Below are 57671 nucleotides of genomic sequence, written 5' to 3'. Positions count from 1 at the left end.
CAGGGCGTGCCGCCCTACTACCACGCAATCACCTACTTCACGACCGCCTCAGCAAAGGAGCTACCATGGCACCCACCAACCACCGCACCTACCGGCCCAACAACTCCACCTACAGCGCCCTCGCTGAACTTGTCGCACCCTACAGCCTCTCACGCATCCAGCTCACCGAAGCCGTCGGCATCGCCACCAAACCCACCGTCAACACCTGGGTCAAACAGTGCTGCCCCAACCTCCCGCAGGGCACCCCCGTGCCCCTCGCACCCATCCTGCGCTACCTGCACGAGACGCACCTGCCCGACCCCAAAAAGTGGCCCAGCAGCTACTCCTACGACCGGTACATCCTCGAAAATATCACCGCGCGCATGCTCGCCCGCGTCGTAGCCGCCACTTTCAGCACCGATCACCCGCACAGCAGCAACTACCGCGCACTCCTCGCACTCATCGCAACCCTTGTGCTCCTCGCAGGCACCTGGGAAGGGTCAGAAGAAACCTTCCTCACCCTGCTCAACCCCGAGCCCAACGCAGACGCTGAAGAAGAACTGCAACAGTCCATCGAATCCGCCTCCGAAGCCCTGCACCCCATCCTCACCGAACTGCTCGTACCCGCACTCCGCGCCGCCCGAGGCACCTTCACCACCAACGAAGCGCAGCTCCTCACCAGCTACGCGCTCGCCGCCGGATACTACGCAGGCGCCCACCCGCACGAAACCCTCAACAGCATCCACACATCACTCGCCGCCGCAGACCGCACCAACGCCCTACCCGACGCCGAGCTCATCCGCTACGTAGCCGACTTCCTCAACGCCGGCTCCTACACCACCCACCACGACCTCGCCTTCGGCGGTAGCGAACCCGACCGGCGTAACCTCATCCTGCACGGAGGATACGGCAGCTACGAAACCGCCGCGCACCTCGTCGCCTACCTGCCCCAGGCCCACCAGGCTATCGCCTTCAGCGCCACCGGCGGGCACGGTACCGGCGCGCTGACGGACGAACGCCGACCCGACTTCACCCTCTACCTCTGCTACCTGCTCCTCACCGACGAGGACTCCGCCGAACAGCAGGCCGCAGACCTCTACCACGCCGAACGCTGGGCCGAACAACAGAGCCGCGCCACCGGCGGGAAAACCACCAGCAGCACGGTGCAGGAAAAGGCCCCCAACCCCGCAGCAACCCTGCCTGAGGCGGCTGCCAACCACCTCATCATCCTGCCGCTCGACACCCCCTCGGGCACCCCTGACAACCTTGCCGAACAGCAAGAGGAAGCCTGGGCCGCCCTCGAGAACCTCGCCTACACCGTTGACGAAGGCATCGGTACGGACGGGGCCATTACCTACCCGGTGCGCGCCGGCGAATATCTTGCCGTCCTCGCACCCCTGGACGTACTCGCAGGCTTCGGTCGCCACCTCAAAGCCGCACACCGCGGCGAAGAAACCCGCCAAGACAAGCTCGTCGACGACTTCCTCACCGCCATCACCGTGCAGCCCGGCAACCACGGCATGCGCCTACGCGCCGTCATCGACCTCGGCCCCGAACACCTCAAAGTCAACACCAAAACCCGCCTCGGCCTGGGCCTCTTCAGCATCTTCGCGCCCGGAAGCAAACCCCAGGGATCCGTCTACCTAGGCTCCCTCGACGACGAGAAACTCTACACTCTCGCCGAACGCTCCAACACGCCGGTGCTGACTCCAGTCGCCGAACTCGTCGCAAACACCGCCCGCGGCTACCTCGAACGCGGCGAAATCGGCTCCGAAGACATCATTCGCGGCGTCATCGTAGCCTCCGACGCGCTCAAAAACGCCTCTTTCGACGAGCTGCACATCAACCCGGTCTCCAACAACACCCCCGAAGAAAGCCTCAGCCTACTCACCAGCCTCACCCGAGACCTACCCGCACTCCTCGAAACTCTCCCCACCGGCCTGCCCGTAACCGTGCCGCACCTTCGCACCCCCGAAGACGAACGGTCCATTCCGCACGGCGAAGAATACGACATCACCATCAACCAGCTCATCAAAACCGAGAAAGTACTCACCAAAATCACCGGCCGCCAGGTCACCGGCACACGCTACGGCGATGTCGAAAACAACAGGAAACGCATCCGTGTTCTCGATGCGCACGCCCTTGGCCACTACGCACGCTACGGTGTGCTGCCCGCTGAGAGCCACTACCTGCGCGCCCTCGACCTGACCGAAGGCACCCAGCTCACCCAAGCTAACGACATTGTCATCTACCCCGCCTACGACCAGGCCTACGGCGGTCCCGCCGTCTACCTGAGCGAACACGGGGGAGAGGCCATCGGCCCGGGCATGACCGTACTTCGATTCCGCCACTACACCCCCAGCCGGTCCAGCCTGCACGCCACCAGTGAATACGTTCAGCGTGCCCAGCTACTCGCGCACCTTCTGCGAGCGCTCCTCAACGGCCTAGCCGAGGGCACCGCCCTCAGGATCAGCACCCACCTTGCCCCCGAAAAGCGCAAGACCAGCACAGACATCAGGGGCTGGGAGAAGCAACCGCTGCCCCATATTGACGGTCTGGCGTGGAACAACAATGACCTCGAATGGTTCAGTGAAAAGCCTGAGACTGACAGTGCTGAAGCCGGAAACTCCGAGGCTGAGGGTGACGCACCCGAAAACGCGGACGCATACGTCACCCACCCCGTTGCACGCTACCTCACTCAGGAACTCAACGCCTTCGACGAGGTGGAAGCCGCCCTGGCTGAAGCCTTGCAGCATGTGCGTGCCGTCCGTGGACGTTACGAACGGGACCTCATGGCTAATCGCCTAGACCTTCGCTCCACCTGGGAGGCCGATGCTGAGCGGAAACGCCTTGAGGCAGAAGAAGCTGCGCGAATCCGACAAGCCCTGAAAGCTCTGGCGGCTGAAATGGCCACTTCAGAAGAATCCACTCCAGGAGAATCCGACGAGGAACAGCCCCACTAACTGCCCGGATACTCCCCTCAACAGTGCGCCCCGGGGTAATCAACCCAGCACCTCAGCGCGTTCGCTTACCCCGGGGTAAAACACAATAACGACATTCCCCCTCGTCATCAGGCATTCTAGAGATATACAACGCCGCACAGCTCACCACAGAAAATGAGCAACCGGCACACAGGCAAAGTATTCACACAACATGCAAGGTGCAAGACACCAGCAACGAAAGGAGCCACCGTGGCTGAAAAGAACTGGGAACTGAGCGTCCTCTCTGAACTCGCAGATAAGGGCTGGGAGCTAACCAACGGATCCGGTATTCAGGCAGACACCACCTACGAAGAGCGCGTACGGGCAACCCGCGTTCCGGACTCGATTCTGCCCAACTACAAGGCGTTCCGTCACGGCCGTGAATCCCGTGAATCCCTCATCATCCCCGGCGAGGTCAAGGAAGCCCTGCGCCGCCTCAACCCGGACGCCACCGAAGACCACGTGCAGAAGGCCTACACCACCCTGACTCGCCGCCGCAGCGCCAACATTATGGCTGAGAACAAAGAAGCTCTCGGCTACATGAGCGCCGGCATCCCCGTGGAAATGAAGGCACCCGACGGCACCCTGCGCACCCGCAACCTGCAGGTCATATCCGCAGACCCCGCCCAGAACACCTACCTGGCGGCGCAGCAGGTCACCGTCTTCTCCAGCGGACGCACCTACCGCCTGGACGTGGTGCTCTACTGCAACGGCCTGCCCGTAGGCATCATCGAGCTCAAAGATCAGGACAAGAAGCTCACCGAAGCCTACAACCAGATGAACACCTACCAGCGTGAAATCCCGCAGGCATTCATCTACAACATCGTCACCATCATGGGGCAGGCCGACCACGCACGCTACGGCACCATCGGCACCCCGCTCTCGCACACCGCCCAGTGGAACTACAACGCCGAAGGTGCAGAAACCCCCAACGGTACCTACCACGACGATAACGGCCAGCACAGCACCCCGCTCAACCGCATCATCCAGGCCTTCGGAACCCCCGAAATTCTGCTCGACATGATGCGCCACTTCACCCTCTTCGTAGGCACCGGCAGCGAAGAAGGCAGCAAGTCCTACGTCAAGATCCTCGCCAAGGCACACCAGTACTACGCCGTCCGCGAGGCACTCGACCGCGCCGTGAAGACCCACACCGGCAGGGGACAGGTAGGCGTCGTCTGGCACACCCAGGGCTCCGGCAAGTCCTACTCCATGCTGTTCTTCGCCCGCGCCGCCATGCGTGAAAAGGCGCTGCACAACCCCACCATCGTCGTGGTCACCGACCGCACCGACCTGGACAGCCAGCTCTACACGACCTTCCTGAACGCCAAGGACATGCTCCCCGAGGAACCCGTCCAGTTCGATTCGCGCCGTGAACTGAAGAACCGCCTGAACGACATCCAGTCCGGAGGTATCTTCTTCACAACCTTGCAGAAGTTCGGCATGGAAGACCCCGACGAGAAGTTCCCGCAGCTCTCCGACCGCTCGAACATCATCGTCATGGTGGACGAGGCACACCGCTCCCACTACGACACCCTGGAAGGATACGCACACAACCTCAACACCGCCCTGCCCAACGCCAAGTACATCGCGTTCACCGGCACCCCCATCGACAACAAGACCGGTAACACCACCGCAGTCTTCGGCGACTACATTCACACCTACGGCTTCGACCGCGCCATTGAAGAAGGCGCAACTGTCCCGCTGCTCTACCAGCCGCGCCACATTAAGATGGCAACCACTGAAGGCAGCGAAGAAATCGGCCAGTCCATTGAGGAGCTGACTGATGCGCTGGAACTCGAAATGGCCAATAAGACCAAGCTTGAGCAGACCCAGATTATGAAGCTGCTGGCCTCTGACGAGCGTCTGGACGAGGTCGCGAAGAACATTGTCGAGCACTGGGAAGAACGCCGCGAGCTCATGCGTGAAGAAATGAGCGGCGGCATCGGCAAGGCCATGGTGGTTACCTCCGGTCGTGAGCACGCCGTGCGACTCTTCCACAAAATCATCGAGAAGCGTCCCGACTGGGCCCCCGAAGGCCCCGAAGACATCAACGGTGGCCGCGTGCAGGTGCTGATTTCCGGTACCACGAGCGACACGGAGGAGCTCGCACCCTTCCGCCGCAACAAGGCCGATTCCCGTGCGGTTGAGCGTCGCATCAAGGATCCCGAAAACCAGTTGGAAATCATTGTGGTGGCCGATCGTCTGCTCACCGGCTTTGACGCCCCCGTACTGCACACCATGTACATGGACCGTCTGCAGAAGGAACACAACCTGATGCAGACCATCGCCCGCATCAACCGCACCTACAAGGAAAAGCAGTCCGGTCTGATTGTTGGCTTCCTGCCCTTGCACACCAACCTGCGCAAGGCCCTGAAGCAGTACGCCACCGGTGGTGAAGAGGTCAACTTCAACCCCGTAACCCGCGGCGAGAAGCTGCTGGAAGACTTCAAGACCTCCTACGCGCAGCTCACCGAATACCTGGGCATCGACTGGTACGCCATGGCTGAAAGCCGCGGAAATGGCGTAGACCCGCGGGAATACGAACGCATGCTGACCCTGGTACAGAGCAAGATCCTGGGTTACGAGCAGGACGCGGAACGCGCACCTCATGGTGATGCACCGCAGGTCTCTAAGCTCCTGAGCCACATCATCGACCTGTACCGACAGCTCATTCCCCTCAAGGACAAGGAGGAAGTATCTAAGGCCCTGACCCCGGCCATGATTGCGCGACTCGAATTCCTGCGTGAAGTACACAAGGGCGTGAAGAACCGCCGCCTGACCAACCGAGCCTTCGAACAGACCATCAGCGCTGAAGAAATCAAGAAGCAGATGGAACGCCTGTTCAACGAGGCCGTGGAGACCGGTGGCACCAACATCATCACGGTGAATGCCAACGGTGAGAGCGCTATCGACCTGCGTCAGCTGACCGATTCGGCAATCGAGCAGCTGTCCGGCACGGATGCGGCCGCTCTGGTAGCTCAGAACGCCGCCGACCTGGTGACCATGCAGATTCAGAACTCCCTGGAAGGCCAGCAGGCACGAGTCGTCTACTTCATGAAGCGTCTGGAAGAGCTGCTCAAGCGCTACAACGCCTTTGAGAATAAGAGCAGCAAGGAGCTTGAAGAGCTACTGCTCGCTGTTCGCTCGCTGGCTACCGAGGCTGAGAATGACGCCGAACGTGGCCGCCGCCTGGGCCTGTCTGCTCGCGAGGTGCGAGTCTACGACGAGCTGTGCGCAATCGACATTCTGACTCAGGTACTCACTGAGGAGGAGCTTGTCATGTTGGCTCGCCAGCTGAAGGACTCCGTTGCGGATGCTGCGGCTCTGGATGCGGCGGATAACACCGGCAAGGCTAAGCTGAAGGTGCAGATTCGCGGTAAGCTGTTGCGTTTCCGCCCGGTGATTGAGCGCGTCGGCGCTGTGTTTACGGATGTTGTGGATGAGGTTGCCGGCCACCTAGGAGATCTGAACTTCTAATTAATCGCCGAGAAGCCACATGTGTTTCGAAAAGCCACCAAAGACGTGGCTTCTCGAAACACATGTGGCTTTTCGCGGTTAGTGGGCGGGTAATGACGACGGGCAGCACACGATGCGGGGCTCTGGGATATTCTGAAACTAGAAGATGCGTAGCGAGAAAAAGTGCCGACCCCTCAGGCGGTCCCGAGCATCGCACACCATACAACCCAATTCACCCCGAACCTCAGTGAAGGAGCTACCATGGCAGCCACCCACCTCCCCGGAACTCTTCCCGACCCCAACTACCAGCCCACCTACCGTTCCAACGGCGCGGGCGACGACCTCGCCGCACTCGTTGCACCGTACAGCCTCTCGCGCGTCCAGCTCGCTGAGGCTACCGGTATCGCTGACGAGGCTACCGTGAACAGCTGGGTTGAGCAGTGCTGCCCCGAACTCGCGGCGGATGCTCCCGCGCCCCTCGAACCCGTGCTGCGATACCTGGACGAAACCTACCTTCCCGACCCCGCAAACTGGCCCGGCGATAACGCCTACGACGAGTACATCCTCGAGAACATTGCCGCGCGCATGCTCGCCCGCGTTGTTGCTAACACTTTCGCCGCTGACCGTTCCGGCGACTACCGTGAACTTCTCGCACTCGTTGCAACCCTTGTGCTGATTGCCCGCTACTGGGAGGGCACCGATGAGGCTTTCCTGACCCTGCTCAACGCCGAGCCCACCGCGGAGGCGGAAGAGTCCCTGCAGGAGGCTATCGCGAACGCCCCCGAGTCCCTGCACCCGCTCCTGGCCGAGCTTCTGCTGCCCGCCCTGCGTGAGGCGCGCGGCACCTTCACCGCCGCCGAGGCGCAGCTACTCACCGGCTACGTTCTTGCCGCCGGATACTACGCGGGTGAGCACCCCTACGAGACTCTGAACGGCATCCACGTTGCGTTCGATGCGGATGACCTCACCCTGCCCGATGCTGAGCTGATGAGCCGTGTTGAGGACGTCCTCAAGGCTAACTTTTCCGCCGCTCGTGCGGGTGCAAACACTACCGACAACCCGGAGCCGCACTACGTCACCCTGCCTGGTGACCAGGACGGCTACGAAACCGCCGCGCACTTGATCGCCGCCCTGCCTCAGGCGCATGACGTTATTGCTTTCAGCACCCCTGAGGGTGATAACACGGAGACGCTCGCCGCCGACCGCCGCGCCGCTTTCACCCTGTACTTGTGCTACCTGATGCTCGGTGATGACGAGTCTTCGGAGGGGCGCGCCGCTGAGCTGTACCGCGCCAGCCGTGAGAACTAGGTTTTCGCGCCCTACTTTGATTCTGTAGACACCTTGCCCGCAGACGCTAAGAAGCCACATGTGTTCGAAACACATGTGGCTTCTCGCGGTTAATGGTGGTGGGTGTGGTGTGGTGGGATTATTCTCAACGGTGACTGTGCACGGCGATTTACACAGCTACGGGCTGTTCCGCGCGAATCGCATTATAGGTAGCGTCGCTGACGGTCACACCGTACTGCTCGGAGGCGAGCCGCAGAATCTCCTCAACCGTGTAGATGCGGAATACGCCGCCTCCGGTTGCCTTAGCGTATTCACGCAGTAGCTGACGGTTCGCGAGCTGACGTACGGGTTCGCCGCCCGATGCGGCGCGTACCTGCTGACCGTTGCGTAGCCAGGTGTCGCGCACACCGCCGGTGACGAAGACGCAGTCGGTGCCCTTCACACGGGTGGTTGCTTCGGTAACGCACTGGTTCCAGAGCGCGAAGTCGGCGTCAAAGCTGGCGTTAGCGAGCAACGGGTGGCCCTGTGCGAGGGCTTCGCGGCACTGCTGTTCGTGGCGTTCGGGGCTGGGTGCCGCACCCACGTGGCCGGTGAAGATGCGGTTCAGTCGCGGCAGGATCGTGTCGTCTTCGCGGCGTGCCATGTTGATGGATCCGGTGTCGGTGGTGGGTTCAAGGATCTTCATGATCTGCGCGATGGAGTGGTCCAGCTGGTGCGTGACTGAACGCAGTGCGCTCCAGGGGGAGTTGCGTTCTTCGGGCAGGGTTTCTTTGAAGGATGCGAGCGCTGAGCGGACGCGGTCTGCGGCGGCGGGTACGGGGGAGGCGCCGTCGAGTGCTGCCCAGAATTCTTTGAGTGCCTGGTGGGGGAGGAAAGCGTGTCCGCGCAGCTGCGAGTAGACGCGGAGGATTTCGTCGCTGATGTGGGTTGGGTAGTTGTAGAGGCTTGCAAGCGCGGTGGAGTCGAAGGCGATGAGAATTCCGGGGTGAATGGAAGTCAGCGGGGCGCGATCGAGTTCCTTGTACTCGACGAAGTCTGAGTACAGGGTGCGTGCTTGACGGGTGATTGACATGAATCCCCTCCGGGTATCGAGTATGGGTGGTCAAATGTGAGTGCCGGAGAAGTCGAGGAGAATACCTATTTCAGTGTATCGGCCTTCTGCGGCGCGTGATGGGGTTTCGATATAAATATTTTGTTTATTACTTTTGTGTCTAACCCGAGGGGGTGTTAGTGCATGTCAGAGTCATTTTCGGGTCCATGTTTTAGGTGTGAATTTCGCCGCGTGACCTCTACGTTGTGCGGTTTTGTTTTCACAGTCATGAGCAGTATAGAACAAAAATGTGCATTAATATGCAAAATCTGATGGAGGGTCACAAAATGGCGTCAGAAAACTTTTTCAACATGCACATAGGACGCATATAACACACCTGGGACAAGGCGAGAAAGTAGATGAACATTTATTCCCTCCTGTAGACTTTAAGTGATTCAAATTTGATAAAGGAGAAGAGTAATGTCAGAGCTGACCACTCAAAACCAGGCGGAGGAGCAGGGTCCCGCTCGCACCGTCGTCGTGGCTGAAGATGAGGCATTGATTCGCCTCGACATCGTCGAAATTCTGAAGGACCAGGGTTTCGATGTTGTTGCAGAAACCGATAACGGCAAGACCGCTGTCGAGCTAGCGCAGAAGCACCGCCCCGACCTCGTCCTCATGGATGTGAAGATGCCGATTATGGACGGCATCACCGCAGCCGAAGAAATCGCGAAGGAGCAGATTGCTCCCGTCGTTCTGCTGACTGCATTCAGCCAGAAGGAACTCGTTGACCGTGCCGTTGAGGCAGGCGCTATGGCGTACGTCGTCAAGCCGTTCTCCCCGAACGATCTGGTTCCCGCCATTGAGGTGGCAATTAGCCGCTATGAGCAGATTCGCGCTCTCGAGAAGGAAGTGGGCACCATCCGCGACCAGTTCGAGACCCGCAAGCTCGTTGACCGCGCAAAGTCGCTGCTCATCACCAAGATGAACCTGACCGAGCCGGAAGCATTCCGCTGGATTCAGAAGACCTCCATGGACCGCCGCCTGTCCATGCGCGAAGTTTCTGACACCATCATCAAGCAGCTCTCCTAAGCACAAGACGTGCAAAGTACGTGACAGTACAGGTACGAATGCACGCTACGGCGAAGACTAGGAATCGTCGATGAGCACACACGGCTGGTGCAGTGATGAACCAGCACCTTTATTCATGACACACAAACGCCCCACCCCTCACGATGAAGCTGAGGGACGGGGCGTTCGTGTTTAACGGTTCGCGTGTATAACGGCTCGCGGGTGTGCGTTGTAAACCGGGCGCTTAGCGCGGGCGGGAACCCGGCGCTACACGGAACTTAACGCAGGTAGCGGTTCAAATCGTCTTCGTCATTGTTCGGGCCGCTGATGGGGCGGTCCGTGGGGGAGCCAGCCCAGAGCATGCCGCCGGTACCGAGCATCACGCCCAGCCACCAGAAGCTACCGGGGTTGTTGATAGCGGTCACCAGGCACACCAGCATCACGCCGATTGCGATGGGCAGGACAATGCGCTTGGCGCGCACAATCTTCGGGTAACGCTTGAAATAGGGGGTGCGCTCGCGGGCCATGGTGCTCCTTCTGGTCGTACCTTCTGGTGGGGTGTTGGCGGGTGCCGTGTACCCCGTGCTTCTACGATTTTAGGCTACTTGCGTAGGCTGTAGGACTTTATACTGCGGGAGATTATGCAGTGGGAGTTTATGCAGTGGGGCGGGGAATCAGCATATTGGTGATACGCGCGGTGCAGGTGGTGCGGCCGCGCTCATCCACAATGTCGATGGAGTGGATGCACAGGGTGCGTCCGAGCTTGACGGCGGTGCAGGTTGCGGTAACCACACCGGAGACTGCCGGGCGCACGTGGGTTGCGTTGATGTCCACTCCGACTGCTACGAGGTTTTCGCCGCCGTGTACACCCGCGGAGAGCGATCCGAGGGTCTCTGCGAGGACCACGTTGGCGCCGCCGTGCAGCAGGCCGATGGGCTGGGTGTTACCGGCGACGGGCATGGTCGCGACGGTGCGTTCTGCGGTGAGTTCCTGGAACTTAATGCCCATGGCGGGGATGAGCTCGCCCAGACCGCGGGGGAAGTAGGGGTGTAGGTGCTCGGGGATGCCGCTTTCGGTCAGCTGCGCCTTGATTTCTTCTGCGCTGAGGGTGGTGGGTGCTGCCGCGCGGACGGGTGCGTGGTGTGTGTTGTTTTCAGTCATGACTTCCAGTGTACTCCGCGGTTAGAGTTCCTTTGACACGATGACCGGTTTCTTGGCTAGCTTCCGGGTACGGGTCAGCCCCGCCTCCTACAGGGGAGGCGGGGCTGAAAAACGCTATGGAAGCGGAGAGGATTAGGCGGAAATAGCTTCTGCCTTTTCGATGTCCTCGTCGCGGATTTCCTTATCGGGGTTCGCTCCGATTGCCTTGGAGATACGCTCGGTCAGGGCTGCGATGGTCGCGTCACCGGTCACGTTGGTTGCGGTGCCGAAGGAGTCCTGAGCCAGGTACAGGGCAATCATCAGGGCAATCATGGAGGCATCGAAACCAAGCATGGACTGCAGCAGACCGATTGCGGTCATCACGCCACCGCCGGGAACGCCGGGAGCGGCAACCATCATCACGCCGAGCACCAGAATCATGGGGATCAGGCTACCGAAGTCGGGGTGCTGGCCGGTCATGAACAGCACTGCCACCGAGCAGGAGGTAATGGTAATCATGGAGCCGGAGAGGTGAATGGTCGCGCACAGCGGAATCGCGAAGTCCACCACGCGGGGGGAGATGCCAGCCTTCTTCGCCGAACGCACGGTCACCGGGATGGTCGCAGCCGAAGACTGGGTACCGATTGCGGTGAAGTATGCCGGGAGCATGGTCTTGAGCATCTGGATGGGGTTGCGGCGAGAAATCGCGCCAGCCACCGAGTACTGCAGTGCCAGGGTGACCCAGTGCAGAATAATCACCATGACGAACACAAGACCGAAGACGGAGAGGATCTTCGCCACCTGACCGGCGAGGGTCATGTTTGCGAACACGCCCACAATGTGCACCGGCAGCAGGGGGATAATCACGTAGCCGAGCATCTTCTCAACGATGACCTGGAAGTCCTCGAAGAGGTTCAGCATCGCACGGGTCTTCAGTGCGGTAATACCCAGGCCCAGGATGAAGGAGAGAATCAGTGCGCTCAGCACGCCCATAATCGGGGTCAGCTCGAAGGAGATGTAACCCTTGGACAGTGCGTTCTCGGGGTTATCGAAGGAAGCGAGCTGCTGACCCTTCAGGATGATGGGGTAGAGCAGCAGTGCGCAGGTCAGTGCCAGGAAGCCAGCAAGGATGCTGGAGATGTACGCCAGACCCACGGTGATGCCGAGCATCTTGCCCGCACCCTGCGCGAGGGAACCAATGCCGGGCACGATGAAGCCGATAATAATCAGCGGAATCGCGAAGCTCAGGAAGGCACTGAATACGGTAGAGAAGGAGACGAAGAGCTGCACAATGAGGTCGGTGGGGATGGCTGCGCCGGTTGCGTCATTGATGCCGCTAATCATTCCGGGGGTCAGCAAGCCGATGAGCACACCCGATGCGATCGCGATGATAATCCACGCGAGGAGGGGAAGTTTTTTGAGTGCCTTCATAGTTTCCTAAATGAGGGTTCGTTGTGTGTTAAGCGCGGGAGGTGCCCTCACGGTCCGGTGGATCCTGCCGGTGAATTCTGGGTAGAGTTCTGCCTATGAATACACAGGGTGTGGGGGTTTCCTACGCTGGAGGCGATAATAAGGTTATATATTATCTGGAAACCGTATTATTATCCACCTCACATAGTGGCTTGGGGCACAATTTTCGGGAGAAAAACTTACCAAACGCACCCCACCGGCACCTATATATGAGGTAAAACTCTTTCCACACACCCCGTTATTCCGCTATATGGCACAGCGCCAGCACCCAATACGGTACAGGCGCCTCCCCACAGGGCTGACCAGCAGCCACCACAAAACCACCCATCACGAAACCCTCTGTCACGAAGCCAGCCACCGAGAAAACTCAGACTCGATACACTAGAGGAGTGACTACAGAGAACAAAACCCTCCTGCTCATTGACGGACACTCCCTCGCCCTACGCTCCTTCTTCGGCATCTACACCATGGCTGAAAAGACCGGACAGCACATCTTCGTGCGCAGCGACGGCCAGCACACCGAAGCTGTCCACGCCTTCCTCTCCACCCTGCTGAGCATCATCAAAGACAACCAGCCCAGCCACATCGCCGTAGCCTTCGACCTGCCCGGCGGCACCTTCCGCACCGCCGAATACGGCGAATACAAGGGCGGCCGCAACGCCATCCCCGAAGCCTTCAACGGCCAAATCGACCTCATCAAAAAGATGCTCGGCGCGCTCAACATCCCTGCGCTCACCTACGAAAACTACGAAGCCGACGACATCGTCGCAACCCTCACCCGCCGCGGCACCGAAGCCGGCTACAAGGTTCTCATCCTCTCCGGCGACCGCGACATCTTCCAGCTCGTCACCGACGACGTCACCCTGCTCTACCCGGTCACCACTGGCCCCTCCAAGGGTATTCAGCGCATGGACCCCGCCGCCGTCGAAAAGAAAACCAAAGTACCCCCGCACATGTACCCCGACCTCGCCGCCCTCACCGGCGAACAGGCGGACAACCTGCCCGGCGTACCCGGCGTAGGCCCCGGCTTCGCCGCCAAATGGCTCGGCGAATACGGCTCCCTGCAGGGTGTGCTCGACAACCGCGACAAGATTGGCGGCAAGAAGGGCGAGGCGCTGCGCGAGAACGTGGATAACGTGGTGCGCAACCGTCGCCTCAACCAGCTCGTCAACGACCTCGACCTGAACGTCACCCTCGAAGACACCGCATTCACCCCCGACCTGGATGCACTCAACACCTTCTTCGACGAAGTAGAGTTCCGCACCATCCGCAAGCGCGCCGCCGACACCCTCGGCCCCATCGTGCGCGCCGCCGGATCCGCAGGCGCTACTAGCTCCGCCGCAGAAGCAGGGGAGGAGGGCGCCCCCAAGAAGGCACCCACCGGCCCCGTCTACGCACCCATCAATACCAGCGCACCCACCAAAAACGCAGACGCAGCAGCATTCCGCGCCTTCTGTTCCGCCGCAGCCGAAGAAAACTACGGCACCGACGAACAGGGCGCGCCCATCGCTGTACCCGAACGCCTCGAAGGCGCCGTGACCCTCTACCCGGTCACCAACCTGCCCGTAGCGCGCCCCGCCATCGGCGATGCCCCCGCCGTCAAGGTCACCAAAACCAAGATCCGCGCCGCCGAAGAAAACCCCGAACTGCTCGGCGTGCTCCTCACCAGCAAGAACACCAGCCTCTGGATCGACACCCGCAGCATCGACCCGGAACTCGACGCCGCCCTCGCCGCCTGGCTCTCCGACGAAGCCGCCCGCAAAATCGTCATGGACCTCAAGGTTCAGCGCAAACTCCTGCGCGCCTACGGCTACGAACTCGCCGGCGCCGTCGAAGACCCCGCACTGTCCTCCTATATGTGCGGCTTCATCCCCACCGCAACCCGCAAGCTCTTCTCTGAACGCATGGAAGACCTCGCCGAACGCTACCTCTGGATCCCCAAGGACCCCTACGCGCAGCTCGTCTTCCAGCCCGAAGAAGAAGAGACAGAACCCTCCCTCTTCAGCCTGCCCGGCGAAGCCGAACCCGTGGAAAACCTGCGCTACTTCACGCAAATCAGCCGCATCATTCACGAACTCGCACGTCTGCTGCACTACGAAATGGAAGAGCACGGCCAGCTGAAGGTCTACGAAGAAATCGAACTGCCGCTACTCTACGTCCTCGCAGACATGGAGCAGGCAGGCATCGCCGTCTCCGACGCGCTCCTTGCCGAACTGCACGACACCTTCTCCGCACGCGCCAACCAGGCGCAGGAATCCGCCCGAGCCATCATCGGCGGGGAGGTCGCCACCGAGGACGGCGAAGAACCCCTCAACCTCGCCTCCGTCAAACAGCTGCAGACCGTGCTCTTCGAGACCCTCGGCCTGCCGCACACCCGCAAGATTAAGTCCGGCTACTCCACCGACGCCGAATCCGTCACCGAGCTGCTCTCCAAGATCTCGCCTGAATCCGACGGCGCAGCCTTCCTTGGTGCGCTCATCGCCTACCGCGACAACATCAAGCTCGCCCAGACCGTCGAGGGCCTGCAGAAGGCCGCCACCGAGGACGGACGCGTGCACACCACCTTCCAGCAGGGCGCCGCATCCACCGGTCGACTCTCCTCGACCGCGCCGAACCTGCAGAACATCCCGATTCGCACCGAGGAGGGCCGCCGCATCCGCGGTGCCTTCATCGTGGCTCCCGAGCCCATCGACGGCGTGGAGTACGAGGGTCTGCTCACCGCCGACTACTCGCAGATCGAAATGCGCATCATGGTGCACCTCGCCGCCGACGAGAAGCTTATCGCAGCCTACGAAGCGGGGGAGGACCTGCACCGTTACGTCGGCTCCGAGGTCTTCGGTGTCGCCCCCGAGGACGTCACCCCCGAGCAGCGCTCCAAGGTCAAGGCCATGTCCTACGGTCTGGCATACGGTCTGTCCCGCTTCGGCCTCGCCAAGCAGCTGAACATCAGCTCCGACGAAGCGGGCGAACTGCGCACCAACTACTTCAAGCGCTTCGGACGCGTGGGACGCTTCCTGCGCGGCGTGCTCAAGCAGGCACACCAGGACGGCTACACCGAAACCATTTTCGGTCGCCGCCGCGTGCTGCCCGACCTGGACTCGCCCAACCGTGTACGCCGAGAAGCCGCCGAACGTGCCGCCCTCAACGCCCCGATTCAGGGCACCGCCGCGGACATCATCAAGATCGCCATGATCAACATTCACCGCCGTCTGCGCGAAGAGGGCCTGAAGACCCGCATGCTGTTGCAGGTGCACGACGAAATCATCCTCGAAGTCGCCACCGGTGAGCGTGAAGCCGCCGAACGCGTGCTCGTCGAGGAGATGAGCGGTGCCGCCTCCCTGCGTGTTCCTCTGGATGTGCAGGTCGGCTGGGGCAAGTCCTGGCAGGAGGCGGGCCACTAGGTTCGTTTCCTCGGCTTCCGCTTGGAAAGGCGGGTATCGTCCTCGTTCCTACAGGTAGGGGGTGGGTGGGTACGCTATACCCTTCCTTCGCTCCTGCAGGGGAACCCACCCTCTCGGGTGCTCCGCTCTTCCTTGCTTCGCTGCGGAGAGCACCCGAGAGGGTACCCTGATGTCGCTTCCGGAGGGTATAGCTACCCCTCGTTCCAGCCTGGTGCGAGCATGAGGAGGGGCGGTGTCGTCCGTAGTGACATCAGGGTGCCCGAAGCGAAGCGAGGGCGGGTGCCCCTGTAGGAACGAGGACGAGCACAGCCCCTCGCATCCCAGCGTTACTAAAACCGCAAATAAGTACGGGAATCCCGGGCGCGTAACCATTGACGACACGCCCGGGATTCCCGTACACTATTAATCGCGTGTACCAACGTACGGGTTTTCTATGCTCTTTTTCTCCTTAAGAAAACGGGGAGAAAACGGGCACGGACTGCTCGTGCACCCTGCTGAGAGCATCTGCTTCCGGTGGGTGGTACACATTGTAAGTATCCGTCAGCTCGACGTTTCCTCACCCCGTTCAAAGGCGTTATCGGCCCTATGCCGTGCGCGCCGGGGTGAAAAAGTGAGCCGGTCGGCGCCTCCACCCGGGGGTGTTGAGCGGTGAACCGGTAGCGTCGACCTATTAGAAATCCAATTGGAGCCCTCACTACATGAGCACCAACATCCCTCAGGTCGCAATCAACGACATCGGCGACGAGCAGGCATTCCTCGAGGCTGTCGAGCAGACCATTAAGGTCTTCAACGACGGCGATCTCGTCTCCGGCCAGGTCGTTAAGATCGACCACGATGAGGTTCTGCTCGACATCGGTTACAAGACCGAAGGCGTCATCCCCTCCCGCGAGCTGTCCATCAAGCACGACATCGACCCCTCTGAGGTTGTCGAGCTCGGCTCCGAGGTTGAGGCACTCGTCCTCACCAAGGAGGACAAGGAAGGTCGCCTGATCCTCTCCAAGAAGCGCGCACAGTACGAGCGTGCATGGGGCGACATCGAGAAGGTCAAGGAAAACGACGGCGTCGTTACCGGTACCGTTATCGAGGTTGTCAAGGGTGGCCTTATCCTCGACATCGGTCTGCGTGGCTTCCTGCCCGCATCCCTCGTTGAGATGCGCCGCGTCCGCGACCTCGCACCTTACATCGGTCAGCAGATCGAAGCTAAGATCATCGAGCTGGACAAGAACCGCAACAACGTTGTTCTGTCCCGCCGTGCATACCTGGAAGAGACTCAGTCCGCTGTTCGCTCCTCCTTCCTCAACGAGCTGGAGAAGGGTCAGGTCCGCGAGGGCGTTGTCTCCTCCATCGTCAACTTCGGTGCATTCGTGGACCTGGGTGGCGTGGACGGTCTGGTTCACGTTTCCGAGCTGTCCTGGAAGCACATCGACCACCCGTCCGAGGTTGTCGAGGTTGGCCAGCCCGTTACCGTCGAGGTTCTCGAGGTGGACCTGGACCGCGAGCGCGTGTCCCTGTCCCTCAAGGCAACCCAGGAAGATCCGTGGCAGGCATTTGCTCGCACCCACGCTCTGGGTCAGATCGTTCCCGGCAAGGTCACCAAGCTCGTTCCCTTCGGTGCATTCGTGCGCGTTGAGGACGGCATCGAGGGCCTCGTCCACATCTCCGAGCTGGCAACCCGCCACGTTGACCTGGCTGAGCAGGTCGTCTCCGTTGGTGAAGAGGTCTTCGTTAAGATCATCGACATCGACATGGACCGCCGCCGCATCTCCCTGTCCCTCAAGCAGGCAAACGAGGGCGTTGACCCCAACGCTACCGAGTTTGACCCCGCTCTGTACGGCATGGCTGCAGAGTACGACGAGGCTGGCAACTACAAGTACCCCGAGGGCTTCGACCCCGAGGCTAACGAGTGGCTGGAAGGCTTCGACGCACAGCGCGAGGCTTGGGAAGCACAGTACGCAGAGGCACAGGCTCGCTTCGAGGCTCACAAGGTTCAGGTTGCTAAGGCTCTCGAGGCTGACGCAGAGGCTGCAGCAGCAGCTCCCGCAGCAGCTGAGCCCGCACCGACCTCTTACTCCTCCGAGGAGCCCGCTTCCGCAGGTACCCTCGCATCGGATGAGGCACTGGCTGAGCTCCGCAAGAAGCTGACCGGCAACTAATCTGCCGCTCAGATGAGCACTCATCAGGCGTAATAGCCGATAGGTAACCCCGCGTGGGGTGCCTAGAGCAGAGGAACCCCCTCATCTCCCGTTTGGGAGGGGAGGGGGTTCTTTGCGTTATTGGGGGTTTAGGTGAGTCAGGGTTGGGGGCGTTGGGATCCGGAATACGCGCCCGGTGTTGCTATGCCCGCTGTTGCTGTGCCCCGTGTTGCTGGGGAGGATCTTAGGCGGCGGTCATCTGCGCCCAGACGGCGCGCACCTGCTCGGCGGTTTCCTCCAGCGAGCCGCCGTTATCAATAATCCAGGTTGCGACCGCCTCACGCTGCTCGTCGGTTGCCTGCGCGGCGATGCGGGCGCGCGCATCCTCCTCACTCATGCCGCGCGACGATACGAGGCGCTGCAGGCGAGTTGCCAGGGGAGTGCGCACCACGACCACGCCCTCAAAAGCGGACGGGTCGCCGGTCTCCACGAGCAGGGGAATATCCTCCAGCACCACGCCGCTGAACCCGGGTTCGGACTGCGCCTGCTCCACCAGTTGCGCGGCACGCTCACGAATAGCGGGATGCACAATCGCGTTCAGACGCAGGCGCGCCTGCTCATCATTGAACACGATACGCGCCAGGGCGGGGCGGTTGAGGCGGCCGTCCTCATCGAGCAGATGCTCGCCGAACTCCGCGACCGTGCGGGCGAGCACCGCCTCGCCGGGCTCCATGAGGGATCGGGAGATGGCGTCCGCATCCACCAGGAATGCGCCCTGCTCCACGAAGAGGGCGGCGATGGTGCTCTTGCCACTGCCGATACCGCCGGTGAGGGCGTAACGGCGCAGCGTGGTAGAAGCGGGGGAAGAAGGCTGGGACATGGACGGTGCTCCTGACGGGCTGTGCCACAATAGATAGGTACTGATTAGAGGAGGACACATGCAGGAAGAAACTCGCGCCAACCGATACCTTGTGCCGCGCGGCGATGAGCCCTATGAGAGCCTCCTCGAAATTAAGCGTAGCGAATTTATTGGTCACATCAAACGCGTGAGCACCGTTGAGGAGGCGCGCGCCTACATTGAGTCGGTGCGCAAGACCTACCACGATGCCCGCCACGTGTGTTCAGCGTTCATTATTGGTGCTGACCGCGATATTCAGCGTTCCTCCGATGATGGTGAGCCCGCCGGTACCGCCGGTGTGCCGATGATGCAGGCGCTGCTGGCGCGTCAGACCCGCGAGGACGGCACCACCGACCTGTCGGATGTGGTTGCGGTGGTCGTGCGCTATTTCGGTGGCATTAAGCTCGGCGCGGGCGGTCTGGTGCGTGCCTACACTGATTCGGTGGTGCAGACCCTGGATGGCGCGCTATTCGATTCGCGTGAGCGTCTGCGCGTGGGTAAGGTGCCCAGTTCGCATGCGGATGCTGGCCGCCTGGAGAATGAGATTCGTGCCGCCGGTCTGAACGTTCTGGGTACCGAGTATGGTGCGGAGGGCGCCACGATTTCCCTGGGTGTGTTTGACCGCCCGGAGGAGCTGGCGCGTGCCGAGGAGCTGGTGGTGAGCTTGAGTTCCGGTGCGGCGAGCGTGACCTGGGGGGACACGCAGTGGGTGGATTTGCCGGTCTAGGTTACCGGCCTCTAGATTCCCGGTCTTTGATTTCCGTTCCCAGAATTCCTCCTAGGTTTCCTAGCTAAAGTGCCTGCGTAAAGCTCTCAAAGCCTAAAAGATAGTCCAACCTTAGTTAATAGTTACTTGAACCCTAGTAATTGACTGTTTTTGTTGCTAGGGTAGAAGGAGTGCCAAAAGGCTTATCCAATATCTGAGGTCGTGAAAACGTGACGCAGCCGGGAACCTACCGAGAACAAGCAGGCAAAAACTCATCAGAGCAGTCCGCGGGCAGCCGCGGCGGCACCGCAACTCTCAACCGCCAGGGAGCGCGCCTCCCCACGAGGGGCACCGTCGAGCAGCTTGAACCCGCCACCGTCGCCCAGCTGCTTAACGCCTATCGCCAGCAGAACCTCGGCACCCTACTGAGCGTGCTCACGCAGCGTCCGGCAGAATTTGCTCGCCAGCTTGGCAGGCTCTGCCGCGTCTTCCCCGAACATGTTCACGCTATCGCCCAGGCGTTCGGCGCCGTGGGTCGTGCCCTGCCCATTGACGAGCTGGTGCGCCTGCACAACCGCTACTCTAACGCCGCCCGCGGAGTTGGCGAACACCTCAGCCTGGACAACTCCGGTGTGGCGCACATGGTTCAGAGCCCAGCACTGAGCCGTGAAGGTGCGGGCCACCTGCTCATGGCGATTGAACTCTGCCTCGCCGGCAGGATGCGCGGGCTCACCATCGCCATGCCCGCCACCGAGGCATTCACTCCGGCTGAGCAGGCGCCGAGCCTCGGGTCCTGCAACCCCGCCCTGGACGGTGCCCTCAATGCTTTTGAACCGGCAGGCTGGGAGCCGTTCTCCCTGGACGGCAGCGAAGTGTTGCTCGCGACCGGTGTGCGCGATGTACCCGACGGCTATGAGCTGTCCCTCTGGCTGCTCGATGACGACTATCAGTGCCGCGCCCGCATTGAGCGAGGCGCCCCGCAGGTGTGCGTGGCAAGCTTCTACGATGAAGAAGTCATCACCCGCACCGTGGAAGAAACCGGGTCGGGCGAAGCCGGTCTGGTCGAGAACTACCGCGTGGAGGAGTACGCGGAACTGGACTTCCTCAACGCCATGGACCGGCAGGTACGCTACGTGGCGGTCACCGCCGCGGTGGGGGAGCCGCTGCTGTCTGTGCTGAACGAGAAGAGCGCGGTGCCGAATAGTATTCCCGACCCTGCCGCTTTTGCGAACAGTGCGGGTGCCTCCCGGTTCGAGAGGAGTGCCCGCCCGGATATCCGTACCGCTGCCGTGGTCGGTAAGGGCCTGCGCACCGTCAATCACCGCGGCATGCTGCCGGTGTTGGGCGTGCCGAACCGCACCGTGTGCGCGGTGATTGACCTGTATAAGCAGCGCATCTGCGTGCCGGGTGTGGGTATTCCGCGCGGGCTGAGCGTGGAGGATGAAGAGCGCACCATGCAACTGATTTTGAGCGCCCTGAACGGGTACCTTCCGCTGACGAACCGGGCGTTGATGAGCCTCGCCGGAGCGACTGTGGAGGTGCGCTAACACTGCGGTCAACTAGCGTTGCCGTCAACTAGCACTGCGGCGCCCCACGGCTACAAACCAATAAAATACCGCCCGGAACCATGCTGTGAGCACGGTCCCGGGCGGTACGTGTTCAACGAACTAGCCGGTCGCCAAGTGAGCTACCGCCAGGCGAGTTAGTCGCCGGATTAGCTAGTTTCGGATTAGTTAGCTGCGGGGCCCTGACCATTGATGATGCGCTGCGCTTCATCCTCGGTCAGCTGGTAGCCGTAGAAGGTCGAGTAGAACTCGCGGGTCTCCTTCACCAGGTCAATGTCGGAGAACTTCTCGGGGTGGAACAGCTTCGCCGCCCACAGAATCTGCAGAGCCTCCTCGGCGGAGTAGCGGTCCCAGTTGAAGGTGCCGACCGGGTTCTTAATAATCTTGCCGTTCTTCACCGCCGGAACGTCAGCCCACGCGGCGTCAGCCTTAATCGCGTCCACGCCCTTCTGGGCATCCGCGCCGCCAATGATGATGTACTCCGGCTGCGAGGCAATGATCTGCTCCAGAGAAATGTTCTTCAGGTTCTCCACGCCGTCCAGGGAGTTCTTCGCACCCGAAAGCTTCATCCATTCACCAATTAGGGAGTTCGAGCCGTCCACCTTCGTCAGGTCAGAACCGCCCGCAATGTGTAGCACCTTCGGGGACTCGGTGACGCCCTGCAGGCGCTCCTTGATGAGGTTCTCGTTCTTCTCCAGATATGCCAGGTACTTCTCGGCACGCTCAATCGCCTCATCGGTACCGATGACCTCGGCGGTCAGCTCAACGGTGCGCTTCAAATCAGCGAAGTTCTGGAATTCCACGTGCACCGCCGGGATGCCTGCCTCAGTAGCCTTCGAAATCTGATCCTTCGAGGAGGCGAGTAGCACCTCCGGCTTATCGGCAAGCAGCTGCTCCATGTTCACGTCGGTGCCCTTCACCGGCGCGTCAACCTTCTCAATACCGGGGTACACCTGCTTAAACCACGCCAGAGACTTCACGGCAGTCGTGGTGGACACCAGCTTCTCAGTGCCGCCGAGCAACAGAACCACCTGGTTGTTTGCGTGCCACAGGTCAGCGATGCGCTCGGGGTTGGTCGGGACAGTGACCTCCTTGCCGTCAATGTCCTTAATGACCTTGGTGCCGTCACCGTTATCCTTCACGAAGAAGCTGGTGTGCTTCTTTGCGGAATTGCTCGAAGTCGAGACTGAGGTTGAGCTCGATGCGGAACCCGAGGAGGAGGCGGTGTTCGCTGCGCCGCAACCGGTCAGCGCAGCCAACAGGAGGGAAGTGGTCAGGGCAATGCCGGTGTGGAACTTCGTAATCTTCATGATGTGTCTTTCTGTGTCGACAGGGTGGGTGAATAACCCGGAGGCGGTTCGGGGAAGCGGCGCTCTAGGGGCGCGCCACCACAGCGGATGCGGCACCTCTACCGCATCTTCTGTATCTGGTTCAAACCGCCACCGGAAAACTAAAAGCTGTGGAGCCTCATATCGAGGCTCGTCATGTGCACGCTGGAACGACCCAGCTGTGGTGAATACACCACCGACAAATCTGTAGCGAAGGTGCGTGAGAGAACCTCGCTGGTGAGCACCTTGGAGGCGCGGCCCGTGAGCAGCTGAGCCGGCGCATGTGCAGATACCTGCGGCGTTGCGTTTGGCATGGTATCGGGCATATCGTGTACGCCAAGCAGGGCGACGGTCGCATCCAACAGGAGCGCGTGATCCGGATTGTGGGTCGTAAAAATAACCCCGTACCCGGCATCGCGCAGCTGCCGAATCTTGCGCAACACCTTCGCCTGATTCGCCACGTCCAGTGCACTCGTCGGCTCGTCCAGAACGATGAGCGGGGCGTCTTGCACCAGGGTTCGGGCAATACCTACCTGCTGACGCTGACCGCCGGACAGCTCATCCAGCGGGGAGTGCGCCAGGTCGAGCAGCCCCAGCTCCTCCATCACGGTATGCACCTGCTCACGGTCACGGCGCGAGGGTGAAGAGAACAACCCAATATAGGGTGCGCGACCCATCAGCAGGTACTCGGTCACGGTGTAGGAGATGCCGCGACCCTCCATCTGCGGAAGGTAGGCGATGCGGCGGGCACGCTCAGTCGCGGTCAAAGAATCCAGCGGCTCACCGCCCAGGTGAATGCTGCCCTCGGTGAGCGAATTTAAACCAATCAGGCAGTTCAACAGGGTGGACTTACCCACACCGTTGCGACCCAGAATGGCGAGGACCTCACCGCGTCGCACCTGCAGGTTCACGTTGCGGAAAATCCAGCGGCTGAAGCGGTGCCCGGAACGGTGCAGACCAGCGCGGTGATCCGTTCGGCGGCGATTGATGCGCCCGCCCCGGTGGCCGTAACGGAAGCCCGCATCGTCCAGGTGCAGCAGAACCTCTGCGCTCTCATCCGTGCGCTGCTGAGCATTGGGAATGGAAGGCGACATTACTTCACCCGAACCTTTCCAAGCAATAGCAGCGCCACGTACAGGGGCGTGCCAATGAAGCCGGTCAGTACGCTCAGAGGAACCTCCGCGCTGGTGAGGCTACGCGCCAGGGTATCGACGAACATCATGAACGAAGCACCCATCAGAATGGATAGCGGCATGAGCTTGGTCGTGTCGCTACCGACCAGCAGACGGCACAGGTGCGGAATGACCAGGCCAACCCAAGAAATCGGGCCGCCAATACACACGCTGGTCGCGGTGACCAGGGTTGCCAGCAGAATGGTGATACCGCGGGTGCGGGTCAGGTTAATGCCGAGGGTGCGCGCCTCATCGTCACCGAGCGAGAGGATATTGATGCGCCAACGCATCGCCAAGAGCAGCAGGATGCAGGGCGCCGCCACCAGCGCAAACTGGGTGAGTGCTTCTGCGCGTACGTCCTGCAGGGAGCCCATCTGCCAGAACACGATCTGCGCCAGCTGAGTTTCGGGGTTCGCAATGAACTTCAACGCACCGAGTGCGGCGGTGCCGAAGCCACCCACAATCACGCCCGAGAGCACCAGCATGAGCGTGGACTGATTCTTCAACAGGTGAGGAATACTCACGGTCAGCAGCACGGCGGCGAGACCACCGGCGAGGGCGGAACCCTGAATCGCGAGGCTCGTGCCCACACCCAGCAGAATGGCGGAGGCGGCACCCACCGACGCGCCCTGCGAAACACCCAGCAGGTAGGGGGAAACCAACGGGTTACGGAAAACTGCCTGGAAGGTGGCGCCCGCAATGGCGAGGGCGGCACCGATGAGCCCGGCGGCGAGCAGGCGCGGAATGCGCACGGTCAGCAGCATGTTTTCGGCGGGCTTGTAGACCTTCAAATCCATGCCGAACCAGTTCTTGCCGAGGATGCGGAAGAGCTCGTCCAGTTCGACCGGGTACCTGCCGGTGATGAGTGAGAGGTAGGTGACGCCCAGCAGAATGGTGAGGGCGATGAGCAGAATCAGCGGGTACGAGGACGCCAAGAGGGTACGGCGATGCTCGGTTTTGGCAACTAAGGTGGCAGCCGGTGTGCCGGTGGGGTTCGCCTCCGGGTTCGCTTCTGTGGATTCTTGCGGAGTTGCCTTTGAAGCTGTCTCCGTGGTCGTGCTCATGGAGTCCTTCCGTGCGCTCTTGTGGTCCCGTTCTGTCTGCGTGTGCGTGCTCTAAACATATGTGAGCCACATCAAAGAGGCAAAGGGTGTGGGTGCGGAACGCCCGTCATAAATCTTTATGTGTTGCCGCTTATCTTCTGCGGCGCGGTGCCTGCGAGCGATGGCGGTTGTGGGGGAGGGCAGCTGCCCCTAAGAGTACTGTTCCTAAGAGCACCGTTATCGTGCGGGAGAATGCTCCCGCTCGGTTCCTATCCGGTGGCGAATATGAGCTTGTCGAATACCCCTTATCTTTTGCGCTACCTCTTTTATGAACTTGGGCACTTTCGCGGGTAGCTACGCCGGGGGTTGTGATGGACTGTGGTTGTGGTGGACTATTGCGCCAGCAGAAAAGGGTGACCAATCCTGAGGCGCATTGGGCGGCTTTCCCCTAGGATGGATACATGAGTTACGCACCTAAAATTAACCGCGTTGTTGCCCCCTTTGAGGTCATTAGCCCCTTCCAGCCTGCCGGCGATCAGCCGAAGGCTATCGCCGAGCTCACCGAGCGTGTGCAGAACGGTGAGAAGGACATTGTGCTGATGGGCGCTACCGGTACCGGTAAGTCCGCGACCGCAGCCTGGCTAATTGAGGCGGTGCAGCGTCCGACTCTGGTGCTCGTGCAGAATAAGACTCTGGCGGCGCAGCTGGCGAATGAGCTGCGTGAGCTGCTGCCGAATAATGCGGTGGAGTATTTTGTCTCCTACTACGACTACTACCAGCCTGAGGCGTACGTGCCGCAGACCGATACGTTCATTGAGAAGGACTCCTCCATCAATGAGGAGGTGGAGCGTCTGCGCCACTCGGCGACGAACTCCCTGCTGACTCGCCGTGACGTGGTGGTGGTTGCGACCGTGTCCTGCATTTACGGTCTGGGCACGCCCGAGGAGTACGTTGCGCAGATGGTGACTTTGCGTCGCGGTGAGGAGGTTGACCGCGACGAGCTGTTGCGCCAGTTCGTGGCGATGCAGTACGCGCGTAACGATATGGACTTTCACCGTGGCACGTTCCGTGTGCGCGGCGATACCGTCGAAATCATCCCCATGTACGAGGAGAACGCGATTCGCATTGAGTTCTTCGGCGATGAGATTGAGGCGATTTACACCCTGCACCCGCTGACCGGCGAGGTGATTCGCGAGGAAGAAGAAATGTATGTCTTCCCCGCAAGCCACTACATCGCCGGTGCCGAGCGTATGGCGAAGGCCATTACCTCCATTGAGGATGAGCTACGCGAGCGCCTGCAGACCCTCGAATCTCAGGGCAAGCTGCTGGAGGCGCAGCGTCTGCGCATGCGCACCACCTATGATCTGGAAATGATGGAGCAGATGGGCTTCTGCAATGGCATTGAGAACTACTCGCGCCATATTGACGGTCGTGCCCCAGGTAGTGCCCCGAACTGTCTGCTGGATTATTTCCCGGATGATTTCCTGCTGATTATTGACGAGTCGCACGTGACGGTCCCGCAGATTGGTGCCATGTACGAGGGTGATATGTCCCGTAAGCGCACCCTGGTGGAGCACGGTTTCCGTCTGCCGTCGGCGATGGATAACCGCCCGCTGAAGTGGGAGGAGTTCCTGGAGCGTATCGGTCAGACGATTTACCTTTCGGCGACCCCCGGCAAGTACGAGCTGTCGCAGGCTGATGGTTATGTGGAGCAGATTATTCGCCCGACCGGCCTGATTGACCCGGAGATTGTGGTCAAGCCGACCAAGGGGCAGATTGATGATTTGCTTGAGGAGATTCGCGTGCGCGTTGAGCGTGATGAGCGTGTGCTGGTCACGACCCTCACCAAGCGCATGGCGGAGGATTTGACTGAGTACCTGTTGCAGCACGGCGTGAAGGTGCAGTACCTGCACTCTGACGTTGATACCCTGCGCCGTGTGGAGCTTCTGCGTGAGTTGCGCCTGGGCACCTTTGATGTGCTGGTTGGTATTAACCTGCTGCGTGAGGGCCTGGACCTGCCCGAGGTGTCCCTGGTTGCGATTCTGGATGCCGATAAGGAAGGCTTCCTGCGTTCGACCACTTCGCTGATTCAGACGATTGGTCGTGCGGCACGTAACGTGTCCGGTCAGGTGCACATGTACGCCGATAAGATTACGGACTCGATGCGCGTGGCGATTGATGAGACGAACCGCCGCCGCGAGATTCAGCAGGCGTACAACCGTGAGCACGGCATTGACCCGCAGCCGCTGCGTAAGAAGATTGCCGATATTACGGATGTTCTCGCCCGCGAGGAAGAGGACACCCGCGAGCTTCTGCAGCAGCGTAAGAGCGGTAAGAAGGGCGCCCGCACGGTGAGCGCGGGTGCGAAGACCGGTTCTGCGACCTCGTCGAAGATTGCCACGAGCACCCCGGAGTCGGAGGAGCTTCTCGCCCGTGCGGAGGCGCGCGTTCGTGCCGACGGCCTGGCGGCGGCACCCGCCGAGGACCTGCTGGATTTGATTGAGCAGATGAACGAGCAGATGCGCGTGGCGGCGGAGAACCTGCAATTTGAGTTGGCGGCGCGTCTGCGTGATGAGCTTGCCGATTTGAAGAAGGAGCTGCGCCTGATGAAGGAGGCGGGTCACGCCTAAACCCGGTGTTCTAAGCCCGGCGTTTAGGGGCCGACGTGGGTTTTTCGCCATGAGGTAACTCATTGTTCATGAAGTTCTACTGAGTGCAGATACATGCTGTACACTATCAAGGTGTTTTACGTGTCAAATAAAACCTTGATGCTTCCGAACGATAAAGAAAAATCTGTGACTATTTCTCATAACTCTTCAGACGCACACACCACGGGAGCTCGTTCCGTTACCCGCCGCAACCTCACCCGCGGCGCGCTTTGGGCTGTGCCCGCTATTGCCGCCTCCACGGCGGTACCCGCATTCGCTGCTTCGGCTGATGATTGCAAGACGGTACACGGCCCGGACTTCACCCAGGTCGGTGGCTGGATGATCACCAATCCCGCCAGTGGCGCCCTGCAGTCGCGCACCAAGAACAAGCCCGTGACTGCGCCGGAGACCGGTCAGGCGTGGTGGTCCATGGAGAATGCAACCTCCCCGAACCCCGCAACGATCCGCCTCATGTCAGTGTACGAGGCGACTCACGGCCCCGAGGGCGACCTCAACCTGAACTGCGGTGAGTTCGTGATGACCTACAACGTCTCCGCGCTGGAGGCGACGACCGGCACCACGCACCTGCACCCGTCCATGGACATTTACCTCTTCTCGCCCGAGGGTGAAATTATTGACCGTCAGGTCTTCACGACTGACCCGACCGGCAAGGCAACCGTCATGACCCGCAACGGCAAGACTCAGACCGTTCAGGGCCAGGTCATTCCCTTCGCGTCGAGCGTGAATGATAAGGCGACTGGCATCTCCGCGCGTTTTGCGTTGCGTGGCAATACGCTCATGGAAGGCATGTACCAGTTCGAGGTGGTTATTACCGTCCCGACAATTCAGGAGAACGGCACGCTTGATACGAACAAGCAGGTCAACGCGATTGCTTTCACCCCGCCGACCTTCAACATGACGACCTAATTGAATGAAATATAGAAGTAGCCCTCCCCGTAATAGTTCACGGGGAGGGCTACTTTTGTATGGGCTTGCTGCACGGTGTTGATCTGTGTAGTGCTGGTCTGCAATACGCCGCTCTACATGTTGTCAAACTAATAGTGGCGCCAGCTAGACCCCCAACTAGACAGCGTGTATTCGTCACGCAGAACGCCGCATCCGACAGGTCAACCCCGCCGGATGCGGCGTTTCGGTGCACCTAGCTCCTGAAAGTTCTCCCGGAGGGGCTCCTGTGCGAAAACCCCAACCTGCTGTATAATCGTTCACCGAGCAAGGGAGTATCCCACCAATCGACTCATCGTCAGCACGTTAGCCGAAGGCGCCTAACCGGTGAATCGAGCCGACCTCCATTAAGGTCGGCGGGAGAGACTTGTGGTCCTGTACGCACACCACAAGAAAGGCTCCCCATGGAAGTTACCGGGTTGCAATGGTTGGTTACTATTCTCATCATCGCGGGTCTGTTGGCCTTCGACTTCGTGTTCCACGTTCGTAAGGCGCACGAACCTTCCGTCAAGGAAGCGGCCATCTGGTCGAGTATTTACATCGGCATCGCGATGCTGTTCGGTCTGTATATTTTCGTGACGAACGGCCCCTCCGCTGCCACCGAATTCTATGCAGGCTACATCACCGAAGAAGCTCTCTCGGTCGATAACCTCTTCGTTTTCATGATTATTATGGGCACCTTCCGTGTCGCCCGTGAGAATCAGCAGAAGGTTCTGCTCTTCGGTATTGTCTTCGCGATCCTGGCGCGCGGCTCCTTCATCTTCGCCGGCGCAGCGATCATCAACTCCTTCGCCTGGGTGTTCTACATCTTCGGCCTGGTCCTGCTCATGACCGCAGGTAACCTGCTCAAGGACGAAATCACCGAAGGTGACGGCGATGACGAAGCCGACAACATCATGGTCCGCCTCGCCAAGAAGTACCTGAAGACCAGCGACCACTTCGACGGTGACAAGCTCTTCACCATCGAAAACGGCAAGCGCGTCATGACCCCCATGATGCTCGTCATGGTCGCTATCGCTGGTTCCGACCTGCTCTTCGCGCTCGACTCGATCCCCGCGATCTTCGGCCTCACCCAGTCCGTCTACATTGTGTTCACCGCGACCGCGTTCTCCCTCATGGGTCTGCGCCAGCTGTACTTCCTTATTGACGGCCTGCTGGACCGCCTCGTCTACCTCTCCTACGGCCTGGCGACCATCCTCGCGTTCATTGGTGTGAAGCTCATCCTGCACGCAATGCACGAGAATAACCTGCCGTTCATCAACCACGGCGAGCCCGTGCACGTGGTCGAAATCAGCACCGAAATGTCGCTGATGGTCATCGTGGGCGTCCTGATCATTACCGTGCTTGCCTCGCTGCTCAGCCCCAAGGGCCGCGCGCTGCAGACCATTCAGCGTGTTCAGGCGCTCTCCGAGAAGTACCTGGCACTGCCCGAGGATGCATCCGCCGCCGAGCGTGCGGACATCACCGCCCGCTGGCAGAAGGAAACCGAGAAGCTCAACGCCATTCCCGCCAAGCTGCGTGACGAGCTGATCGAGAAGGAAGACGAATACCACGCCCTCGTGATGCGTGCCCGCACCGCACAGGATGCGCATTCTTCCTCCTCGAAGTAGTTTGAGTTACTGAGCCTGCGGCCTCACCAGGCTAAGCGCTCACACGAAAGCCCCTCACACCGGATCAACCGGGGTGAGGGGCTTTCGCTGTATCAAAATATATTCGGGGATATACCCGGGGCAGAATGACTACCCGGCGAAGAATTACTGGTTGTGAACCTCAGCCAGCATGTTCTTCAGGTGACCCAGAATGGTCAGCGGGTCAGAACCGAAACCGTCGTGGTGGTGGGTCTTCGAGGTCCACACCTGAGTGTTACCGACCCAGCGAGCGGTCTCCATGGAGTGCTCAAAGTCCACGTACACGTCCGGGTTGTACGCCGCAGCCACCACGGGAACCTCGTTCTTGTGCAACTGTGCGTGGTCGTACAGGCGACCCCAGTCCTTCTTCTCAGCCAGCAGGTTAGCAACCTCAGCCAGCGGACGCAGCGAGGGATCCTCCTCGTAGTACCAGGGGAAGATGTGCTCGCCGGTGAAGAGCAGACGGTCCGCATCCGGTGCGAACTCGGGGCGGGAAGCCGCCACGCGAGCAGCAGACCAGTTGGTCGGCGCGGGGGAGGGGGACAGCTCGTAGCCGGGGATGCCGGGCAGAACGCCGTCAGCGGGGCCGTCAGCGTAAATGGTCTCGTGCATCAGAGCGTACAGCGGGTTCGCCTGGAAAGTAACCTCGGCACCCATAGCGGTCAGGAACTGATCGGAGAGGTGGTCGTTACCCTCAGCGAAAGCGGTCTCCAGGAAGTAGTGCAGGCCGCGCTCGCGCCAGCGGCCACCCAGGAAGTGACCAGCCATCTGGAAGCGGTGATCGGTCAGACGCTCACCGGTGGGCAGGTACTCCTTGTGGGTGCGCAGGTGCTCAGCAATGCGGGTAGCGAGCTCAGCGTCCTCGGGGAACCAGCTGTAGTACTCCTCAACACGTTCCTTCATGCGGTCGAAGGTGTGCTGGTAGACGTTATCCACGGAGGTACGAATCGGCGCCAGGCCCGCGGTGATGCGGCAGTCACGCAGCGACTGAGGTGCGAACGACAGGTACGACAGGGTCAGGAAGCCACCGAAGGACTGACCAATGGTGGACCAGCGCTTGTCGGCACGGTCAGCCAGCAGTACCTCGCGAACAGCCTCGGCGTCAGCGATGATGGAGTCCGCACGGAACAGCTCAGTGTACTCAGCCTGAACCTGCGGGTCACCCACAGCGGTGATGTTGCGAGCAGACAGCGGGGAAGACATGCCGGTACCGCGCTGATCCAGAAGAATCACGCGGTGAGTCTTCGCCAGCTCAGCAATCCAGCCGCCAATGGAGCCGGTCTTCGGCGAACCGAAACCGGGGCCGCCCTGCAGGTACACAATGTAAGGACGCTTATCAGCCGAAACGGTCAGAGTCTCGTTGGTGCTCACAACCTCGCGGGCGAACACGGTGATGGTCTGGTCCGCGAAACGGGAGGAGAGAGCGGCATCCTTGCCCTTGGAGAAAATCAGACCGTGGGTCAGGGGAACCTGGAACCAGTGGTCGGTAATCTCGTAGCCGTCGTGCTTGACGACCGAACCCTTACGGTACTCAACCTTGGGAAGCGAAGAAACGGTCAACGGTGAACCTTCTTTCATTCAAATAGATAGATACTCTGTATTCTAGCCCACTACGGGCAACATCTGGGCAGAGCCTCGGGCGGAGTCTCAATTGGAGCCTTAGAACTCGCCCACGCTCAGAATCTTCAGCACCGGGTAGCCCGCCTCATCGGAGGCCGCCAAATCAACCTCGGCACGAATACCGAAGTCAAAGTTATCTTCGGGGTCGGCGAAGCTCTGCTGAACCTTCCACACGCCCGGGTGAGCGGCGGTGTCCTCATCCATGCTGACCAGGCGAGGCGAGCGCGCGTCGGCGTCCGTGTAGATGTCGTCGTAGGTGTCGAAGTAGTCGTCCATGGCGTCCGCCCAGCGGTCGGCATCCCAGCCGCACCACTCGTCCAGGGCGCCCAGGGCGCGGTCACGCTCGTCAGCGAAGAGCTCCACACGGCGGAAGAGGGCGTTGCGCACCATCACGCGGAAGGCACGCAGGTTCTGCGTCACGGCGGGAGGCTCTTCCTCCTCGATGGAGGCGTGCTCGGCCGCAATGGTCGCGGTGTCTTCGCCGGCAGCCAGCTTCTCCCATTCGTCCACCAGGGAGGAGTCGGTCTGGCGTACCAGCTCGCCGAGCCACTCGATGATGTCGTCGAGCTCGTCGGTCACGGCAGAATCGGGGATGGTGTGGCGCAGCGCCTTGTATGCGTCAGAGAGGTAACGCAGGAGCACGCCCTCGGCACGTTCGAGCGAGTAGTACTGCACGAAGTCGTTGAAGCCCATCGCGCGTTCGTACATGTCACGCACGATTGACTTGGGGCGAGGCTCAAAACGTGCCACCCACGGCGCGGACTGCTTGTAGGTCGTGTACGCCTGATCGATGAGCTCCGCCAGGGGCTGCGGGTAGGTGACCTTGTCCAGCTCGTTCATGCGTTCGGTGTAGTCCACACCGTCCGCCTTCAGCTGTGCCGACAGTTCGTTCTTCGCCTTGCGTTCCTGTGCGTACAGCACCTGGTTCGGCGAATCCAGGGTCGCCTCAATGAGGGAGAGCGCGTCCAGCGCGTAGCTGGGGGATTCGGGGTCGAGCAGTTCCAGTGCGGCGACCGCAAAAGCGGACAGCGGCTGGTTCAGGGCAAAGTTATCCTGTAGATCCTCGGTCAGGCGCAGGTAGGAGCCGTGCTCGTCCGGGGTGTTGGTTCGCTCAATCACGCCGCCGGTCAGTAGCTCCTTGTAGATGCCGATTGCCTTGCGCAGCAGCTCGCGGCGGCGCGCGGGGCTCTCGTGGTTCTCCTGAATGATGCGGTACGCGGCAATGACCGGGTTCTCCGGGCGGTGCATCAGGTTCAGCAGCATCGAATGGGTGATGTCGAAGGAGGAGGTCAGCGGCTCCGGGGCTGCCTCTACCAGCTGGTCGAAGGTCTTCTCAGACCAGCCAACGAACCCTTCCGGCGCCTTCTTGCGCTTGGAGGACAGGGACTGGTTAATGCGCTTGGTGTCGTCGCCGAACTTCGCCTGTGCCTTCGCCAGCAGGCGCGCGTTCTCAATATCGTGCTCGGGTGCCTGAACCACCACGGTACCGGCGGTATCAAAACCGGCACGGCCCGCGCGTCCGGCAATCTGGTGGAACTCGCGGGCACGCAGACGGCGGCTACGGGCACCGTCAAACTTCGACAGCGCCGTAATCAGCACGGTACGAATCGGCACGTTAATGCCCACGCCCAGGGTGTCGGTACCGCAAATCACCTTGAGCAGACCCTCCTGAGCCAGCTGCTCCACGAGGCGGCGGTACTTGGGCAGCATGCCCGCGTGGTGAATACCGATACCGGCACGCACCAGCTTATTCAACGCCTTACCGAAGCCCGGACCGAAACGGAATTTCGCGATGAGCTCTGAGATGCGTTCCTTATCTTCCTTGGAAGCAATAGCCACCGACAGCAGCGCGTTCGCCTGCTCCAGCGCCGCCTTCTGCGAGAAGTGCACAATGTAGACCGGAGTTTGCTTGGTCTGCACGAGCTCCTGCACCGTCTCCTGAACCGGGGTGGTGGAGTAGTAGAAATGCAGCGGAATGGGACGCTCAGAATGCGCCACCAGGTCACTCTCACGACCGGTCAGCGCCGTCATCTCCTCCTGGAAGCGAGTCGTATCGCCCAGAGTCGCGCTCATCAGCAGGAACTGCGCCTGCGGAAGCTCCAGCAGGGGAAGCTGCCACGCCCAGCCGCGCTGCGGGTCAGAGTAGAAGTGGAACTCGTCCATGATGACCTGGCACAGGTCCGCATCCTTACCCTCGCGCAGGGCAATATTGGCGAGAATTTCCGCGGTGCAGCAGATAATGGGCGCCTCCGTATTAATGGCGGAGTCGCCGGTAATCATGCCCACGTTCTCGGCGCCAAAAATATTGATCAGGTCAAAGAACTTCTCAGACACCAGCGCCTTAATGGGGGCGGTGTAGTAGGAGCGCTGACCGGTCGCCAGGCCCGTAAAATGCGCGGCAACAGCCACGGTGGACTTACCGGAACCGGTCGGGGTTGCCAGCACCACGTTATGTCCGGCTGCAATGCTCAGAACGGCCTCGTCCTGGGCGGGGTACAGGGTCATGCCGCGGGTCGAAATCCACTCGGTGAATGCCTCATAGATTTCTTCGGCGGTGAGGGGGTTGCCCTTAAAATCGCGTCGATTGTAGTCGCCGGGATTCTCACCCAGCGTGGGAGAAAGAAAATTCAAAATACTCATGAGGATTCCAGTCTATCGGGAATAGGGCGGGCGCGGGGGCGTTATCGTTACGAGGGAACAACTCGGCATAGGTGCAAAGTCGCGTGCTCTAATGCGGGAAAACCTAAAGTTCAGGTAGGGTGGAATAAAGCGTTTTAGATGCAGTGATGCACAACCTGGCGCTCAGAAGGTCAAAGGCACAGGGCTCCACACTGCAGAGCCTCACACCGCAGGGTTCCATGCCGCATAAATTACCGCCTAGGTTCAAGTCCGCCGATTGATGCCGGACCATACTGTGCGGTCGATACACGCCCCAAAATAAGTTGCATAAATGACGACACGCCCATCTATTGCGTAAATAGTGTTGCGTGCCACATTGATAAAGGAATAGGGTAAGAGAAAGGAGAGACGTTGAATGACTGAATACAACGCTGACAAGGCACAAGAAAACGCCGCGCGTGAAGAAGCTACGCATGAAGAATCCATGCATAACAAAACCACGCAGGAAAAAGCCGCTCAGAAGAAAACTGCGCAGAAAAAAGCTGCACAGGAAGTAACCGGTAGCGAACAGCGCAAGGCAGAAGAGGAAGCCCTCAAAAAGCGCCTCGCCCTGCGCGTCACCGCACCCGGATACAAATACCCCTGGCACCGCTGGGCAATCCCCGTCGCGGGTGAAACCACCGCGGGTACCGGTGCGATTCTTATCCCCGTCATGGTGGGTCAATTCATCAACCAGCACATCGCCGGCAAAGCCCCCGACGCCTGGCCCATGTTCTGGGTGGTCGTCGCAGCCATCACCTTCATCGTGATCAACGAGTTCTTCGGCTGGGGCACCTCCATGACCCTCAGCGCGGAACTTAGCCGCGACTGGCGTATCTACATCAACCGGCTCATGGGGCGCACCCGCGCTGGCGTAGACTCCGGCGAAGCGGTCACCGTCATGAACAAAGACGTACGCCGCATTACGGATGTCTACTTCTCCCTACCGCTGTTCGTTAACGCCATGATTATCGCGACCCTCGGTGCCGTGCAGCTCTGGCTGATCAACCCCGTCACCGCGATTGTCACCCTCATTGGTACGCTCATCGTGGTCGGCGTCATCGCCTGGTACTCGTCCTTCCTCGAATCCAAGATTGGCGAATACCGCGAGAAGGACGGCGAAGCCTCCTCACGCGCCTCCGATATCGCCACCGGTCTGCGCACCATCGCCGGCCTCGGCGCCGAAGAACAGATGCGTGAACGCTACCACCGCGGCACCGACGAAGTCTTCGACAGCTACATGCGCTACGAAAAGACGCACCGCTGGATGTTCCTCATCCGCGCGCTACTCGGTGGCGCCGTGACCCTGCTCGGCATCGGATTCGCCCTCACCGGCCACGTCGAAAACGGCCGCTGGGTATCCGATACGCCCGCCGCGTCCCTGGTGACAGTCGCCTCCATTATCGCGATGATGGGTGGCCCCATCTGGATTACCCAGAACTTCCTGACGGAATGGCGCTACGCCAAAATTGCGCTCGCCAAGGTCGCCCGCCTCGAAGGTCACGCGGGCGTGCGCCAGGGCGTGCTGAAGAGCCCGCGCACCGACGAAGAAATGGCGCAGCTGGCACGCGCCGAACAGGCAGTCGAGGCTAGCACCCTCGAGGTGCCCGTACCCGTCGCCCCCGCCGGTGCCAGCAACCCGCGCATCGTGTACGTCAACCCGCGCGACTACAACCTCACCGCGCAAGACTATGCCGAGGCGCTTGCCCGCACCCTACGCCGCGGGGGAGAGGACCTCAAGGACGCCTCCGGCCGCCGAGTGCTGCTGAGCGAACCGAACCCCATGATTTTCGCCGGAACCCTGCAGGAGCACCTGCGCCTGGGCACCGTGCCGAACCCCGACGAGGAGCTGGCACAGGCAAAGGATGAGGAACTGCTGAAGATTACCGACTCCCGCGAAATCGCCTACCGACTGGGCGGACGCAACCCCGAAGACTACTTCGCCGCACGCATCACCAGTGAAGGTGCGAACCTCTCCGGTGGTCAGCGTCAGCGTCTGGCACTCGCCCGTGCGCTCGCACAGGACGCGCAGGTGCTGATTCTGACCGAGCCGCTGAACTCCGTGGACGAACCCAGCCAGCGCTACATCTACGATGCGATGGAAACCCAGATCGGTAGCGACCGCCTGCCCGTCGGCTACCCCGGCCTGCTGCAGGATATGGAGCAGGTCTACGTTGTCTCCACGACCGCGGAGACGACCCGCCGCATGGAACGCGACGGCTACCCCGTCGCTCAGGCAGAAACCCCCGCAACCACTCAGAATCAGGAGGTGAACTAGCATGGCAAAGCAGCTCCCCATCGAAAGCCCCGCCTATGTGGCACGCCGCATGTGGAACTACCTCGCAGCGCATAAGGGGCGAGCCCTCTACACCTTCGTCATCTACATGGTCAGCACCCTCATGGGTGCGGTGGTGCCCCTGCAGATTGGTGCCACCGTGGACGACGTGGTGGCGGGTAAGTTCGCCAGCTACCCGTGGCAGCCGATTCTGATTATCCTGGCGGCGTTCATCGTGCAGGCAGTGACCCTCATGGTCTCCTCGTACAGTGCGGCGCGACTGGGTGCGCTCGTCACCCGTGACGCCAACCAGGACACCCTCGACGGCACCCTCGACCTGGACGCACGCACCGTGGAAGAAGCCGGCAGCGGTGACCTGCTGACCCGCGTGACCGACGACCTGTCCTCGGCAGCAAACGCTGTCAGCACAGACCTTCTCGGTGCAATCTACGTGGTCCTGTACTTCCTGGTTTCCACGATCTCCCTGGCGTTTGTGAGCCCCGCAATGGGTCTGATTATGCTGCCCATGATTGCCGGTCTTGCCCTCATCATGTCGAAGATGCTGCCGCTCATGGCGGCACGCAACCAGACCGCCCAGGAGCGCGTGAGCGACCTCAACAGCGTGCTGACCGAGAACATTCGCGGCACCTCCACGATCCGTGAGCTGGGTGTTCACACCGCCCGCGAAGACTCCTTCGCCAGTGAGAACAAGCGCCAGTTCGCCGCGCAGCTGGGCATGGTGCGCATCCGCCAGCTGTACTTCACCGTGGATGCCATCAACGCATGGATTCCCACGATTCTGTGCATGCTCTGGGGTGCCGCCTGCGTGGCTATCGGCTGGGCAAGCTGGGGTGCCGTGGCGACCGCCTCGGTCATGGTTTTCAGTCTGCGAACCCTCGCCGACATGCTGAACCACCACGTCAGCAGCCTGCGCATCATGCTCGTGAACATGGGCCGCGTGTTTGGTGTGGTCTCCCTGGCGAAGAAGCAGCGTGAGGAGCGCGCACAGCACCGGGCCGAGGCCTCCTCCAAGGTGTTGGATGAAGCCGTGAAGAACCCGGAGTACGCCATTGACTGCACCGACGTCTCCTACGGCTACTCCCCGGACGCCCTGGTGCTTGAAGGCATCAACCTGAAGATTCGCCGCGGTGAGGCGCTCGCCCTGGTGGGTCGTTCCGGTTCGGGTAAAACGACTATGGCTCGCCTGATTGGTGGTTCGCTGACCGCCCTGGAAGGCACCATCACCGTGATGGGTCGCCCGGTCGGTCACGGCGACTTCCCGACCGATGCCGCCGCCGATGGCCGCCCCCGACTGCTGGTCTGCACCCAGGAGGCACATGTCTTCTTCGGTACTCTCGCCGATAACTTTACGGTGGTCGTGCCGGACGCGACCGCCGAGCAGATGGGTGAGGCCCTGGACGCTGTCGGTGCCCGCTGGTGGCGCGACCTGCCGCAGGGCATGGACACCGTTGTCAGTGGCGCGGATTCGCCTCTGACCCGCGACCAGATTCAGCAGCTGGCGCTGGCACGTATCGTGCTGGCCGACCCGCACGCCGTGATTCTGGACGAGTCCACCACCCAGCTGGAGCTCGCGGACGCTACCGAGTCCTTGCGTGCGGTGCTGGCGAACCGTGCGGTGCTGATCATTTCGCACGATGCGCGTATCGCCTCCCTGGCTGACCGTGCGGTCCTGCTGCACGAGGGTAGGATCATTGCGGAGGGCTCACCGGCGGAGATTTTCGCCCTGACCTAAGCCCAGCGGATAAGTCCTGTGGATAAGCCCGGCTGATAGTGCCCGGCACTGCGTGAAGCGGTGCCGGGCACTACGTGTTTAACGGGTGGTTTCCGCACAAAGGTGCACTGAAATCGGCGGTGGGAGCACTCGCAAGAGTGCAAGACTCAAACGAAAATTTCGGAGAGATTCACTTGTCACCCGCAAAACTTTCAGTTACTAAGAATCATTGTGATAACCTGGCAGAGCGATATGGGGTGCCTTGAGACGCCCGCGACCCGCTAACCCGCCCAACTGACCGCCCAACGAAGGGCTACGGCACAGCGAAGAGCTAAGGCATAGTGGGCGCACGAAACGGCGTAAGAACACTCAAGGCTGAGAGAATCACCCATTGAACCTGCTCTAGTTCGAACTAGCGAAGGGATTATCGATGATGGCAGAGCAGCCTACTGCGCCCGCGTGCGCACCCACCACCAGCCCTGCACCCGGCGCGAGCGCCTCCGGAACCCCCCGGGCACCCCAGACAGCTCGGGTGCCGAGGGTTCTCTCCATTGCGGGAACCGACCCCTCCGGCGGTGCAGGTATCCAGGCGGATCTCAAGTCCATTGCCGCATCCGGCGGTTACGGCATGTGCGTGACCACCTCACTGGTCGCCCAAAACACGTGCGGGGTTCGTGAAGTATTCACCCCGCCCCTGGAATTTTTGACCGCGCAGCTTGCCGCCGTTTTTGATGATGTCACGGTTGACGCCGTGAAAATCGGCATGCTCGGCGACGCGGACACGATCCGTACGGTCCGCACCTGGCTGAGCGAGCACCCCGTGCCCGTGGTTGTGCTCGACCCGGTCATGATTGCTTCGAGCGGTGACCGCCTGCTGCAGGCGGAAGCGGAGCAGGCGCTGCGCGATCTCGTGCCGCTCGTGAATGTGATTACCCCGAACATTCCGGAGCTCGCCGTGCTCTGTGAGAAGGAGCCCGCCCAGACTTTCGATGAGGCGCACGAGCAGGCGGCGAACCTTGCTGCGGCGACCGGAACTACCGTGATTGTGAAGGGCGGCCACCTGTGTGGTCAGGACGCCGGTAACACCGCGGTCTTCCCGGACGGCACCTGCGCTCACGTGCGCACCCCGCGCCTGGACAGCCGTAATACGCACGGCACCGGATGCTCCCTGTCCTCCTCGCTGGCAACCCGCCTGGGCGTGGAGCTGCTCCAGCACACCGAAGCCGCAGAGTACACCGCAGAGCAGAGCGTTCTGACCAGCGAAGACACCCACCGCGCCCTGCAGTGGAGCACCCGCTGGCTCCACGAATCCATTGCCGCAGGTGCCGGTCTGCAGGTCGGCTCCGGTGAGGGCCACGGCCCGGTGGACCACGCCGCCCGTGCCCGCCGTCTGGAGGCTGCCGCCTCCGCGTACCCGTGGCATCACCTGCTCGCCACCACCGACTCTGAGGGCAATACTCTGGACGGCACCAGCCCGGAGCGTCTGCTGCCGGTCAGCCCCGTACCCGCCGGTGAAGCCGTCGTAAAGCCCGCCGGTCCCTGGACCGCCGCCCTCTGGGCAGCCGGTGGCGAAACCTGGCACCAGATCCTGGACCTGCCCTTCGTGCGTGCCCTCGGTGACGGAACCCTCGACGAGGACCTGTTCGCCTTCTACCTGGACCAGGACGCCCTCTACCTGCGGGATTATTCGCGTGCGCTCGCGACTCTCTCGGCGCGTGCTGACACCGCTGAGGCGCAGGTGCACTGGGCCGCCGGTGCGCATGAGGCGATTGCCGCCGAATCGCAGCTGCACGAGGGCTGGCTGGCGAACCGTGCGCGTCTGGGTGGGCCCTCACCGATTACGATGGGGTACACGAATTTCCTGCGTGCCTCCGCTGCCGGTGATGATTACGTGGTCGGTGCCGCCGCTATCTTGCCCTGCTACTGGCTGTACGAAGAGGTGGGCGCTGTGCTCTCCTCGCAGAATCATGCGGACCACCCGTACGCGGAGTGGTTGAGCATGTACGGTGGCGAAGAGTTCGCCGCGGAGGTGGCGCGTAGCCTCGCGGAGGTGGAGCGTGCGTTTGAGACGGCTTCACCGGCTCAGCGTGTGCGCGCGGCGCGGGCGTACCTGTCGGCGTGCGTGTACGAGCGTGAGTTCTTTGACCAGGCGCACCGAGCATTGCGTTAGTTTGCCGGGCGCTGCGCTAGATGATAGGCGCCGATTTTTGGGCTGAATACCGCCCCGGCATGGCGTGAGATGGGTGATTGATGCTTCACTCAAGCTACCGACGGTTCGGTGGTTGTGCCGGTTATGCTTAAGGCGTCGGTGAAAACCGTTTGCGGCAGGATTCCGGCCCTCACCCAACTGGCTGATGTACCTGCCGCGCCCGCACCTCTACAGCGTGTAACCGACCAGTTTGGCCCGCCGCAACCACCTCATCCAACCCCCCCCGGCGGGCCAAATGCTTTCCTCCCGGGTTTCGGGGCTCCGTGTGAAAGCATTTCGTGTATAAATTCCGCATAGAAATATCCCGTGCAGATACTCTCATCTGCACGGGATATTTTGCTGTTCTGTTTTCTGATCTGCCGCCGTCTATAGCCGCAGTCGGAGCAAAAGTTTATGCGCTCTGCCCCTCTCGACTCTCCTTCTTCTCCGCCTGGTAGCCGAAGCAGAACGCAGTGCCGGCCACCAGCGCGGCCAGCCAGATGGAGAATACGCCGACCCACCGGTGCACAAGGGCCATGAGAAGCACTCCGGCTATAAAGGAGATGACCACAAGCGAGTAGTCGAGCGCTTTGAGTAGAGCCGCGCGGCGTCGTGCCTTCGCCTCATCTTTTGTAGCTCCGTCGGGGGTTCTCAGCGGAAGGTACAGGGAGCCGGCGGCGTACCAGGCGCTGAGCATTTTGCGCCAATTGCCGCTGGTCATGAAGAGCGAGAAGGGATTTTCGCCAATGCGCGTGTCCGCGAGGGCGTGAATCATCAGGCCGACCGTGAAGGCCAGCGCGCCCACCTGAAAGCTATTGCTCAGCGTTCTGTCCGTAAAGGGTACCGCGAAGCACACCAGCAGGAACGGCAGGAGCGTGCCAATGCGCCAGTGCCGCATCCGGGCCCGCTGCCCCAGCAGATCATGGATAAGATGCCCTCCCAGGTATCCGCAGCTGAAGAAGATGACGGAGAACCAGCGCAGGTGCACCGCATGGGGAGTATCGCGATGCAGATCGGCGATGAGCAGAATAAAGTTACCGGTCTGCGTGGCGACGAGGGCCTCGTAGCGCATGTGCGAGAAGACGTCCACCGCGCCGCCCAGGGAGGCGAGGAGTAGCGCCATGATGCGCCCGTAGCGGCGAGGCGCGGGAATACGTCCAAGAGTCTCGCGGAGGTGGTGAAGCATGCGACCGCCCTCATCTGTCGGTGGTAGGTTCTGAAGACCCAGCCGGCGGGGGCCTTCTGGTTCCATGCTACGGCATGGACGGCGGCGGTTAGCGGATCGGGGGAGGAGCCCCGCGGGCCGGCCGCCGTTAAAGCGTAGGCCCCGAGCAGCTATCTGCTCGGGGCCTACGTACTATTCGGTTTTTAGCTTAGGGGGAGGAGCCTACTTGCTTTCGCCCTTGAGCGCACCCACGAGGGGGCCGATCACGTCCATGGGCAGCGGGAAGACCACGGTCGAGTTCTGGTCGGCGCCCAGCTCCAGCAGGGTCTGCAGGTAACGCAGCTGCAGGGAAGCGGGGGACTGGCTCAGAATGTCGGATGCTTCCTTCAGCTCGCTCGAAGCCTCAAGCTCACCGCGTGCCGAAATGATCTTTGCGCGACGCTCACGCTCGGCCTCAGCCTCACGGGCCATGGCGCGCTGCATGGCCTCGGGAATCTCAACGTCCTTAATTTCGACGAGCTCAACCTGGATGCCCCAGTGCTCGGTGCGGGAGCCGATGATGGAGCGCAGGTCCTCGTTCAGGTCCTCGCGGTGTGCGAGCAGGGTGTCCAGGTCAACACGACCCAGCAGGGAACGCAGGGTGGTCTGGGCGATCTGGCTGGTGGCGATCGGGTAGTTCTCGACCTCAAGCACCGCGTTCTTGGCGTTGGTCACACGGAAGAGGACAACGGCGTTCACGCGGGCGGGAACGTTGTCCTTGGTGATGACTTCCTGCGGGGGAATGGTCAGGGTGATAACACGCATGTCAACGCGCTGCAGGGAGTCGACGAGGGGGAAGACCACGTTCAGGCCGGGCTTCAGCTCGGAACGCAGGTGGCCGAAACGGAAGGAGATACCGCGTTCATATTCGGGGATCACGCGGAACATACGAATCAGAATAAAAAGAACAATAACGGCAACTGGGATGAGGATTGTTGCCAGGGTGACGGGATCCATGGGTTTCCTTCACATCTATTCGGGATGGTTCATTCGGGGCATGTGCACCCATCGACTGCGCCTCGTACAGACTCGACGGGAGGGTGTGTTCGGAAAGTTTGTCAGCGGCACGTGGTGCTCGCGGCGGCCCTTCCGGTGGGGAGGTTCAGGGGGGGTGATGCGCAATGGGCCTCCGCCCCGGCGGGGGAACGCCGGGACGGAGGGACCATCAGCATTGCTACTTCTTCGCCAGCTTCTCGGCGGCCTCAACTTCGGCCAGGTTCTGCTCCTGCAAGACCTCGTTCGTGGTCTTGTGCAGTCGCTTAACCGAGGCACCGGTACCGCTCCAGGCGGGGCGATCCGGGTCGAGGACCGAGGTGCGAACCGGCAGGGATGCATCCGCAATCATCTGCTTGCGGGCCTGCTCGGTACGGCGCTTACGCTCGTTCGAGACGCCACCCCACTTCGCGGCGAAGCGATCCATCTTCACGTTCACCGACTCTTCGGCGGTGGATGCGTGAATATGCTTCGGGTCGCCCTCGAAGTTGGCGGGGGAACGCATGAGCTTAATCGCCAGCGGGTAGGTCAGCGATAGGACGACCACCACTGCGGCTGCCTCCACCAGAAGCTCCAGGGGAGAGTGCCACACGATGGCCGCACCAATCATGACCACAACGCCCAGCAGGGAGACCGCCACGGCCAGGCCGCGGTGGAATCGTCCCGACTCGGAGTAGGGCCACTCGTCCACCTCGCGGGTGAGTTCGCGGCCGTTTGCCGAGACGGTGCAGCTGTCCTTAATCGGGCAGGTGTTGCACACGCTGGGCTTAGCGCGGTAGCGCATAACGCGGTTGTCCGAGTCGAAGGCCGTGGCCCACAGCCACTGGTCTTCGGGGCAGAGCCACGCATCGCTCTCTTCGTGGTAGGTGAACCCGAAGGTTCGCGCCGCCACGACACGCTGGCTGGTGCGCTTAGCGAGAATATCGAAGCACCACCCCACGGCGATCAGGCCGAGCGCATACACGCAGGCCAGCCACACGAAGAAAGATACTCCAGCAATCTGCTCAGGCATGGTTAGCCTCGACGATCGCTACGGTAGGGGCTGGTCTGCTCGGGCAGCTCCTCAGCAGCCTTGGCACCGGCGAACTCGGCGATACGAGCGTCGTCGACCACCTCGTACAGCGGGGGCTCGGGCAGCTCGAGGACGGTCTCCTTGGAGTTCTTGGAGAAGATCTCCTTGATACCCAGCCATGCCAGCTTGATCAGCGGGAAGATGCCGACCAGGAAGATGACGTCACCGGGCATACGCATCCAACCCATCACGGCGGAAGCGCCGTCGTGGATGAACGCGAAGGAACGAGCCTCGTAGTAGCCTTCACCAACGGACTTGTACAGCTGAGCGATACCCAGCGGCAGCAGCGAGATGAAGGACATCCACAGCAGACCGATGTTCAGGGTCCAGAAGGAGAACTTCAGGCCCTTCTCAGGCCACTTGTTCTCGGGAACCAGGTAGCGCAGACCGAAGACCGCGAACGCGATTGCGAGCATACCGTACACACCCATCATGGAGGCGTGAGCGTGGTTTGCGGTCAGTGCGGTACCAATCTCGAAGTAGGACACGATCGGCAGGTTAATCAGGAAGCCGAAAACACCAGCGCCGAGGAAGTTCCAGAAGCCCACGGCGATCAGGAACATCACGGCCCAACGGTGCGGGAAAGGCTTGGTGCGGTTGGAGTACTGGCGAGCACCCAGCTGCATGAAGCCCCATGCCTCAACGGTCAGGAAGGTCAGCGGGATAACCTCAGCTGCGGAGAAGAACGCACCGAATGCCATCTGCTCGGAGGGGGTACCGACGAAGTAGGTGTGGTGCAGGGTACCGACCACGCCACCGACGGAGTAGAGCACGGCGTCCATCATGATGATGGAGATAGCGATGCGCTCGCGGACAACGCCGAGCAGCACGAAGATGTACGCCACCATCACGGTGGTGAACAGCTCGAGGAAGTCCTCCACCCAGAGGTGAACCACCCAGAAGCGCCAGAATTCGGCGACGGTCACGTGGGTACGCTGACCTGCGAGCAGGCCGACCGCGTAGAACATGGGGATGGCCAGGCCCGAGAACAGGAACAGCCACGGCAGGGAGGTCTTCTTAGAGCCCTTCAGGCGGGCGGTGAGGGTTCGTGCGACGATCACAATCCAGATGAACATGCCCACGATGAGCAGAATCTGGAAGAATCGCGGCAGGTCCAGGAACTCCCACTGCTGCGAGAAGATGGAGTTGGTGGGGACCAGACCCTTCTGCGAGAACCATTCGTTCAGCAGCGAGCCGAGCACCACGAAGACCACGGCACCGATGAGGACGTAGGTCAGCAGACCCTGCTTCTTGGGTTCGCGGCGGGTAATCAGCGGGGCGATGAAGATACCGCCCGCCAGGAACGCGCCTGCGGTCCAGAAGAGGGAGAGCTGCAGGTGCCAGGTTCGGGATACCGTGTAGGGCAGCAGCTGGCCCATATCGATTCCGAAGAAGCCGGTGAGTTCTTCACGGTAGTGCTCGGTGAGTGCGCCCACCAGAGCCTGCAGGAGGAACAGCACCAGGATGGTTGCGAAGAGCAGGCAGGCTGCCTTCTGCGAGGGGGTCAGGCGAACTTCGTCGGGCTGACGGAAGTCGAGGACGGGTGCCTCTTCCGCGTGCCAGCCGATAGCGCGGGACCAGCGGCCGTAGATGGCGAACATCAGACCGGTACCACCGATGAGGGCAATCAGGGAGAGTGCCGACCAGACCATCAAATCCGCGGTGGGCTTGTTGTCCACGTTGGGTTCGGAAGGCCAGTTGTTGGTGTAGGAGTAGGGCTGGTCGGGGCGGTCTGCCGCCGATGCCCATGCGGTCCAGCCGAAGAAGGCGACGATGTCGTGCAGTTCTTCGTCGTTCTTAATGGCGTGGGGGAACAGGCCCTGCGAGGTGTCACCCTTCATCAGGGTTTCGCGGTAGTGCTTGAGCATGAGCTGGTAGCCCTTGGTCTCACCAGCGGACCAGGTGATGGTCTTAGTCTGCTCGTCGTACTTGTTCTCCTTGCGCCACTCGTTCTTGACGAGTTCGCGGGGGTCCTGCTTGCCCTGTTCACGGTACTCCTTGACGGCAGCATCGGTGGTCAGGCGCAGGTATTCTGCAGTGTAGTCGGGGCCGAGGTAAGCACCGTGGCCGAGTACGGATCCGTACTGCTGCAGGCCGCGTCCCTGGAAGAGTTCCTGACCGTGCAGGATCTGTTCTTGGGTTGCGATAGTTTTGCCGTCGTTGCCGACGATTTTATCGGGGAGCGGCATGGAGAGTGCGTAGGTGCGCATTGCAAGGACTGCCATGATGGTGAAGCCCAGGAGCATCACAAACGCAACAGCCTGTACCCAGCCTTTTCCGGCATAGGCACCGACCGTGTCTGAGCGGCGGGCAATCTTTGCTGCCTGCGCACGCGAGACGGGTTTTGTAGCCATAGTGTATGTCTCCAGTGTGCGTGGAATTTGTAGGTGGAGTGGTCCCGACGCACATCCGCTGGAGGGGCGGCTCACTATGTTCAGGGTGAATCGTCCTTGAGGGAGGTGCGACAGCCCACCCTGCTCTCATTTTTGCATATTAAATGCGCATTTACGAAACTTTGCTGACGTAGCGTCATAATGTGACACGGCTATTTGGCGGGGAAATTGGCAATCATAAGGCGGAAAACCTGAAATATTACGTTGAGGTTGAACCCTTAGCTTCCGCGCTCCCTCCCCGCCTGTAACGAGGGAGGAGGCGCCGGGGTGGAAGCTGTGCAGACTCCCTCAATCGGGGCACTCGCAGGAACTTGGGCGGGATGCGCATCCCAGCATGTGGAAGGGGAATGCGGCACCCCTCACGTGCCTACACTCGGGTGTGGAATAATAAAACCCGACGCTACTAAACACAGTACAAATTTTTTGCGGCACAGGTTATTGCAGTACAGATTTTGTGCTCTTTGGCGGCGTATATTCAGAAGGGGCCACTTACCCCGCATCCACGGCGGACCGCCGCCACAGCCCGCAATCTATCGGCACCTCAGGAGAGTTCACGTGCTTCTCTACAAATCCACCCAGAAAGCAGTCACCGGAATCCTGCGCACCGTCTTCCGCGCCCGCGTGACCGGACTCGAAAACTTCCCCGCCAACGGCCCGGTGATTGTCGCCTCCAACCACCTGTCCTTCCTGGACTCCATCATTATTTCCGCCATGATGCCGCGCCGCGTGGCGTTCCTCGCCAAGGCTGAGTACGTGAACACCCCCGGCCCGCGAGGCAAGATGATGAAGGCATTCTTTGAAGCCGTGGACATCATTCCCGTGAACCGCTCCGACCGTTCCGAATCGCTCAAGGCGCTCGACATTGCCCTGGAGAAGCTGCAGGAGGGTAAGGTCTTCGGCATTTACCCCGAGGGCACCCGCTCCCGCGACGGCTACCTGTACCGTGGCAAGATTGGTGTGGCGTGGCTGGCGCACATGACCGGCGCGCCCGTGGTTCCGGTTGGTCTGATTGGCACCGACCGCCTGCAGAAGCCCGGCTCGAACATGATTTACCCGCGCCGCTTCACGATTCGTGTGGGCAAGCCGCTCTACTTTGAGAAGACCGGCGAGAAGATGACCGGCAAGCAGCGTCGCGTCACCACCGACACGATCATGGATGAGATTGCTCAGCTGTCCGGTCAGGCGCGAAAGCATGAGTACAACGTTTCGCCCTCAGCCGCACGTGACGCAGGCTAGGGCACACGCCGCATATACCGCGTAGACTTAAACCGCGCATTCACACACCAACCCCCGCACTTTGGGGGAGACGGGTGCAGGATGCGCGGTTTGTCGTATGCGCGAGCCCGAGATGACCCCGGTAGCCCAGCAGCGGCCCACACCGACCCCGGCACCCCAGCAGAAAGCCCAGTAGAGCGAGGAGAAAGTACCCATGGCAGAGCCTTCCAGCTACCGCCCCGCCCCCGGCGAAATCCCCACCGACCCGGGCGTTTACCGTTTTCGCGATGCTGACGGCCGCGTCATCTACGTGGGCAAGGCGAAGAACCTGCGCAACCGCCTCAACAGCTATTTTGCGTCCCCGCAGACGCTGAGCCCGAAGACCTACGCAATGGTGCATACGGCGGCGAGCGTGGAGTGGACCGTGGTGGCGAGCGAGATGGAATCGCTGCAGCTTGAATACACCTGGATTAAGGAGTTTTCGCCGCGCTTCAACATTGCGTTCCGCGACGATAAGTCGTACCCGTACCTGGCGATTACCGTCAATGACGTGTACCCGCGCGCGATGGTCACTCGCGGCGAGCGCCGTAAGGGCGTGCGCTATTTTGGGCCGTACTCGCAGGCGTGGGCGATTCGTGAAACCCTGGATGCGCTACTGCGCGTTTTCCCGGTGCGTACCTGCACGAACGGCGTGTTCAACCGCGCGAAGAATAGTGGCCGGCCCTGCCTGCTCGGCTATATCGATAAGTGCGCGGCGCCGTGCGTGGGCAAGATTAGCGCCGAGGAGCATCGCGAGTTGGCGCGCGGGCTGACCCGGTTTATGGGTGGTGGCGCTGAGAAGCATATCGCCCAGTTGACCGCAGAAATGAAGGCCGCCGCCGCTGATATGGACTTTGAGCGCGCCGCGATTCTTCGTGACGATATTGCCGCGCTGACTAAGGCGTTTGAGCGTAACGCCGTGGTGCTCGGCGCGACCGTGGATGCTGACCTGTTCGCCTACGCTGAGGACGACCTGGAGGCGTCCGTTCAGGTGTTCTTCGTGCGCGGCGGCAGGATCCGCGGCCAGCGCGGCTGGATCGTGGAGAAGGTCAACGACAGCACCGACGCACAGCTCATCGAGCAGCTCATCGCGCAGGTGTACAGCGATATTGCGGCGAGCCTCGCCTCCCAGAAGGACGCTGAGAAGAGCCTGAACAGCTACGATATTCCGCGTTCCGTGCTCGTGCCGGTGGAGCCCGAGAATAAGGAGCAGCTGGCGTCCTGGCTGGCGGAGGTGCGCGGCGGGCCCGTGGAGATTAGCGTCCCGCAGCGTGGCGACAAGGCAGAACTCATGAAGACGGTCGCCGAGAATGCGCGCCAGTCGCTGACCCTGCACAAGAGCCGCCGTGCCGGTGATTTGACCACCCGTAGCGCCTCCCTCGTGGAGCTGCAGGAGGCGCTCGAACTGCCGGACCCGCTGCTGCGCATCGAGTGCTACGACATTTCGCATGTGCAGGGCACGAACGTGGTTGCCTCCATGGTCGTCTTTGAGGACGGCATGCCCGCGAAGAACGCCTACCGCACCTACAGCATTACCGGCGACGCCGCGCGTGACGATACCGCCAGCATGTACGACGTCATTACGCGCCGCTTCAAGAGGCACCTGGCGCAGCAAGCGGAACGCGAAGCCGCGCCCGTGCACTCCGGTGAGATTGACGCCTCCACGCCCGAGCCTGCGAAGTTCGCCTATCCGCCGAACCTGGTGCTCGTGGACGGTGGCCCGCCTCAGGTGGCTGCCGCCTCCGCCGCGCTGAGCGACCTGGGCATTACGGACGTGTACGTTGCCGGCATCGCTAAGCGCCTGGAGGAGCTGTGGCTACCGGACGACGACTACCCGGTCGTGCTGCCGCGCACCTCGCAGGCGCTGTACCTGGTGCAGCGCATCCGCGATGAGGCGCACCGTTTTGCTATCACCTTCCACCGTTCCAAGCGCGGTAAGGCGATGGTCGCCTCCGCCCTGGATGAGGTGCCCGGTCTGGGCGAGGTGAAGCGTGCCGCGCTGATTAAGCACTTCGGGTCGGTGGCTCAGATTAAGCAGGCGAGCGCTGAGGAGCTGACGGCGGTGCCGGGTATTGGTCCGGCGTTGGCTCAGAAGATTCTGGCGGCGCTGACCTAAGTGTTTGGTGGTGCCGAGGGAGGTGCCGCTCGTCCGGCGAGTGGCTGCAGCACCCCGCCTCGTAATAGCGCTTAACAAACGTGTCATAATTGAAGGAAACCGTCATCATTACGAGCGCGCTATCTTCGCGCGCCCTCAACCAGTAGAGTGGAAACCGTGAGTAATAACCATCTGCGCCTATTCACCAGCGAGTCGGTGACTGAAGGCCACCCCGATAAGATTTGTGACCAGATTTCTGACGCCATCCTTGACGGCATCATCGCCCAGGATCCCGCAGCGAATGTTGCTGTGGAGACCATGGTAACCACCGGGCAGGTGCACGTTGCGGGTGAGGTGACCACCTCTAGCTACGTCGAAATCCCCTCCATCGTGCGCGAGACCATTCTGGGTATCGGCTACGATTCCTCTACCCGCGGCTTCGACGGCGAGTTCTGCGGCGTGTCTGTCTCCATCGGCGAGCAGTCCCCGGACATTAACGCCGGCGTGTACGAGTCCCTTGAGGTTCGTCAGGGCATCGCTGCTGACGAGTACGACCGCCAGGGTGCGGGCGACCAGGGCATCATGTTCGGTTACGCATCCAACGAGACCAACGTGCTGATGCCCGCCCCGATTTGGCTGGCGCACCGCCTCTCTGAGCGTCTGACCAAGGTCCGTAAGGACGGCCTGCTGACCGAGCTGCGCCCCGACGGCAAGACTCAGGTGACCCTCGGCTACGATTCGAACAACGTGCCTGTCTCCGTGGACACCGTCGTTGTTTCGAGCCAGCACACCGCAAGCTACGACCTGGCTGACCTGCGTGCGGACATTGAGAAGCACGTTATCGCACCGGTTCTGGGCAGCGTCGAGCTGGATTCCTCCAACGCTAAGTTCATTGTGAACCCCGCTGGCCGCTTCGTTCAGGGTGGCCCCGTGGGTGACGCGGGCCTGACCGGCCGCAAGATTATTGTGGACACCTACGGCGGTTCGGCTCGTCACGGTGGTGGCGCGTTCTCCGGTAAGGACCCGTCGAAGGTGGACCGTTCCGCAGCGTACGCGATGCGTTGGGTTGCGAAGAACATTGTGGGTGCCGGTCTTGCCGACCGCGCCGAGGTTCAGGTTGCGTACGCTATCGGCCAGGCAGCGCCGGTCGGTCTGTATGTTGAAACCTTCGGCACCGAGAAGGTCAACCCGATCAAGATTGAGAAGGCTGTGCGTGAGGTCTTCGACCTGCGCCCGCTGGCAATCATTAACGAACTGGATTTGCGCCGCCCGATTTACAAGAAGACCGCAGCTCACGGCCACTTCGGTCGTACCGAGCCGGAATTCACCTGGGAGCGCCTGAACCGCGTGGATGCACTGCGTTCGGCAGTGTCCTCCTCCTAATATCTGTCAGGGTAGAGGAGCACGCAGATTCGGGTGACTCAGAGCAGTTCTGAATCGAACTCTTCGGCACCGTTGGGTGCTCAGCAGGAATCCCTGCAACAGCTTGACCTGTTGCAGGGATTTCCTGCTCTTCGTGATGCCCTGATTCCGGCTGCCCCGGAGCCGGTGAACGTTGCCGCCGAGTTGGAGGCGAGCGGCGTGCCGAACCCTGTGGCGCGTGTGCGCGTGGATAGCACCCTGCCGCAGGTGGACCGCACGTTTGATTATCGTGTGCCCGCTGAGCTGAGTGAGGATGCGGTGCCCGGCGCCCGCGTGCGCGTGCTGTTCAACGGCCACGAGCTGACCGGTTACATTGAGGAGCGCGCCGCCACGACTGATTGGACGCGCACCTCGCTGCTGCCGCTCAAGTCGGTGCTGTCGCGTGTGCCCTCTGTTGCACCCGAAATTTTTGTGTTGGCGGAGGCGCTTGCCAACCGTTACGCCTCCACGGTGGCGAATGTGTTGCGCTTGGCTGTGCCGCCGCGCATTGCCGCCCTGGATAAGAAGTACGCGCCTCTTCTGCCGGGTTACGAGTCGGCGTATTTGGGTGATTCTGCCCCGGTAAGTACTTCCAATACCCCCGAGAACACCCCGGAGAACACTCCCGAGATGACCCCGGCGAGCGCGGGGGAGAAGTCGCAGGAAAACGCCCCCGAGAACGCGGAACCTGAGTGTGCGGAATCTGAGCCTGATGCCGTCTCCGCCGCCTCCAGCGCTGCCGACCCGTACGCCTGGCTTGCCACTCCCGGCGCGCCCGCGCCCTTCGTGCTGGATCCGCCGGCGCTGAACCCGGATGCGCCGGATGCCGCCTCCGTCTTTTCCGATTACGAGAACGGCGCGGAGTTCATTGAGGATGTCGCCGCCGGTGCCGCAACTCGCGCCGTGATGACGGTTCTTCCCGGCCACCTGGAGCACACGTGGGCGGATGTTTTGGCGACTGCTCTCGCTACGGCTGCCGCGAGTGGTCGCGGTGCTATTGCGGTGGTTCCGACCGTTAAGAACCTGGATCTTCTGGAGGCGGCGCTCGCCGAGCGTCTGCCCGCTGACGCGTTTGTGCGTTTGAGTTCTGATTCGACTCCGCATACTCGCTATCACGGTTTTGTGAAGGCGCGTTTGGGTCGGGTTCCGGTGGTGATTGGTACCCGTGCCGCCGCGTATGCGCCGGTGGCTAATCTGGGTCTGGTGGTGTGCTGGGATGATGGCGATTCCTCGCTGTTGGAGCAGCGCGCCCCGTATTGTCATGCCCGCGATGTGTTGCTTCTGCGTGCTTCGGCTGAGAATACTGCGGCGCTGTTTGCCGGGTTCAGTATGAGTAGTGAGGCGGCGCGTCTGGTGCGTACCCGCTGGGCGTCTCATGTGCGTGCGCCGCGTGCGCTGGTGCGCGATTTTTCGCCGCGTATTTTTTCGACGGGTTCGGAGTTTGAGTTGGCGCGTGACCCGTTGGCGGCGATGGCGCGTATTCCGCACCTGGCGTTTGAGCATGCTCGTCGTGCGTTGGCGCGTGGTCCTGTGTTGGTGCAGGTGGCGCGTAGCGGTTATATTCCGTCGTTTTCGTGCGAGCGTTGCCGCATGCCGGCGCGTTGCGGCGAGTGTAGTGGGCCTTTGTCGGTGTCTTCTGGTTCGTCGGTTCCGTCGTGTTCGTGGTGCGGTCATTTGGCGCAGCAGTGGCGTTGTTCTGAGTGTGGTTTTACGCATTGGCGTTATTCGGCGGCGGGTGCGACTCGTACTGCTGAGGAGCTGGGTCGTGCGTTCCCGAATGTTCCGGTGATTTCTTCGGCGGGTGACCATGTGCGCGCGTCGGTTGGTCCTGAGCCTGCGTTGGTGGTGGCGACTCCGGGTGCTGAGCCGGTGGCTTTTGGCGGCTATGCAGCGGCGCTTCTTCTGGATGCCGATAAGATGCTTCGTTTTGATTCGTTGCGTGCTCCGGAGGCGGCGTTGCGTCGCTGGTTGAACGCGGCGGCGTTGGTCCGTCCTGCGGCTCTTGAGGGTACGGTGGTGACGACTGCTTCGCCGTCGCCGGTGGAGCAGGCACTGGTGCGTTGGGATCCTGCGTGGTTTGCTCGCCAGGAGCTGGAGGAGCGCGCTCAGACGGGTCTGCCTCCGGCGGTTCGTACGGCTGCGGTGACCGGTGCGGAGGCGGATGTTCGCGCCTTCATGGAGGAGTTCTTGGGCTCTTCTGCGTTGCCGGAGCGGGTGCGTGAGCAGTTGCGTATTGTGGGTCCGGTTCCTCTGGATCAGGGGTATTTTGCCTGGTCGGAGTCTCTTGAGGAGGATTCTGAGGAGGCGCCGGTTCAGGGCGATTGGCGTACCCTGATGTTTTTCTCGTATGGCATTGCGCAGCAGGTGACCCGTGAGTTGCGTGCTACGCGTGCAACGATTGCGGCGTTGAAGAAGAACGTGGGGGAGCGCCCGGTTCAGATTCGCTGTGACGGCCTGGACGTGCTGTGATTTTCTAGTCGTGCTGTAGTGTTCTAGTGAGGGGCGGTTTTTGCCCCGGGTTGGGCGTTGAGCTACGCGGGTTTGCGGGCGCGCTGTGCGCAGAGGCGAGGAGGTGAGAGGCATGTCGAAGGTGCCTCATCTGCTGAAGGGTAGTGCGCTGTCTGATGGTGAGCAGCAACGGCTGGCTGAGTATGCTTCTGCGCATCCGAGAGTGCCCTGCACCGCAAGGGCCAGCACCATGATGCGGCGGTGCTGCTGGTTCACGGTATCGGCTACCAGAATCACGGCGAGACGCTCGCGTATTTTGGCAAGCCGGTGGCGCATAGTGTGCAGACTCTGCTGGCGCTGAACACGGATTCTGTCGCCGCCTCCGAAGAGAACCCTGCTGCAGAGGCTTCTGCGCGGGTTCGTGTTGAGGTGATTCCTGACGGTGATACCTTCCCGCCTGCCGCCGAGGTGAACCCGCTGAGCCACCACAGCGAGTTGACGTATTCGTTGACGATTGAGCGCACGGAGTACCCTGCCGACCCCGCTGACTCGGTTGAGGAAAGCCCGCAGGTTGAAGAGAACTCCGCGCAGAAAGAACCCGCCGAAGCCTCCGAGCCCAAAGAATCTACAAAAATCAGTCTGCCGAAAATTGAACTTCCGAAGGTTGAGTTGCCCAAAGTGGAGTTACCCAAGGTGGAGCTCCCTAAGATTGAGCTGCCGAAAATTGAGCTTCCCAAGGTAGAGCTCCCGAACATCGAACTCCCGAACATCGAGCTGCCTAATCTTGAGCTTCCGCGCCTGCCTCAGCCGAAGCCGCGCCCGGTTCGCACGGTCACTCGCCGCAGCCTCCTTTTTCAGGAGGGCTTCTGGCGGCCCAGGCATTACCGCCCGTTGAAGGAGCATTTGCCCTGGTTGGCGACGGTTTTGCCGCTGTTTTTGATGTTCTGCTTCTACTACGAGCGCCCCGGCGCGACCTGGCGTGAGCGTGCCGGGCACCTGTTGCGTTCTACGGCGCGGTTTGTGAACGTGGCGCTGTGGCTGGTGCTGGCGGCTATGGCGCTCATGACGTTCCGCGATGCTTTTGTGGCGTCTCTGGGCACTCCGCAGGGTGCATTTACGGGTCTGGCGGCGGCACTCGGCCTGGGTATTGTGGGCTGGGTTTTGGCTCGTCGTGCCCGTGAGCTGTGGGCGCTGGTGAAGGCTATTCCGACGCAGCTGATTCAGACGGCAACCAGCCCGGAGTCGCGCGATTTGGAGCGTATTTATGCGCGTCTGGATCGTCAGCTGGACGATTTGAGTTCCCGTAGCGATGCGGTGGGCATTATTGCTCATTCGCAGGGCGGGTATTTGAGCTATGAGTTGCTGCGTCGTCGTGCGGCGGCGGGTAAGAAGCCGATTCGTTTCTTCTACGGCCTGGGTAGTGGCGTGGTCCCGATTAGCATTATCGCTAGTGACCGCAACGACATTCCGGGGCACCTGGATGCTGCGGGCGGCTACCGTAACCGCTCCATGCTGCTGTGGGTGAGCGCGGTCGCGGCGTTCTCCTGGCTGGTGGAGGCGTCCCTGCTGTTTGGCCCGTACCGTTCGCTACTGCACTATGCGATGCTGGTACCCCTGGCGTTGAGTGTGGTGCCGCTGGTTGTGAGCGTGCCGGGTACCTTCAAGGGTAGGGCGCGTATTGGCCGCAAGAGTGCCCGGGACAGCGCCTCCGAAACTCCCTCCGCAAAGAGTCCGGCTGATGTGCGTCTGGCGGATGCGCGCCTGGTCAACCCGTACGGCACACGCGCCTACGTGAAATGGCTGATTCCGTTGCTCTTCGTGCACGGCGTTTTCATGCTGTACGCGGTGTTCATGCTGCTGCTGGCTCAGTTGCGTGTTGAGGGCGCGGTCCCTGAGCTGACCGCCGCCTCCGTGGCGTTTTGGGGCGCGCTGATTCTGGTGCTCATGATGTCGGTGCGTAGCGCCTGCCACCTGTATGTGCGCGCCTACGCGCCGATGCTGCAGGATCTTGATGTGGCTGACCGGTGCGAGATTTCCGCTCGTGGTGACAGTATTGGTAGGTCGAATATTACTCAGCCCGCCGATGTAGACGTCAGCTTTGTGACCCTGCCGGGCCCGTCGGTGAATAGTCACATGCAGTATTTTGATGCGTGCTCGCCGGTGCCGTTGATGCTTGCGCACCGTCTGGTGCCGCACATGATGCCGGCGGGTGAGCAGGCGCAGAAAGCGGCGGCTTTCACCGATATTGGTGCGGAACTGAACCGCGGTTTTGCGCGCGTGAAGAAGTGGATGCGCACCATGCATTACGGGCTGTATGCGGTGCTTCTGCTGATGCTGTCGGTGCTACTGAATGTGGCGTCGCCGGTGAGCCTGTCCGCGTTGACGGGACTTGATACGTCGCACCTACATTCGGAGGGTTTTGACCGTCTGGTGGCGGATGCTCAGCAGCTGCGTGAGCAGGCGGGTTCTTCGGATCTGCTGCTGTGGATTCTGGTCGGCATTTTTGTGGTGGAGGCGCTGCTGATGATGGTGCTTTCGCCGTGGACTCAGCGGCGTTTGCAGCGTGCGTTCATGATGCGCAAGGTGGACCGCACGGGTCAGCTGAGCGAGTTCAATCCTTTGCCGATGGTGACGGCTCTTCTGGGTCTTGACGGTGAGGATGAAGACGCTGAGGATGCAGAGGAACATAACCTCGCAGGGGAGAAAAAGCAGGAGAGTAAAGCAGGGCAGAGCGCTGTAGTTTAGGGTGCTTAGGCGGTGCCGTTGGAAGGGCACCCCAGAATTTTTATGCATTCGTGTGCACCTAAGATTTGTTGGGGTTTGGCTGATTCTAATTGGCGTAGTCTCCGTATCCACGGTAATATATTCAGCACTGCGGATACTATTTCGGCGCTTGTCGAGGTGGTGTTGGCAGTATCTATCACTCAACTTCGCGTACGCTTCACAACCGTGCGCACCAACGAAAGATGAATACTGGTGACTCAGACTATGATCGCCCCCGCATACGAACCTGCATGCGGCGGGTCTGCTTCTGTACACAATTACGGCGTCATGCACCCGGACCCCGTGTTGCTTTCCGACATGACCAGCGCAGAACGAGGAGCTGTTTACCGCTACTTGGCGCGCTTCGCTGAGCTGGATGACGCAAAGATTTTCTACGCGTACGGTCACGCTTACGAGCTGGCTCGTAAGGATGCCGAGCGCGGTCTCTACGCAACTATGGCGTAGCCTGCACAATTAGTTTTTAGAAATGCTGCTGCACTCTTTATGGGTGCGGCAGCATTTCTGCTTTTCGGGCTGGCTTTCACGCTGGCTTTCGGGCAGGTTTCAGTTCGGTTGGAGACTCGGCGGTCCCATGCCGCTATGATGCCCCTGATTTCTTCCTGACAACCGGGAACGTGTCCACTATGGGGGCGTTCCCTGATGGTTCTTGAACATTGATTAGCTCTTGGGTAGTTTAGAGGTATCACAACCACTACTGCGAAGAGACTTCCGATGATCTCCGTAGGTTCTTTTCGCGGTGTTGCCTCCGGTAGCGTCTGCATTGTTGCGGCGTTGCCCTAAGAAACGCCCTAAGGAAAGGTACTCACCGATGAGTTTCACCAATATCACCTCTGATTACGAGCCCGAGTTCGGTAGTTCGGCACCGAGCCGCGACAACGGCATTACTCACCCGGACCCTGTTCTGCTGTCCTCGATGACGAAGGCTCAGCGTGGCGCGGTGTGCCGCTACCTGGCTCGATTTGCTGAGCTGGATGACGCGAAGATTTTCTACGCGTACGGTCATGCGGATGAGCTGGCCGCGAAGGAAGCGGCTCGTACCGGTAGCTTTGCTACGGTCTAAGGATTTCTGCTCCGGTGTGATGCGGTGATGCTACGCCTTCCGGATGCGCCCTCAGGGTGCCCGAGCTCTGCGAGGGCGGGTTCCCTGCGTCGGCGCGGAGGAAGTGTGTAGCGAACCGCCGCTGTATGCCCCATACGCCACTCGGCAACCATGAATTGAATACGAGAATGCCGCCGCACCCTCCCGAGTTTCGGGGGAGTGCGGCGGCATTTCTGTTTTCGCTATGAGATGGAGCGTGTCGCTATTGGTCTTTGGTTGTGGGTTGACAAGGCTTTATGGCAGTTTTTGCTTCACATTTTTATATAATGAGTGAGGCTGACCGCAGGAGGTCAGCGACATGGTATGACGACACACATACATCTAGTTTCAAGGAGGAAGACTATGGCAGAAGAGCTGCCACAGAATTCATCAGGCTCTCAGGTTGCATCGAAAGATTCCGGTGTTATTGCTGGGGTTCAATCGTCTAACTCGACTGGGAAAAGTGCTACAGTGCAGAGTAATCAAAACTCTCAAGCACCAACCACCCAAAACAATCAGAATAATAAAAAATATGATTTAGGGGCTCTTCAGAGTTGAGTGTGGTTGGAGGCATC

36 protein-coding genes and 1 riboswitch are annotated in these 57671 nt (G+C 61.0%); of the genes, 22 read left to right on the top strand and 14 right to left on the bottom strand.

Going from position 1 to position 57671, the window contains the following annotated elements; translation table 11 throughout:
• Window positions 1-65 precede the first annotated feature (65 nt).
• The 3 genes from HMPREF2528_RS09200 to HMPREF2528_RS05700 all read left to right on the top strand — a co-directional run bounded on the left by HMPREF2528_RS09200 (window position 66) and on the right by HMPREF2528_RS05700 (window position 7727).
• Complete coding sequence (locus tag HMPREF2528_RS09200) at window positions 66-2942, top strand: hypothetical protein (protein WP_070543093.1); 2877 nt, start codon at window positions 66-68, stop codon at window positions 2940-2942.
• Window positions 2943-3170: 228 nt separating this feature from the next.
• A complete protein-coding gene (locus tag HMPREF2528_RS05705; protein ID WP_070543087.1) occupies window positions 3171-6440 on the top strand; it encodes a type I restriction endonuclease subunit R in 3270 nt (1089 codons plus the stop codon).
• 240 nt (window positions 6441-6680) lie between these two features.
• The gene (locus HMPREF2528_RS05700) at window positions 6681-7727 is read left to right on the top strand and encodes a glycosyltransferase (protein WP_070543082.1); all 1047 of its coding nucleotides are present in this window, start codon (window positions 6681-6683) and stop codon (window positions 7725-7727) included.
• 148 nt (window positions 7728-7875) lie between these two features.
• Here HMPREF2528_RS05700 and HMPREF2528_RS05695 read toward each other — a convergent pair whose 3' ends face one another.
• Window positions 7876-8778: a PIN-like domain-containing protein gene (locus HMPREF2528_RS05695; RefSeq protein WP_070543078.1), complete on the bottom strand. Its 903-nt coding sequence runs from the start codon at window positions 8776-8778 to the stop codon at window positions 7876-7878.
• 438 nt (window positions 8779-9216) lie between these two features.
• On the opposite strand from HMPREF2528_RS05695, the gene HMPREF2528_RS05690 reads away from it, so the two are divergent.
• Window positions 9217-9828 (top strand): ANTAR domain-containing response regulator, encoded by a 612-nt coding sequence (locus HMPREF2528_RS05690; RefSeq protein ID WP_005509159.1) that lies wholly within the window; start codon window positions 9217-9219, stop codon window positions 9826-9828.
• A 257-nt stretch (window positions 9829-10085) separates the two neighbouring features.
• Here the strand turns inward: HMPREF2528_RS05690 and HMPREF2528_RS05685 are convergent, their stop codons facing one another.
• The 3 genes from HMPREF2528_RS05685 to HMPREF2528_RS05675 all read right to left on the bottom strand — a co-directional run bounded on the left by HMPREF2528_RS05685 (window position 10086) and on the right by HMPREF2528_RS05675 (window position 12378).
• Complete coding sequence (locus HMPREF2528_RS05685; protein ID WP_005506231.1) at window positions 10086-10334, bottom strand: hypothetical protein; 249 nt, start codon at window positions 10332-10334, stop codon at window positions 10086-10088.
• A 127-nt stretch (window positions 10335-10461) separates the two neighbouring features.
• Window positions 10462-10968: a PaaI family thioesterase gene (locus HMPREF2528_RS05680; RefSeq protein ID WP_070543074.1), complete on the bottom strand. Its 507-nt coding sequence runs from the start codon at window positions 10966-10968 to the stop codon at window positions 10462-10464.
• A gap of 132 nt (window positions 10969-11100) precedes the next feature.
• A complete protein-coding gene (locus HMPREF2528_RS05675) occupies window positions 11101-12378 on the bottom strand; it encodes a dicarboxylate/amino acid:cation symporter (protein ID WP_070543069.1) in 1278 nt (425 codons plus the stop codon).
• Between the two features lie 428 nt (window positions 12379-12806).
• On the opposite strand from HMPREF2528_RS05675, the gene polA reads away from it, so the two are divergent.
• Together polA and rpsA are read left to right on the top strand one after the other, a co-directional pair.
• Entirely contained in the window at window positions 12807-15818 is a 3012-nt protein-coding gene (gene polA, locus HMPREF2528_RS05670; protein ID WP_070543065.1) for a DNA polymerase I, read from the top strand.
• Window positions 15819-16516: 698 nt separating this feature from the next.
• A complete protein-coding gene (rpsA, locus tag HMPREF2528_RS05665) occupies window positions 16517-17971 on the top strand; it encodes a 30S ribosomal protein S1 (protein ID WP_012903633.1) in 1455 nt (484 codons plus the stop codon).
• 223 nt (window positions 17972-18194) lie between these two features.
• On the opposite strand, the gene coaE is transcribed toward rpsA, so the two are convergent.
• Window positions 18195-18830: a dephospho-CoA kinase gene (coaE, locus tag HMPREF2528_RS05660; protein ID WP_070543062.1), complete on the bottom strand. Its 636-nt coding sequence runs from the start codon at window positions 18828-18830 to the stop codon at window positions 18195-18197.
• A gap of 58 nt (window positions 18831-18888) precedes the next feature.
• Here coaE and HMPREF2528_RS05655 point away from each other — a divergent pair, with 58 nt between their 5' ends.
• Together HMPREF2528_RS05655 and HMPREF2528_RS05650 are read left to right on the top strand one after the other, a co-directional pair.
• Window positions 18889-19575, top strand: coding sequence for an IMPACT family protein (locus HMPREF2528_RS05655; protein ID WP_012903629.1), 687 nt, complete (start codon window positions 18889-18891; stop codon window positions 19573-19575).
• Window positions 19576-19784: 209 nt separating this feature from the next.
• Complete coding sequence (locus HMPREF2528_RS05650; RefSeq protein WP_070543060.1) at window positions 19785-21101, top strand: 2-oxoglutarate dehydrogenase; 1317 nt, start codon at window positions 19785-19787, stop codon at window positions 21099-21101.
• Window positions 21102-21283: 182 nt separating this feature from the next.
• On the opposite strand, the gene HMPREF2528_RS05645 is transcribed toward HMPREF2528_RS05650, so the two are convergent.
• The 3 genes from HMPREF2528_RS05645 to HMPREF2528_RS05635 form a co-directional block, all read right to left on the bottom strand.
• Window positions 21284-22429, bottom strand: coding sequence for an ABC transporter substrate-binding protein (locus HMPREF2528_RS05645; protein WP_246823890.1), 1146 nt, complete (start codon window positions 22427-22429; stop codon window positions 21284-21286).
• 140 nt (window positions 22430-22569) lie between these two features.
• Window positions 22570-23541 carry an ABC transporter ATP-binding protein gene (locus HMPREF2528_RS05640; protein ID WP_083297880.1) on the bottom strand — a complete coding sequence of 324 codons (972 nt, stop codon included), beginning with the start codon at window positions 23539-23541 and terminating at the stop codon, window positions 22570-22572.
• Complete coding sequence (locus tag HMPREF2528_RS05635; protein WP_083297879.1) at window positions 23541-24683, bottom strand: FecCD family ABC transporter permease; 1143 nt, start codon at window positions 24681-24683, stop codon at window positions 23541-23543. Before HMPREF2528_RS05635 ends, HMPREF2528_RS05640 begins: the two co-directional genes overlap by 1 nt.
• Before the next feature lie 440 nt (window positions 24684-25123).
• Here HMPREF2528_RS05635 and uvrB point away from each other — a divergent pair, with 440 nt between their 5' ends.
• The 3 genes from uvrB to HMPREF2528_RS05620 all read left to right on the top strand — a co-directional run bounded on the left by uvrB (window position 25124) and on the right by HMPREF2528_RS05620 (window position 29883).
• Window positions 25124-27292 (top strand): excinuclease ABC subunit UvrB, encoded by a 2169-nt coding sequence (gene uvrB / locus HMPREF2528_RS05630; protein WP_070543055.1) that lies wholly within the window; start codon window positions 25124-25126, stop codon window positions 27290-27292.
• A 165-nt stretch (window positions 27293-27457) separates the two neighbouring features.
• Window positions 27458-28237 carry an ornithinee aminotransferase gene (locus HMPREF2528_RS05625; protein ID WP_246823889.1) on the top strand — a complete coding sequence of 260 codons (780 nt, stop codon included), beginning with the start codon at window positions 27458-27460 and terminating at the stop codon, window positions 28235-28237.
• 440 nt (window positions 28238-28677) lie between these two features.
• A complete protein-coding gene (locus HMPREF2528_RS05620; RefSeq protein WP_070506435.1) occupies window positions 28678-29883 on the top strand; it encodes a TerC family protein in 1206 nt (401 codons plus the stop codon).
• A gap of 144 nt (window positions 29884-30027) precedes the next feature.
• On the opposite strand, the gene HMPREF2528_RS05615 is transcribed toward HMPREF2528_RS05620, so the two are convergent.
• Both HMPREF2528_RS05615 and HMPREF2528_RS05610 read right to left on the bottom strand, forming a co-directional pair.
• Window positions 30028-31479: an alpha/beta fold hydrolase gene (locus HMPREF2528_RS05615; RefSeq protein WP_070543049.1), complete on the bottom strand. Its 1452-nt coding sequence runs from the start codon at window positions 31477-31479 to the stop codon at window positions 30028-30030.
• Between the two features lie 81 nt (window positions 31480-31560).
• A complete protein-coding gene (locus HMPREF2528_RS05610; RefSeq protein WP_070543045.1) occupies window positions 31561-34161 on the bottom strand; it encodes a DEAD/DEAH box helicase in 2601 nt (866 codons plus the stop codon).
• A 394-nt stretch (window positions 34162-34555) separates the two neighbouring features.
• Between HMPREF2528_RS05610 and HMPREF2528_RS05605 the strand changes: the two genes are divergently transcribed.
• The 3 genes from HMPREF2528_RS05605 to HMPREF2528_RS05595 all read left to right on the top strand — a co-directional run bounded on the left by HMPREF2528_RS05605 (window position 34556) and on the right by HMPREF2528_RS05595 (window position 40356).
• Window positions 34556-36457, top strand: coding sequence for an ABC transporter transmembrane domain-containing protein (locus HMPREF2528_RS05605; protein ID WP_070543042.1), 1902 nt, complete (start codon window positions 34556-34558; stop codon window positions 36455-36457).
• Between the two features lies 1 nt (window position 36458).
• The gene (locus HMPREF2528_RS05600; RefSeq protein WP_070543037.1) at window positions 36459-38207 is read left to right on the top strand and encodes an ABC transporter ATP-binding protein; all 1749 of its coding nucleotides are present in this window, start codon (window positions 36459-36461) and stop codon (window positions 38205-38207) included.
• Window positions 38208-38429: 222 nt separating this feature from the next.
• A riboswitch (TPP riboswitch) is annotated at window positions 38430-38628 on the top strand.
• Complete coding sequence (locus tag HMPREF2528_RS05595) at window positions 38617-40356, top strand: bifunctional hydroxymethylpyrimidine kinase/phosphomethylpyrimidine kinase (RefSeq protein ID WP_083297878.1); 1740 nt, start codon at window positions 38617-38619, stop codon at window positions 40354-40356. It overlaps the preceding riboswitch by 12 nt.
• A gap of 430 nt (window positions 40357-40786) precedes the next feature.
• Here the strand turns inward: HMPREF2528_RS05595 and HMPREF2528_RS05590 are convergent, their stop codons facing one another.
• The 4 genes from HMPREF2528_RS05590 to HMPREF2528_RS05575 all read right to left on the bottom strand — a co-directional run bounded on the left by HMPREF2528_RS05590 (window position 40787) and on the right by HMPREF2528_RS05575 (window position 45997).
• Window positions 40787-41560 carry a YoaK family protein gene (locus HMPREF2528_RS05590; RefSeq protein WP_049334113.1) on the bottom strand — a complete coding sequence of 258 codons (774 nt, stop codon included), beginning with the start codon at window positions 41558-41560 and terminating at the stop codon, window positions 40787-40789.
• Window positions 41561-41761: 201 nt separating this feature from the next.
• Window positions 41762-42535, bottom strand: coding sequence for a slipin family protein (locus HMPREF2528_RS05585; protein ID WP_049334114.1), 774 nt, complete (start codon window positions 42533-42535; stop codon window positions 41762-41764).
• A gap of 217 nt (window positions 42536-42752) precedes the next feature.
• On the bottom strand, window positions 42753-43583 hold the full coding sequence (locus HMPREF2528_RS05580) for a transposase (protein WP_070543033.1): 831 nt from the start codon (window positions 43581-43583) through the stop codon (window positions 42753-42755).
• 2 nt (window positions 43584-43585) lie between these two features.
• Window positions 43586-45997, bottom strand: coding sequence for a nitric-oxide reductase large subunit (locus HMPREF2528_RS05575; protein ID WP_070543030.1), 2412 nt, complete (start codon window positions 45995-45997; stop codon window positions 43586-43588).
• A gap of 594 nt (window positions 45998-46591) precedes the next feature.
• Here HMPREF2528_RS05575 and HMPREF2528_RS05570 point away from each other — a divergent pair.
• The 8 genes from HMPREF2528_RS05570 to HMPREF2528_RS09155 all read left to right on the top strand — a co-directional run bounded on the left by HMPREF2528_RS05570 (window position 46592) and on the right by HMPREF2528_RS09155 (window position 57654).
• Window positions 46592-47272, top strand: a complete 681-nt coding sequence (locus tag HMPREF2528_RS05570) for a lysophospholipid acyltransferase family protein (protein ID WP_070543026.1) — start codon at window positions 46592-46594, stop codon at window positions 47270-47272.
• 193 nt (window positions 47273-47465) lie between these two features.
• A complete protein-coding gene (uvrC, locus tag HMPREF2528_RS05565; RefSeq protein ID WP_049353131.1) occupies window positions 47466-49406 on the top strand; it encodes an excinuclease ABC subunit UvrC in 1941 nt (646 codons plus the stop codon).
• 156 nt (window positions 49407-49562) lie between these two features.
• Window positions 49563-50768 (top strand): methionine adenosyltransferase, encoded by a 1206-nt coding sequence (gene metK, locus HMPREF2528_RS05560; protein WP_070506421.1) that lies wholly within the window; start codon window positions 49563-49565, stop codon window positions 50766-50768.
• Between the two features lie 33 nt (window positions 50769-50801).
• Window positions 50802-53255, top strand: a complete 2454-nt coding sequence (locus tag HMPREF2528_RS05555; protein WP_070543023.1) for a primosomal protein N' family DNA-binding protein — start codon at window positions 50802-50804, stop codon at window positions 53253-53255.
• Window positions 53256-53495: 240 nt separating this feature from the next.
• Entirely contained in the window at window positions 53496-55979 is a 2484-nt protein-coding gene (locus HMPREF2528_RS05550) for an aconitase (RefSeq protein WP_246823887.1), read from the top strand.
• Between the two features lie 231 nt (window positions 55980-56210).
• Window positions 56211-56462, top strand: a complete 252-nt coding sequence (locus tag HMPREF2528_RS05545) for a hypothetical protein (protein ID WP_049327135.1) — start codon at window positions 56211-56213, stop codon at window positions 56460-56462.
• 364 nt (window positions 56463-56826) lie between these two features.
• Window positions 56827-57078 (top strand): hypothetical protein, encoded by a 252-nt coding sequence (locus tag HMPREF2528_RS05540; protein ID WP_049346313.1) that lies wholly within the window; start codon window positions 56827-56829, stop codon window positions 57076-57078.
• Window positions 57079-57459: 381 nt separating this feature from the next.
• A complete protein-coding gene (locus tag HMPREF2528_RS09155; RefSeq protein ID WP_141744692.1) occupies window positions 57460-57654 on the top strand; it encodes a hypothetical protein in 195 nt (64 codons plus the stop codon).
• Window positions 57655-57671: the final 17 nt, after the last annotated feature.

Source organism: Rothia sp. HMSC078H08 (genome assembly GCF_001808955.1).
Taxonomy (GTDB): domain Bacteria; phylum Actinomycetota; class Actinomycetes; order Actinomycetales; family Micrococcaceae; genus Rothia.
This window is presented reverse-complemented; position numbering and strand designations above follow the sequence as displayed.

Coding starts and splice junctions, on each gene's coding strand:
- HMPREF2528_RS05700 (WP_070543082.1), top strand. CDS start 6,681: ATGGCAGCCACCCACCTCCCCGGAACTCTTCCCGACCCCAACTACCAG.
- HMPREF2528_RS05540 (WP_049346313.1), top strand. CDS start 56,827: ATGAGTTTCACCAATATCACCTCTGATTACGAGCCCGAGTTCGGTAGT.
- uvrC (WP_049353131.1), top strand. CDS start 47,466: ATGGCAGAGCCTTCCAGCTACCGCCCCGCCCCCGGCGAAATCCCCACC.
- HMPREF2528_RS05675 (WP_070543069.1), bottom strand. CDS start 12,378: ATGAAGGCACTCAAAAAACTTCCCCTCCTCGCGTGGATTATCATCGCG.
- HMPREF2528_RS05610 (WP_070543045.1), bottom strand. CDS start 34,161: ATGAGTATTTTGAATTTTCTTTCTCCCACGCTGGGTGAGAATCCCGGC.
- HMPREF2528_RS05620 (WP_070506435.1), top strand. CDS start 28,678: ATGGAAGTTACCGGGTTGCAATGGTTGGTTACTATTCTCATCATCGCG.
- coaE (WP_070543062.1), bottom strand. CDS start 18,830: ATGTCCCAGCCTTCTTCCCCCGCTTCTACCACGCTGCGCCGTTACGCC.
- HMPREF2528_RS05690 (WP_005509159.1), top strand. CDS start 9,217: ATGTCAGAGCTGACCACTCAAAACCAGGCGGAGGAGCAGGGTCCCGCT.
- HMPREF2528_RS05605 (WP_070543042.1), top strand. CDS start 34,556: ATGACTGAATACAACGCTGACAAGGCACAAGAAAACGCCGCGCGTGAA.
- HMPREF2528_RS09200 (WP_070543093.1), top strand. CDS start 66: ATGGCACCCACCAACCACCGCACCTACCGGCCCAACAACTCCACCTAC.
- rpsA (WP_012903633.1), top strand. CDS start 16,517: ATGAGCACCAACATCCCTCAGGTCGCAATCAACGACATCGGCGACGAG.
- HMPREF2528_RS05600 (WP_070543037.1), top strand. CDS start 36,459: ATGGCAAAGCAGCTCCCCATCGAAAGCCCCGCCTATGTGGCACGCCGC.
- HMPREF2528_RS05580 (WP_070543033.1), bottom strand. CDS start 43,583: ATGCCTGAGCAGATTGCTGGAGTATCTTTCTTCGTGTGGCTGGCCTGC.
- HMPREF2528_RS05585 (WP_049334114.1), bottom strand. CDS start 42,535: ATGGATCCCGTCACCCTGGCAACAATCCTCATCCCAGTTGCCGTTATT.
- HMPREF2528_RS05685 (WP_005506231.1), bottom strand. CDS start 10,334: ATGGCCCGCGAGCGCACCCCCTATTTCAAGCGTTACCCGAAGATTGTG.
- HMPREF2528_RS05590 (WP_049334113.1), bottom strand. CDS start 41,560: ATGCTTCACCACCTCCGCGAGACTCTTGGACGTATTCCCGCGCCTCGC.
- HMPREF2528_RS05655 (WP_012903629.1), top strand. CDS start 18,889: ATGCAGGAAGAAACTCGCGCCAACCGATACCTTGTGCCGCGCGGCGAT.
- HMPREF2528_RS09155 (WP_141744692.1), top strand. CDS start 57,460: ATGGCAGAAGAGCTGCCACAGAATTCATCAGGCTCTCAGGTTGCATCG.
- HMPREF2528_RS05575 (WP_070543030.1), bottom strand. CDS start 45,997: ATGGCTACAAAACCCGTCTCGCGTGCGCAGGCAGCAAAGATTGCCCGC.
- HMPREF2528_RS05640 (WP_083297880.1), bottom strand. CDS start 23,541: ATGTCGCCTTCCATTCCCAATGCTCAGCAGCGCACGGATGAGAGCGCA.
- HMPREF2528_RS05645 (WP_246823890.1), bottom strand. CDS start 22,429: ATGAAGATTACGAAGTTCCACACCGGCATTGCCCTGACCACTTCCCTC.
- HMPREF2528_RS05680 (WP_070543074.1), bottom strand. CDS start 10,968: ATGACTGAAAACAACACACACCACGCACCCGTCCGCGCGGCAGCACCC.
- uvrB (WP_070543055.1), top strand. CDS start 25,124: ATGAGTTACGCACCTAAAATTAACCGCGTTGTTGCCCCCTTTGAGGTC.
- HMPREF2528_RS05695 (WP_070543078.1), bottom strand. CDS start 8,778: ATGTCAATCACCCGTCAAGCACGCACCCTGTACTCAGACTTCGTCGAG.
- HMPREF2528_RS05635 (WP_083297879.1), bottom strand. CDS start 24,683: ATGAGCACGACCACGGAGACAGCTTCAAAGGCAACTCCGCAAGAATCC.
- HMPREF2528_RS05615 (WP_070543049.1), bottom strand. CDS start 31,479: ATGAAAGAAGGTTCACCGTTGACCGTTTCTTCGCTTCCCAAGGTTGAG.
- HMPREF2528_RS05595 (WP_083297878.1), top strand. CDS start 38,617: ATGATGGCAGAGCAGCCTACTGCGCCCGCGTGCGCACCCACCACCAGC.